The 56,196-nt window shown below is 62.9% G+C and carries 59 protein-coding genes and 1 tRNA gene (1 of these 60 only partly in view); 35 read left to right on the forward strand and 25 right to left on the reverse strand.

Features of this window, described 5'->3' with window-relative positions; all coding sequences use genetic code 11:
* Positions 1-574, forward strand: a 574-nt coding sequence (locus NKI19_RS13200) for an integrase core domain-containing protein (protein WP_352951142.1), incomplete at its 5' end; no start/stop codon positions are given.
* Positions 575-870: 296 nt separating this feature from the next.
* Here the strand turns inward: NKI19_RS13200 and NKI19_RS13205 are convergent.
* The 5 genes from NKI19_RS13205 to mnmE form a co-directional block, all read right to left on the reverse strand.
* Complete coding sequence (locus NKI19_RS13205) at positions 871-1,752, reverse strand: ParB/RepB/Spo0J family partition protein (RefSeq protein ID WP_352565567.1); 882 nt, start codon at positions 1,750-1,752, stop codon at positions 871-873.
* Between the two features lie 40 nt (positions 1,753-1,792).
* Positions 1,793-2,593 (reverse strand): ParA family protein, encoded by an 801-nt coding sequence (locus NKI19_RS13210; protein WP_084642633.1) that lies wholly within the window; start codon positions 2,591-2,593, stop codon positions 1,793-1,795.
* 33 nt (positions 2,594-2,626) lie between these two features.
* Positions 2,627-3,268, reverse strand: coding sequence for a 16S rRNA (guanine(527)-N(7))-methyltransferase RsmG (gene rsmG / locus NKI19_RS13215; protein WP_352565565.1), 642 nt, complete (start codon positions 3,266-3,268; stop codon positions 2,627-2,629).
* Positions 3,265-5,139, reverse strand: a complete 1,875-nt coding sequence (gene mnmG / locus NKI19_RS13220; RefSeq protein ID WP_352565563.1) for a tRNA uridine-5-carboxymethylaminomethyl(34) synthesis enzyme MnmG — start codon at positions 5,137-5,139, stop codon at positions 3,265-3,267. Before mnmG ends, rsmG begins: the two co-directional genes overlap by 4 nt.
* A 325-nt stretch (positions 5,140-5,464) precedes the next feature.
* Positions 5,465-6,793 carry a tRNA uridine-5-carboxymethylaminomethyl(34) synthesis GTPase MnmE gene (gene mnmE / locus NKI19_RS13225; protein ID WP_352491253.1) on the reverse strand — a complete coding sequence of 443 codons (1,329 nt, stop codon included), beginning with the start codon at positions 6,791-6,793 and terminating at the stop codon, positions 5,465-5,467.
* 60 nt (positions 6,794-6,853) lie between these two features.
* Here mnmE and NKI19_RS13230 point away from each other — a divergent pair, with 60 nt between their 5' ends.
* Positions 6,854-8,869 (forward strand): thioredoxin domain-containing protein, encoded by a 2,016-nt coding sequence (locus NKI19_RS13230; protein WP_352565562.1) that lies wholly within the window; start codon positions 6,854-6,856, stop codon positions 8,867-8,869.
* Positions 8,870-9,042: 173 nt separating this feature from the next.
* On the opposite strand, the gene rho is transcribed toward NKI19_RS13230, so the two are convergent.
* The 3 genes from rho to hemE all read right to left on the reverse strand — a co-directional run bounded on the left by rho (position 9,043) and on the right by hemE (position 12,051).
* Positions 9,043-10,308 carry a transcription termination factor Rho gene (gene rho / locus NKI19_RS13235; RefSeq protein WP_023675925.1) on the reverse strand — a complete coding sequence of 422 codons (1,266 nt, stop codon included), beginning with the start codon at positions 10,306-10,308 and terminating at the stop codon, positions 9,043-9,045.
* Between the two features lie 166 nt (positions 10,309-10,474).
* Positions 10,475-11,020 (reverse strand): protoporphyrinogen oxidase HemJ, encoded by a 546-nt coding sequence (gene hemJ / locus NKI19_RS13240; protein ID WP_502899286.1) that lies wholly within the window; start codon positions 11,018-11,020, stop codon positions 10,475-10,477.
* A gap of 2 nt (positions 11,021-11,022) precedes the next feature.
* Complete coding sequence (gene hemE / locus NKI19_RS13245; RefSeq protein WP_352565561.1) at positions 11,023-12,051, reverse strand: uroporphyrinogen decarboxylase; 1,029 nt, start codon at positions 12,049-12,051, stop codon at positions 11,023-11,025.
* A 401-nt stretch (positions 12,052-12,452) separates the two neighbouring features.
* Here hemE and NKI19_RS13250 point away from each other — a divergent pair, with 401 nt between their 5' ends.
* From NKI19_RS13250 to dnaQ, 5 genes are all read left to right on the forward strand, one after another.
* A complete protein-coding gene (locus tag NKI19_RS13250) occupies positions 12,453-13,271 on the forward strand; it encodes a pyruvate, water dikinase regulatory protein (RefSeq protein WP_352458816.1) in 819 nt (272 codons plus the stop codon).
* 170 nt (positions 13,272-13,441) lie between these two features.
* Complete coding sequence (locus tag NKI19_RS13255; RefSeq protein ID WP_352565559.1) at positions 13,442-14,041, forward strand: Maf-like protein; 600 nt, start codon at positions 13,442-13,444, stop codon at positions 14,039-14,041.
* Complete coding sequence (locus NKI19_RS13260) at positions 14,034-14,879, forward strand: shikimate dehydrogenase (protein WP_352565558.1); 846 nt, start codon at positions 14,034-14,036, stop codon at positions 14,877-14,879. The genes NKI19_RS13255 and NKI19_RS13260 overlap by 8 nt, the downstream gene beginning before the upstream one ends.
* The gene (gene coaE, locus NKI19_RS13265) at positions 14,876-15,478 is read left to right on the forward strand and encodes a dephospho-CoA kinase (protein WP_352565556.1); all 603 of its coding nucleotides are present in this window, start codon (positions 14,876-14,878) and stop codon (positions 15,476-15,478) included. The genes NKI19_RS13260 and coaE overlap by 4 nt, the downstream gene beginning before the upstream one ends.
* 86 nt (positions 15,479-15,564) lie before the next feature.
* The gene (gene dnaQ, locus NKI19_RS13270) at positions 15,565-16,284 is read left to right on the forward strand and encodes a DNA polymerase III subunit epsilon (protein ID WP_352565554.1); all 720 of its coding nucleotides are present in this window, start codon (positions 15,565-15,567) and stop codon (positions 16,282-16,284) included.
* Positions 16,285-16,469: 185 nt separating this feature from the next.
* Here the strand turns inward: dnaQ and secB are convergent, their stop codons facing one another.
* Together secB and NKI19_RS13280 are read right to left on the reverse strand one after the other, a co-directional pair.
* Entirely contained in the window at positions 16,470-16,967 is a 498-nt protein-coding gene (gene secB / locus NKI19_RS13275) for a protein-export chaperone SecB (protein WP_352565552.1), read from the reverse strand.
* 113 nt (positions 16,968-17,080) lie between these two features.
* Positions 17,081-17,572, reverse strand: a complete 492-nt coding sequence (locus NKI19_RS13280; RefSeq protein WP_352565551.1) for an FxsA family protein — start codon at positions 17,570-17,572, stop codon at positions 17,081-17,083.
* A 199-nt stretch (positions 17,573-17,771) separates the two neighbouring features.
* On the opposite strand from NKI19_RS13280, the gene NKI19_RS13285 reads away from it, so the two are divergent.
* The 4 genes from NKI19_RS13285 to NKI19_RS13300 are packed head-to-tail and all read left to right on the forward strand — an operon-like array spanning position 17,772 to position 20,550.
* A complete protein-coding gene (locus tag NKI19_RS13285; protein ID WP_352565549.1) occupies positions 17,772-18,479 on the forward strand; it encodes a Tim44/TimA family putative adaptor protein in 708 nt (235 codons plus the stop codon).
* Between the two features lie 23 nt (positions 18,480-18,502).
* On the forward strand, positions 18,503-19,609 hold the full coding sequence (gene mltA, locus NKI19_RS13290; protein WP_352565547.1) for a murein transglycosylase A: 1,107 nt from the start codon (positions 18,503-18,505) through the stop codon (positions 19,607-19,609).
* Positions 19,606-20,142, forward strand: a complete 537-nt coding sequence (locus NKI19_RS13295) for a Smr/MutS family protein (RefSeq protein ID WP_352565545.1) — start codon at positions 19,606-19,608, stop codon at positions 20,140-20,142. Before mltA ends, NKI19_RS13295 begins: the two co-directional genes overlap by 4 nt.
* Positions 20,143-20,181: 39 nt before the next feature.
* Positions 20,182-20,550, forward strand: coding sequence for a helix-turn-helix domain-containing protein (locus tag NKI19_RS13300; protein ID WP_352473989.1), 369 nt, complete (start codon positions 20,182-20,184; stop codon positions 20,548-20,550).
* A 9-nt stretch (positions 20,551-20,559) separates the two neighbouring features.
* Here the strand turns inward: NKI19_RS13300 and NKI19_RS13305 are convergent, their stop codons facing one another.
* The 3 genes from NKI19_RS13305 to NKI19_RS13315 all read right to left on the reverse strand — a co-directional run bounded on the left by NKI19_RS13305 (position 20,560) and on the right by NKI19_RS13315 (position 23,281).
* Entirely contained in the window at positions 20,560-21,177 is a 618-nt protein-coding gene (locus tag NKI19_RS13305) for a transglutaminase-like cysteine peptidase (RefSeq protein WP_352565543.1), read from the reverse strand.
* A 212-nt stretch (positions 21,178-21,389) separates the two neighbouring features.
* On the reverse strand, positions 21,390-22,667 hold the full coding sequence (locus NKI19_RS13310; protein ID WP_352565542.1) for a polyhydroxyalkanoate depolymerase: 1,278 nt from the start codon (positions 22,665-22,667) through the stop codon (positions 21,390-21,392).
* Positions 22,668-22,921: 254 nt separating this feature from the next.
* Positions 22,922-23,281: a septal ring lytic transglycosylase RlpA family protein gene (locus NKI19_RS13315; RefSeq protein ID WP_352565540.1), complete on the reverse strand. Its 360-nt coding sequence runs from the start codon at positions 23,279-23,281 to the stop codon at positions 22,922-22,924.
* Between the two features lie 305 nt (positions 23,282-23,586).
* On the opposite strand from NKI19_RS13315, the gene NKI19_RS13320 reads away from it, so the two are divergent.
* Positions 23,587-23,772 (forward strand): hypothetical protein, encoded by a 186-nt coding sequence (locus tag NKI19_RS13320; protein WP_352565538.1) that lies wholly within the window; start codon positions 23,587-23,589, stop codon positions 23,770-23,772.
* A 59-nt stretch (positions 23,773-23,831) separates the two neighbouring features.
* Here NKI19_RS13320 and NKI19_RS13325 read toward each other — a convergent pair whose 3' ends face one another.
* The 4 genes from NKI19_RS13325 to tauA all read right to left on the reverse strand — a co-directional run bounded on the left by NKI19_RS13325 (position 23,832) and on the right by tauA (position 26,778).
* Positions 23,832-24,020, reverse strand: a complete 189-nt coding sequence (locus NKI19_RS13325; protein WP_352565536.1) for a hypothetical protein — start codon at positions 24,018-24,020, stop codon at positions 23,832-23,834.
* Positions 24,021-24,026: 6 nt separating this feature from the next.
* Positions 24,027-24,893: an ABC transporter permease subunit gene (locus tag NKI19_RS13330; RefSeq protein WP_352565535.1), complete on the reverse strand. Its 867-nt coding sequence runs from the start codon at positions 24,891-24,893 to the stop codon at positions 24,027-24,029.
* A complete protein-coding gene (locus NKI19_RS13335; protein WP_352565533.1) occupies positions 24,890-25,663 on the reverse strand; it encodes a taurine ABC transporter ATP-binding protein in 774 nt (257 codons plus the stop codon). The genes NKI19_RS13330 and NKI19_RS13335 overlap by 4 nt, the downstream gene beginning before the upstream one ends.
* 113 nt (positions 25,664-25,776) lie before the next feature.
* Positions 25,777-26,778: a taurine ABC transporter substrate-binding protein gene (gene tauA, locus NKI19_RS13340; RefSeq protein WP_352565531.1), complete on the reverse strand. Its 1,002-nt coding sequence runs from the start codon at positions 26,776-26,778 to the stop codon at positions 25,777-25,779.
* A 97-nt stretch (positions 26,779-26,875) separates the two neighbouring features.
* On the opposite strand from tauA, the gene NKI19_RS13345 reads away from it, so the two are divergent.
* The 4 genes from NKI19_RS13345 (at position 26,876) to NKI19_RS13360 (ending at position 29,814) form a co-directional block, all read left to right on the forward strand.
* A complete protein-coding gene (locus NKI19_RS13345; RefSeq protein WP_352565529.1) occupies positions 26,876-27,313 on the forward strand; it encodes a hypothetical protein in 438 nt (145 codons plus the stop codon).
* 147 nt (positions 27,314-27,460) lie between these two features.
* On the forward strand, positions 27,461-27,913 hold the full coding sequence (locus tag NKI19_RS13350; RefSeq protein WP_352565527.1) for an RrF2 family transcriptional regulator: 453 nt from the start codon (positions 27,461-27,463) through the stop codon (positions 27,911-27,913).
* A gap of 49 nt (positions 27,914-27,962) precedes the next feature.
* Entirely contained in the window at positions 27,963-29,309 is a 1,347-nt protein-coding gene (locus NKI19_RS13355; RefSeq protein ID WP_352491239.1) for an FAD/NAD(P)-binding protein, read from the forward strand.
* A gap of 151 nt (positions 29,310-29,460) precedes the next feature.
* A complete protein-coding gene (locus NKI19_RS13360) occupies positions 29,461-29,814 on the forward strand; it encodes a winged helix-turn-helix transcriptional regulator (RefSeq protein WP_023675899.1) in 354 nt (117 codons plus the stop codon).
* A 116-nt stretch (positions 29,815-29,930) separates the two neighbouring features.
* Here the strand turns inward: NKI19_RS13360 and NKI19_RS13365 are convergent, their stop codons facing one another.
* A complete protein-coding gene (locus NKI19_RS13365; protein ID WP_352565525.1) occupies positions 29,931-30,578 on the reverse strand; it encodes a cysteine hydrolase family protein in 648 nt (215 codons plus the stop codon).
* Positions 30,575-30,904: a hypothetical protein gene (locus tag NKI19_RS13370; protein WP_352491237.1), complete on the reverse strand. Its 330-nt coding sequence runs from the start codon at positions 30,902-30,904 to the stop codon at positions 30,575-30,577. Before NKI19_RS13370 ends, NKI19_RS13365 begins: the two co-directional genes overlap by 4 nt.
* Before the next feature lie 176 nt (positions 30,905-31,080).
* Between NKI19_RS13370 and NKI19_RS13375 the strand changes: the two genes are divergently transcribed.
* The 8 genes from NKI19_RS13375 (at position 31,081) to NKI19_RS13410 (ending at position 40,463) form a co-directional block, all read left to right on the forward strand.
* Positions 31,081-31,479, forward strand: coding sequence for a RidA family protein (locus NKI19_RS13375; protein ID WP_352491236.1), 399 nt, complete (start codon positions 31,081-31,083; stop codon positions 31,477-31,479).
* A gap of 186 nt (positions 31,480-31,665) precedes the next feature.
* Entirely contained in the window at positions 31,666-33,090 is a 1,425-nt protein-coding gene (locus NKI19_RS13380) for a pyridoxal-phosphate dependent enzyme (protein ID WP_352491235.1), read from the forward strand.
* The gene (locus NKI19_RS13385) at positions 33,087-34,268 is read left to right on the forward strand and encodes a cystathionine gamma-synthase (RefSeq protein WP_352565523.1); all 1,182 of its coding nucleotides are present in this window, start codon (positions 33,087-33,089) and stop codon (positions 34,266-34,268) included. The genes NKI19_RS13380 and NKI19_RS13385 overlap by 4 nt, the downstream gene beginning before the upstream one ends.
* 262 nt (positions 34,269-34,530) lie before the next feature.
* A complete protein-coding gene (locus NKI19_RS13390) occupies positions 34,531-35,508 on the forward strand; it encodes a GlxA family transcriptional regulator (RefSeq protein WP_352491233.1) in 978 nt (325 codons plus the stop codon).
* Between the two features lie 146 nt (positions 35,509-35,654).
* Positions 35,655-36,959 carry a M24 family metallopeptidase gene (locus NKI19_RS13395; protein ID WP_352565521.1) on the forward strand — a complete coding sequence of 435 codons (1,305 nt, stop codon included), beginning with the start codon at positions 35,655-35,657 and terminating at the stop codon, positions 36,957-36,959.
* Positions 36,960-36,979: 20 nt separating this feature from the next.
* Entirely contained in the window at positions 36,980-37,657 is a 678-nt protein-coding gene (locus tag NKI19_RS13400) for an isochorismatase family protein (RefSeq protein WP_352491231.1), read from the forward strand.
* 16 nt (positions 37,658-37,673) lie between these two features.
* On the forward strand, positions 37,674-38,675 hold the full coding sequence (locus NKI19_RS13405) for an alpha/beta hydrolase (protein WP_352565519.1): 1,002 nt from the start codon (positions 37,674-37,676) through the stop codon (positions 38,673-38,675).
* Between the two features lie 147 nt (positions 38,676-38,822).
* Positions 38,823-40,463 carry an ABC transporter substrate-binding protein gene (locus tag NKI19_RS13410; protein ID WP_352491229.1) on the forward strand — a complete coding sequence of 547 codons (1,641 nt, stop codon included), beginning with the start codon at positions 38,823-38,825 and terminating at the stop codon, positions 40,461-40,463.
* Positions 40,464-40,607: 144 nt separating this feature from the next.
* Here the strand turns inward: NKI19_RS13410 and NKI19_RS13415 are convergent, their stop codons facing one another.
* Positions 40,608-42,137, reverse strand: coding sequence for a pyridoxal phosphate-dependent decarboxylase family protein (locus NKI19_RS13415; RefSeq protein WP_352491228.1), 1,530 nt, complete (start codon positions 42,135-42,137; stop codon positions 40,608-40,610).
* Positions 42,138-42,162: 25 nt separating this feature from the next.
* A complete protein-coding gene (locus NKI19_RS13420) occupies positions 42,163-43,248 on the reverse strand; it encodes a PLP-dependent cysteine synthase family protein (protein ID WP_352491227.1) in 1,086 nt (361 codons plus the stop codon).
* A gap of 247 nt (positions 43,249-43,495) precedes the next feature.
* On the opposite strand from NKI19_RS13420, the gene NKI19_RS13425 reads away from it, so the two are divergent.
* The 11 genes from NKI19_RS13425 to NKI19_RS13475 all read left to right on the forward strand — a co-directional run bounded on the left by NKI19_RS13425 (position 43,496) and on the right by NKI19_RS13475 (position 53,213).
* A complete protein-coding gene (locus NKI19_RS13425) occupies positions 43,496-45,493 on the forward strand; it encodes a transcriptional regulator (RefSeq protein WP_352565572.1) in 1,998 nt (665 codons plus the stop codon).
* 939 nt (positions 45,494-46,432) lie between these two features.
* Positions 46,433-46,678, forward strand: a complete 246-nt coding sequence (locus NKI19_RS13430) for a YMGG-like glycine zipper-containing protein (RefSeq protein ID WP_292658193.1) — start codon at positions 46,433-46,435, stop codon at positions 46,676-46,678.
* Between the two features lie 23 nt (positions 46,679-46,701).
* On the forward strand, positions 46,702-47,049 hold the full coding sequence (locus tag NKI19_RS13435; protein WP_352491226.1) for an EF-hand domain-containing protein: 348 nt from the start codon (positions 46,702-46,704) through the stop codon (positions 47,047-47,049).
* A gap of 51 nt (positions 47,050-47,100) precedes the next feature.
* Positions 47,101-47,511, forward strand: a complete 411-nt coding sequence (locus NKI19_RS13440) for a hypothetical protein (RefSeq protein WP_352491225.1) — start codon at positions 47,101-47,103, stop codon at positions 47,509-47,511.
* A gap of 37 nt (positions 47,512-47,548) precedes the next feature.
* Entirely contained in the window at positions 47,549-47,983 is a 435-nt protein-coding gene (locus NKI19_RS13445; RefSeq protein WP_352491224.1) for a hypothetical protein, read from the forward strand.
* Between the two features lie 61 nt (positions 47,984-48,044).
* Positions 48,045-48,563: a hypothetical protein gene (locus tag NKI19_RS13450; protein ID WP_352517663.1), complete on the forward strand. Its 519-nt coding sequence runs from the start codon at positions 48,045-48,047 to the stop codon at positions 48,561-48,563.
* Between the two features lie 209 nt (positions 48,564-48,772).
* Complete coding sequence (locus NKI19_RS13455; RefSeq protein ID WP_352491222.1) at positions 48,773-49,759, forward strand: PDZ domain-containing protein; 987 nt, start codon at positions 48,773-48,775, stop codon at positions 49,757-49,759.
* Positions 49,760-49,849: 90 nt separating this feature from the next.
* Positions 49,850-50,266: a lysozyme inhibitor LprI family protein gene (locus tag NKI19_RS13460; protein WP_352491221.1), complete on the forward strand. Its 417-nt coding sequence runs from the start codon at positions 49,850-49,852 to the stop codon at positions 50,264-50,266.
* Positions 50,267-50,281: 15 nt separating this feature from the next.
* A complete protein-coding gene (locus tag NKI19_RS13465; protein WP_352491220.1) occupies positions 50,282-52,159 on the forward strand; it encodes a M60 family metallopeptidase in 1,878 nt (625 codons plus the stop codon).
* 86 nt (positions 52,160-52,245) lie between these two features.
* Positions 52,246-52,752, forward strand: a complete 507-nt coding sequence (locus tag NKI19_RS13470; RefSeq protein ID WP_352491219.1) for a hypothetical protein — start codon at positions 52,246-52,248, stop codon at positions 52,750-52,752.
* 77 nt (positions 52,753-52,829) lie between these two features.
* Entirely contained in the window at positions 52,830-53,213 is a 384-nt protein-coding gene (locus NKI19_RS13475) for a DUF4087 domain-containing protein (RefSeq protein ID WP_352491218.1), read from the forward strand.
* Positions 53,214-53,344: 131 nt separating this feature from the next.
* Here NKI19_RS13475 and NKI19_RS13480 read toward each other — a convergent pair.
* From NKI19_RS13480 to NKI19_RS13495, 4 genes are all read right to left on the reverse strand, one after another.
* Positions 53,345-53,429: transfer RNA gene (locus tag NKI19_RS13480), tRNA-Leu, on the reverse strand.
* Between the two features lie 73 nt (positions 53,430-53,502).
* Positions 53,503-54,123 carry a 2,3-bisphosphoglycerate-dependent phosphoglycerate mutase gene (locus tag NKI19_RS13485; protein ID WP_352491217.1) on the reverse strand — a complete coding sequence of 207 codons (621 nt, stop codon included), beginning with the start codon at positions 54,121-54,123 and terminating at the stop codon, positions 53,503-53,505.
* A gap of 41 nt (positions 54,124-54,164) precedes the next feature.
* Positions 54,165-54,989 (reverse strand): 4-hydroxy-tetrahydrodipicolinate reductase, encoded by an 825-nt coding sequence (gene dapB / locus NKI19_RS13490; RefSeq protein WP_352491270.1) that lies wholly within the window; start codon positions 54,987-54,989, stop codon positions 54,165-54,167.
* Positions 54,990-55,009: 20 nt separating this feature from the next.
* Positions 55,010-56,196, reverse strand: the 3' portion of a protein-coding gene (locus NKI19_RS13495) for an ABC transporter ATP-binding protein (protein WP_352491216.1). It continues 673 nt past the right edge of the window; 1,187 of the gene's 1,860 nt are visible here — the last part of the coding sequence; its start codon lies off the right edge, out of view — the gene reads right to left on this strand; the stop codon is at positions 55,010-55,012.

Consider the following 56,196-nt stretch of genomic DNA (forward strand, 5'->3'; position numbering starts at 1 on the left):
CCGCCTGATTGCGGCCTTCCGGCGCTATGGCCTGCCGTGGCGCATCGCCACCGACAACGGCCCGCCCTGGGGCGATGGCGGCCGCAACAACTTCACCATGCTCGGCGTCTGGCTGATCGAGAACGGCATGTCGGTCAGCCATTCCAGACCCTGCCACCCACAGACGCTGGGCAAGGAGGAGCGGTTCCACCGCACGCTCAAGGCCGAGGCGCTGCAGGGCCCGCCCTTCGACAGCTTGCAGGCGGCGCAGCGCGCTTTCGACGCATGGCGCCACATCTACAACACCGAGCGGCCGCATCAGGCCATTGCCGACGCTGTGCCGCTCGAGCGCTATCGTGCCTCGACGCGCGACTTCGCCGATGCCGTCCAGCCGTTCGAATACGCGCCCGGCGACCAGGTCCGCAAAATCCAGCAGAAAGGCACAACCTCGCTGTTCGGGCACGCCGTCAATATCTGCAAGGCTTTTGCCGGCAAAGCCGTCGCCTTCCGCCCAACCGAAACCGATGGCGTCTTCGATGCCTACTTCCGCCACCAGAAAATCCAGACCATCGACCTCAACGCAAGCCAAAGATAGGATGGCAAACTGTTCGCGATGTCCCCGCACACCTGTTCGCGATGTCCCCGGTCCAAACACCCCCTTGCGGGGGAGATGTCGCCGAAGGCGACAGAGGGGGTCGCAGCGCGTGGAACACCAGCCCCTTCCGCGACGACTGACGACGTGGGCGCTTGATGTGAGACGACCCCTTCTGGCCTGCCGGCCATCTCCCCCTCAAGGGGGGAGATTAACTACTTCGACGATTTCGCCAATCACCGGCGCGGCGGCAGCCACGCTTTGTTTGCCGGCTAACGGCCTAGACTTTTGGCAACCCACTACTCCCGCTTCAGCCTTCGGCAAAGCTCGTCGAGCTGCTCCAGCGTCCGGTAGGCGACGCTGATCACGCCGCCGCGCTGGTTGTGCTCGATCGTGACGAACATGCCAATCGTATTGGTCATCAATTTTTCCAGCGCCAGCGTGTCGGCATCCTTTTGCGGCGGGGGAGCGGGCTGGCGCTTTGCCGCCGGCGCGCCGACCGGCATCTGCGCCAAGGCTTCGGCCTGGCGCACCGACAGCCCCTCGTCGATGATCCGCTTGGCGAGCCCGGCCGGGTCGTCGGCCGTCACCAGGGTGCGGGCGTGGCCGGCCGAGAGCGCGCCGTCGACCAGCATGTCGCGAATGACGTCGGGCAGCTTGAGCAGTCTCAGCGTATTGGCGACATGGCTGCGGCTCTTGCCGATCACCTGGCCAAGATCGGCCTGGGTATAGCCGTGGTCGTCGATCAGCTGCTGGTAGCCCAGCGCTTCCTCGACCGGGTTGAGATCGGTGCGCTGGACGTTTTCGATGATCGCCAGCTCTAGCGCCGTGCGGTCGTTGACGTCGCGCACGATGATCGGGATTTCGGTCAGCCCGGCGCGTTGCGCCGCGCGCCAGCGACGCTCGCCGGCGATGATCTCGTAGCGGCCCGACTGCGTTTTCGACGGCCGCGCCACCACCGGCTGCACCACGCCATGCTCGCGGATCGACTGGGCGAGGTCGGTCAGATCGGCATCGCCAAAATGCCGGCGCGGGTTCTTCGGGTTGGGACTGAGGAACTCGATCGGCACCTTGCCGTCGGCCGCCAGCCCGGGCTTTTCCGGTGCCGCCGGGCGATCGATTTCGCCGATCAGCGCCGCCAGTCCCCGTCCCAGTCTTTTTCTCGAAGGGTCTTCGTTCATCGTCCGTCCAGATCGTTTCGGTGTCGAATCGGCTTATCGTTCAGGCGGCCCGCAATTTGCGCTCGCGACGGATCACTTCCGAAGCAAGCTGCAGATAGGCCTGGCTGCCCGAGCATTTGAGGTCGTAGAGAATCGCCGGCTTGCCATAGGACGGCGCCTCGGAAACGCGGACATTGCGCGGGATGACGGTTTCATAGACCTTGTCGCCCATATGGGCCCGGACATCCTGCACCACCTGGTTGGCGAGATTGTTGCGCCCGTCGAACATAGTCAGCACGATGCCCTGGATCGTCAGGTCGGGGTTGATCGACCGGCGCACCTGCTCGACCGTCTCCAAAAGCTGACTCAGGCCCTCCAGCGCGAAAAACTCGCACTGCAGCGGCACCAACACCGAATCGGCCGCGGCCATCGAATTCAGTGTCAGCAGATTGAGCGAGGGCGGGCAATCGATCAGCACATAGCCGAAATTGGCCGAGCGCTCGGCCGAGGCCCGCAGCGCGTTGCGCAGCCGCAGAACCCGATCCGGCGCCGAGGCGATTTCCATCTCGATACCGAGCAAGTCGAGCGTCGACGGTACGATCGACAGGCCTGGCACCGCCGTCGGGATCGCCGCCGCTTCGAGATCGAGCTCGCCGGTCAGCACATCATAGGACGAGACGGTGCGGTCGCGCCGGTCGATGCCGAGCCCGGTGCTGGCATTGCCCTGCGGGTCGAGGTCGACGATCAGCACCTGTTCGCCTATGGCCGCCAGCGCGGTGGCCAGATTGATTGCCGTTGTCGTCTTGCCGACGCCGCCCTTCTGGTTGGCGACGGTGATGATTCGGGGGCCGTTCTTCATCATGGGTCTATGCCAGAAATTCATTGGGGTCGCCGGTCACAAGCCAGGGTGCTGTCGCAAGTCGGATACTTCGAGAATGACGCCCTGCGCATCGGTTGCACTGGCATGTTCTACCAGATCGAAAGACCATCGTTGAGCGCTTTCTGCCACTTCGGCGCGGTAATCCCGGCCTTTGTGAAACAGGCCGCGCGCCCCCTTGGTCAGCCACGGTGCCGCCAGGTCGAGCAAGTCGGACAGCGAGGCGAGTGCCCTGGCTGTGACGATTTGCGGTGCAGGAACAAGGAGATAGCTGTCGTCGATGCGGCGCGCGATGACCTTGGCGGGCAGGCTGAACTGTCCGACGACTGCTTGCAGGAACGATGCTTTTTTGCGGTTGCTTTCAACCAGGTCGATACCGGCGCCTTCCCGCTCGGCAAGCAAAAACGCCAGCACGAGGCCGGGAAACCCGCCGCCCGAGCCGAGATCGACCCAGCGCTTCGCGTCTGGTTTGATTCGCGCCAGCTGCGCGCTGTCGAGGATGTGGCGGCGCCAGACATCGTCCTGCGTCGATTGCGCGACGAGATTGATCCGGCGGTTCCATTTCTGGAAGACGGCCTCGAACTCGACCAGACGATCGAATGTTTCACGTGAAACCGGGCCCGCTGCCGCTTGCAGGCTCGCCCAGGACGCAGCGCTCACGCGACCTGCTTTCGCGCGGCCGCCTCGGCATTGCGCACATGCGCGACAATAATCGCCAGCGCCGCCGGCGTCATGCCTTCCATGCGTTGCGCATCGGCAATGGAGCGCGGCTGGCGTGCCAGCATCTTCTGCTTCAACTCGTTCGACAGGCCGGGAACTGAAGCAAAGTCGAGCGACTCCGGAATAAGCCGGCTCTCCTCATGCCTGATCTGCGAAACATCGGCCTGCTGGCGGTCGAGATAGACAGAATATTTGGCTTCCGTTTCAAGACGTTCGGCCGTTTTGCTGTCGATCGCCGCGAAAGCCGGCTCGATGCGCGCCAGCCAGGCGATGTCGACGCCGGGATAGGCCAGCAACTCATAGGCCGAGCGACGGACGCCGTCCCGGTTGATCTCGAGCCCATGGCGCGCCGCCTCATTGGGTGTCATGGTGGTGCCGAGGGCGAGCTGTCGCGCCTTCTCAAGGCCTTGCACGACATTGTTGAACCGCTGCATCCGCCCCGGCGAGGCGATCCCCAGCCTTATCGCCAGCGGCGTCAGCCGCTCATCGGCGTTGTCGGCTCGCAGCGACAGCCGGAACTCGGCCCGCGAGGTGAACATGCGGTACGGTTCGGCGATGCCGCGGCTGGTCAGATCGTCGACCATCACGCCGATATAGGCTTGGGTGCGGCTCAGCACGATTTCGTCGCTCGCCGACGCCTTGCGCGCTGCATTCAAGCCGGCAAGCAGCCCTTGCGCGCCGGCTTCCTCGTAGCCCGTTGTGCCGTTGATCTGGCCGGCGAGGAAAAGCCCGGCGATCCGCCTGGTCTCCAGCGTTGGCTTGAGCTCGCGCGGGTCGACATGGTCATACTCGATGGCATAGCCCGGCTGCAGCATGGTTGCCCGCTCCAGCCCCGGAATGGTCATCAGCATGTCGAGCTGCACGTCTTCCGGCAGCGAGGTCGAGATGCCGTTCGGGTATACCGTGTCGTCGTCCAGCCCTTCCGGCTCCAGAAAGATCTGGTGGCCTTCGCGGTCGCCGAACTTGACGATCTTGTCTTCGATCGACGGGCAGTAGCGCGGCCCGACGCCTTCGATTGACCCCGAATACATGGCCGAGCGGCCGAGATTGGCGCGAATCAGCTCATGCGTGGCATTAGTCGTGCGGGTGATGCCGCAATGGATCTGCGGGTTTTCGATGCGCTCGGTGAGCAGCGAGAACGGCACGGGATCTTCGTCCGCCGCCTGGCTCTCCAGTGACGCCCAATCGATTGTCCTGCCATCCAGCCGCGGCGGCGTGCCGGTCTTCAGCCGCCCAAGTTTGAAGCCGGCGCGGCTCATCGTCGCCGACAGGCCGATGCTCGCCTGTTCGTTCATGCGGCCGGCGACGATCTTCTTCTCGCCAATATGGATCAGCCCGCGCAAGAAAGTGCCGGTCGTCAGCACCACGGCGCCGCAGGCGAACCTGCTTCCGTCCGCCAGCAGCACCGCCGCGATGCATCCGTCGTTGATTTCGAAATCCAGCACCTCGCCCTCGACGACATCGAGGCCGGCCTGCTGGCGAATCGCCGCTTGCATGGCGAGCCGATAGAGTTTCCGGTCGGCCTGCGTTCGCGGACCACGCACCGCCGGCCCTTTGCGGCGGTTGAGCAGGCGGAACTGGATGCCGGCCGCATCGGCGACGCGCCCCATCAGCCCGTCCATGGCATCGATCTCACGAACCAGATGGCCCTTGCCGAGGCCGCCGATCGCCGGATTGCAGGACATCACGCCGATCGTGTCGAAGCGCAGCGTCACCAGCGCGGTCCTGGCGCCAGCCCGCGCAGCGGCGCTGGCCGCCTCGCACCCAGCATGACCGCCGCCCACCACGACCACATCATAGTGATTGGTCATTTCAGAATCCCGAATTCAAGTGGACCGACACATGTCCCCGGAGGCACGCGCTGTCAAGGACAGAGGGCGCTGTCCTCTCCTTCTCCCCTTGTGGGAGAAGGTGGATTGGCGCGCAGCGCCAAGACGGTTGAGGGGTGTTGGACGGAGTGCCGTGAGGGCCAAGCTGGAGCGCCCCTCATCCGACCGAGCCTCGGCCACCTTCTCCCACAGAAGGGGAGACGCACGAGCGGGATCGTTTCACGTGAAACAGTACCCACCCCTACTCCTGCGCCGTGTTTCACGTGAATCACCGCCGGTGTGCTGCTTCCCAAATGTTTCACGTGAGTCATTTCCCAATACAGAACTGCGAAAAAATCACATCGAGCATGTCCTCGGCATCGACCGCCCCGACGATTCGTCCGAGCCGATCCGCCGCCAGGCGCAGTTCCTCGGCCCGCAGTTCCTGGCCGCGCTCGCCCCCCGTGACAGCCGCGACCAGAAAGCGTTTCGTCTCGTTGAGCAGCTCGACGTGCCGCAGCCGAGACGGCAGGATATCGCCGGCCTGGCCGATCTGCGCCGCGGCGCGATGGCCGATCTCCGCCAGCAATTCGGCCAGACCGGTGCCGTCCAGCGTCGAGATAGCGAAATCATAGTGCGAGGCGGGCGAGGGTGACTTGCCCCCCAACAGGTCAATTTTTGTTCCGACCCTCAGCGCCGGCATGTCGCCCGGCAGCGCACCGATCGCGACTGGCTCCGCCATATCCTCCAGCAGCAACAGCAGATCCGCACTGTGCGCCTTGGTCCTGGCCTTCTCGATGCCGATCGCCTCGATCTTGCCGGGCGCCTCGCGCAGGCCGGCGGTGTCGGTCACCCTGACCCGCACCCCTTCCAGGTCCAGGACCACCTCGAGCAGGTCGCGGGTCGTGCCGGGCTCGTCGGTGACGATGGCCGCTTCGCGCCGCGCCAGCGCGTTGAACAGGCTGGACTTGCCGGCATTCGGCGCGCCGAGGATCACGACTTCGAACCCGTCGCGAATGATTTCGGCAGCGCGGAAGCCGGCGACATGGCGCTCTATTTCCTCGATCATCGCCCGGACATCCGACCAGACCGTATCGGCGACCGAGCCCGGCACGTCATCCTCGTCGGCAAAGTCGATCTCGGCCTCGATCATCGCGCGGGCGTGGATCAGCCGTCGACGCCAGCCCAGATAGAGGTCGCTCTGCACGCCTTCGGCGTTGTGCACGGCAAAGCGCCGCTGCGCCTCGGTTTCGGCGTTGATGAGATCGGCCAGCGCCTCGGTCTCGACCAGGTCGAGCTTGCCGTTGAGAAAGGCGCGGCGGGTGAATTCGCCAGGCTCGGCATGCCTGACGCTGTCGAAGGATGCGATGGTTTCCAGCATCTTCGCCACGACGGCGCGCCCGCCATGCACATGGAACTCTGCAACGTCCTCGCCGGTAAAACTGTCGGGACCGGCAAAGAAGACGACCAGGCCGCTGTCCAGCACCGATCCGTCGGGCGCCCGGAGCTTGCGATAGGTGGCCACGCGGTTCGGCACCGTCGATCCGGCAATCGTTTCGATAGCGAATCGACTCTGCGGCCCCGAAATCCGGATCACGGCAATGCCGGCCGGCAGGCGCCCGCTCGACAGCGCCACGATGGAGTCTTTTGAAATCATTTGCCCGCTCTGCCGAAGCGCCCTAGCTATGCCTGTTCAATCCGCCATCGAGTAGCGCCGTTGACATTGCCTGCACAAAACCTGCTTGCCGAAGAGGCCAGCCCCTATCTGCAGCAGCACAGCGGCAATCCGGTGCACTGGCGGCCATGGTCGCCCGCCGCTTTGGCCGAAGCAAAGGCGCTGCAGCGTCCGATCCTGCTCTCTGTCGGCTACGCCGCGTGCCACTGGTGCCACGTCATGGCGCATGAGAGCTTCGAGAACGACGTCGTTGCCGCCGTCATGAACCGTCTCTTCGTCAATATCAAGGTCGACCGCGAGGAGCGCCCCGACATCGACCAGATCTACATGGCGGCGCTGTCCTCAATGGGCGAGCAAGGCGGCTGGCCGCTGACCATGTTCCTGACGCCGGACGGCAAACCGTTCTGGGGCGGCACTTACTTTCCGCGCGAGGCCCGCTACGGCCGGCCAGGCTTCGTCCAGGTGCTGGAGGCGGTCGACAAGGCTTGGCGGGAGAAGAAAGAAAGCGTTAACCAAAGTGCCGACGGCTTGACTACGCATGTCGAGACGCGGCTGGCGGGCAGCCATGGCAAGGCCGTGCTCGACCGCGGCATGCTGGCGAACCTCGCCAACGGCATTGACGGCTTGATCGACCGCGATTTGGGCGGTCTGCGCGGTGCGCCGAAATTCCCCAACGCGCCCTTCATGCAGAGCCTCTGGCTCTCCTGGCTACGCGACGGCACCGCATCCCACCGCGACGCCGTTCTCCTCAGCCTCGAAAAGATGCTGGCCGGCGGCATCTATGACCATATTGGCGGCGGACTCAGCCGCTACTCGACCGACGCCGAATGGCTGGTCCCGCATTTCGAAAAAATGCTCTACGACAATGCCCAGCTCATCCGCTTGTGCAATTGGGCCTATGCGTCAACCGGCAGGGAATTGTTCCGGCTGCGAATCGAAGAGACGATTGCCTGGCTGTTGCGCGAAATGCGGGTCGAGGGCGATGCCTTTGCCGCCAGCCTCGATGCCGATAGCGAGGGCGAGGAGGGGTTGTTCTACACCTGGAGCACGGATGAAATCGAAGCCGCCCTCGGCGACGATTCAGCATTGTTTTTCAAATACTTCACACTTGCCGGCCCGCATGGCTGGGAAGGCAAGCCGATCATTTGCCAGACTGATGCTCAACAGGCGCAGAGCGTCGTCGATCGTGCCCTTCTGGTTCCGCTCAAGCAAAGGCTGCTGGCAGCGAGGGAACAGCGCGTTCGGCCCGGGCGTGACGGCAAGGCCCTGACCGACTGGAACGGCTTGATGATCGCAGTCCTTGCCGAGGCCGGACGGTCGCTTGGCCGATCCGCCTGGATCGAAGCGGCAGCAGCGGCCTTTGCCGCCATTGCGGCTGCTGGACGTGACGGCCGCCTGCCGCATTCGATGCTCGGCGCAAAGAAGCTGTTTCCGGCTCTGTCGAGCGACTATGCCGCCATCGCCAATGCCGCCATCTCGCTGTTCGAGGCGACCGGCAGTCCGGATTACATCGCCCATGCCAGGAAATTCATTGGGCAACTCGATCTCTGGCATCAGGACACCGACAAAACCGGTTACTATCTGACCGCATCCGACAGCACCGACGTGCCGGTCCGCATCCGCGGCGATGTCGACGAAGCCATTCCTTCCGCTACCGGCCAGATCATCGAAGCCCTGGTCCGATTGTCGTCGCTTTCGGGCGATCTCGATCTCTGGGTAAAAGCCTGGACAGTCGCAGAGCATGCGGGCGGGCGGGCGGAGCACCAGGGCTATGGCCAGGCGGGTATAGTCAATGCCTGTGCCTTGGCGCTTGAACCGCTGAAACTGGTGATCGTGGATAGACCCAAGAATCCAAGGCTTGTTCCGGTTGCGAATCGAAATCCGGACCCCCGTCGGGTGGACATCGTCGTGCCTGTTGGCGCGGCGACAAATCTGCCGGCCTTGCCGGGCGGCGTCCTGCCGCCAACGGCCGAGCCCGGCGCCTGGCTGTGCACCGGGCAGGTCTGCCTGCCGGTGATAATGGAAGCTGAAGAGCTGGAAGGGTTATTGCGGCGGTGATGGACCTGGCGCCCTTTCTCTTCTCCCCTTGTGGGAGAAGGTGGATTGGCGCGTAGCGCCGAGACGGATGAGGGGTGTTGGACGGAGTGCCGTCGTTGCCAAGCTGGAGCACCCCTCATCCGACCGAGCTTCGCTCGGCCACCTTCTCCACAAGGGGGAGAAGGCCCGCAACCTTACGTATTCATCGAATCGAAGAAATCCGCGTTCGTCTTGGTCTGCTTGAGCTTGTCGATGAGGAACTCGATGGCGTCGGTCGTTCCCATAGGCGCCAGGATGCGGCGCAGCACGAAGATCTTCTGCAGGTCCTGGCGCGGAACCAGAAGGTCCTCCTTGCGGGTGCCGGATTTGAGGATGTCCATGGCCGGATAGATGCGCTTGTCCGCCACCTTGCGGTCGAGCACGATTTCCGAATTGCCGGTGCCCTTGAACTCTTCGAAGATGACCTCGTCCATGCGGCTGCCGGTGTCGATCAGCGCCGTGGCGATGATGGTCAGCGAGCCGCCTTCCTCGATATTGCGGGCAGCACCGAAGAAGCGCTTCGGCCGCTGCAGCGCGTTGGCATCGACACCACCGGTCAGCACCTTGCCGGATGACGGCACGACGGTGTTGTAGGCGCGGCCGAGGCGGGTGATCGAATCCAGCAGGATGACGACGTCACGGCCGTGCTCTACGAGGCGCTTGGCTTTTTCGATGACCATTTCGGCAACCTGGACGTGGCGCACCGCCGGCTCGTCGAAGGTCGAGGAGACGACCTCGCCCTTCACCGAGCGCTGCATGTCGGTGACTTCCTCCGGCCGCTCGTCGATCAGAAGCACGATCAAATAGCATTCCGGATGGTTGGTGGTGATCGAATGCGCGATGTTCTGCAGCAGCACCGTCTTGCCGGTGCGCGGCTGCGCCACGATAAGCGCGCGCTGGCCCTTGCCGAGCGGCGCCACCAGGTCGATGACGCGCGCCGAAATGTCCTTGGAGGTCGGAACCTCCATTTCCATTTTCAGCCGTGAGGTCGGATAAAGCGGCGTCAGATTGTCGAAATGGATCTTGTGGCGGATTTTTTCCGGGTCGTCGAAATTGATCGTGTTGACCTTGAGCAGCGCAAAATAGCGCTCGCCCTCTTTCGGGCTGCGGATCGGCCCTTCGACCGTATCGCCGGTCTTCAGCGAGAACCGTCGGATCTGCGACGGTGAAATATAGATGTCGTCGGGGCCTGGCAAATAGTTGGCATTGGCGGAGCGCAGGAAACCAAAACCGTCCTGCAGCACTTCGACGACGCCGTCGCCGATGATCTCGATATCCTGGGTCGCCAGTCTCTTCAGGATCGCGAACATCAGCTCCTGCTTGCGCATGACGCTGGCGTTCTCGACCTCGAGCGATTCCGCATAAGCGATCAGCTCTGGTGGTTTCTTGTTCTTGAACTCTGTGAGTTTCATTTCTTGCATCATTAGACGGACTCTGAGTAAGCTTTGGGAAAAATATCGGCGGGATGCGACAAATGCCGGGCGCGGCCGAAGCGATAAATGGGCGGCGCATGACGGGAAGGAAGACCCGTCTTTTATCGTCGGTCGGTTGAAAGAGCAAGCCGCCTTTTGCGGGCAACCGAAGACGTCAGAACGGTTTCACGATAACCAGGACGACGATGACGATCATCAGCAATGTAGGGATCTCATTGACGATCCGCCAGTGCCTTGCCGATTTTTCATTGCGGTCTTCGGCAAATTTCCGGACGGCGCCGGCGAGATAGCCGTGCACGGCCGACAGGCCAACCACCGCGGCGATCTTGGCATGCAGCCAGCCGCCTTGAAAACCAAAGCCTTTCCAGGCAAGCCACAGGCCGAATGCCCAGGTGATCACCATTGCCGGATTGATGATGCCGCGCAGCAGGCGGCGCTCCATCACCTTGAAAGTCTCCGACTGGACGGAGCCTTTTTCCGCATCGGCATGATAGACCAGCAGGCGCGGCAGATAGAGCATGCCCGCCATCCAGGAGATGACGGCAATCACATGGATCGCCTTCGCCCAGGGATAGAAATCATCGGGGCCGAAGAGAAACAGCAGCCCGGCCAGCATCAGGAAGACGGCGATCGCAATTGCCGCGCGGCGCATCGCCCCTCGACCACTGTTGGTGCTGTTCGCATTGTCTGCGCCCATCATCGTCACGATGCGCCCCGCACCAGTTTGACCATCTGCTCGACATGCGCCAGCGGCGTCTCCGGCGTGATGCCGTGGCCGAGGTTGAAGATCAGCGGCCCGTCGCCCAGCGCCTCCAGGATCGCCGCTACGCCGTCGGCAAGCGCCTTGCCGCCGGCTACAAGCCGCAGCGGATCGAGATTGCCCTGCACGGCGCCGTCACGCTGCAATTCCTTCGCCGTCGACAAGGGCACGGTCCAGTCGAGGCCTAGCCCGGTCACGCCGGTCTTCTGGCGATAGCTTCGATAGTGATCTCCGGCACCCTTGGGAAAGCCGATGATCGGAACATTGGGATGGACAGCCTTCACTTGCCGGACGATCTCGGCCACCGGCTCGACGCAGAACAACTCGAAAGACGCTTCGTCGAGCACGCCGGACCATGAATCGAAGATCTGCACCACGTCGGCGCCGGCTTCGATCTGCCGGATCAGATAGGCAGCCGAATGATCGGCGAGCACCTTCAGCAGCCGAAGAAAGGCCGCCGGCTCGCGATAGGCGAACAGCCTGGCCGGTGACTGGTCGGGCGTGCCATGGCCGGCAATCATATAGGTCGCCACCGTCCAGGGCGCACCGCAGAAGCCGATCAGCGTCGTTTCATCAGGCAGTCTGGCGCGCAACCGCCGCACCGTCTCGTAGACCGGCTCGAGATTCACGTGAAACGCTTCGCCGTCGAGAGCCGCAATTTCCACAGCCGTGATCGGCGTCAGCAGCGGGCCGCGTCCTTCCTCGAAGCGCACGTCGCGGCCAAGCGCATGCGGCACGACAAGGATGTCGGAAAACAGGATCGATGCATCGAAGCCGAAGCGTTCGATCGGCTGCAGCGTCACTTCGACAGCGAGATCCGGGTCGTAGCAAAGATCGAGGAATGATCCGGCCCGTCTCCTCGTCTCCCGGTATTCCGGCAGATAGCGTCCGGCCTGGCGCATCATCCAGACCGGTGGCGGAAACGCCGCCTTGCCTCTCAACACGTCCAGCACGATCCGGTCTTGAGGCATTGAGCGCTCGCCTTTCCAGGCTTCTCTATAATTAAATATTCTATTTTTAGGAATCTTATGATTCTAAGAGTCTGTTGGTTGTGGTGGTTGTCTCCTGTCCCGCTTTGCCTTGGAAAAGACCAGCCAGCATATTGTCGCGCGCTTCTCCAACGGGATTGCAGGACTTTGGGGAAAGTCGGGAATTTACGACTGGAGTCAATGCGTTGCCGCCAGGCCGGGGAAATTGCCGCTGTGGACGAAGCGAAGGCAAAAAGCTCCGTCCCCGGACTTGTCCCCAACCGCCTGGAGAAGCCGACAGCACATCGAATTGTGGACAAACCGGCATCTGATACAGTCGCTTCGCGGTGGCCGAGTTTTCCGCCCGGCTTATCCACATCGGCCCACAGCCTGGAATGTATCCTGTGAACAAACCGCAGAGCTTCTTTCACCTTCACCTGATTTCCGACGCCACCGGCGAAACGCTGCTGGCAGCCGGCCGCGCGGCTTCCGCGCAATACAAGGATGCGCGCGCCATCGAACATATCTACCCGCTCATCCGCACCGAAAAGCAGGTGACGAAGGTGTTCGAGGACATCGAGGAGGAGCCGGGCATCATCCTCTACACGGTGGTCGACCAGAAGCTTGCCCGTGGCATCGACGAACGCTGCGCGGCGATGGGCCTACCTTGCGTCTCGGTGCTGGAGCCGGTGCTGACGGTGTTCCAGTCCTATCTCGGCACGCCGGCCGGCCGCCGCGTCGGCGCCCAGCATGTGCTGGACGCTGAATATTTTCGCCGCATCGACGCGCTCAATTTCACCATGGAGCATGATGACGGCCAGCTGCCGGCCAATATGGACGATGCCGATATCGTGCTTGTCGGCATCTCCCGCACTTCGAAGACGCCGACCAGCATCTATCTCGCCAATCGCGGCATCAAGACCGCCAACATTCCGATCGTGCTCGGCGTGCCGGTGCCCGAAAGCCTGGTCAATGCCAGGAGGCCGCTGATCGTCGGCCTGGTCGCCACCGCCGAACGCATCTCACAAGTCCGGCAGAACCGCATTCTCGGCACCAGCGCCTATGAGCCGACCGATTATGTCGACCGCGCCGCGATCGCCGAAGAGCTCACCTATGCCCGCCAGATATGCACGCGGCATGGCTGGCCGATGATCGACGTCAGCCGCCGTTCGATCGAGGAGACGGCGGCGGCGATCGTTGCCCTGCGCGGCAAGACGCGCTAGGGCGTGTTGATATTCAGGTGATGCCGGCCTGCAAACGGCGGCTTCCTGCGCTTCCGGTGCTCACGTACGAAAAGTACGCTCCGCTCCGGTTCTCGGAAGCCACCATTTTCGGCTCGGCCTGACCTGAATCTTGACACACCCTAGTGAGCGCTAGGAAACGGGCGAAAAAAATGGCCGAAAAAATCATCCTTGCCTCGGGCAGCCCGTTCCGCAAGGCGCTGCTCGTCAATGCCGGCGTCACTGTCGAAGCGGTTCCGGCTTCTGTCGATGAGCGCGCGCTCGAGGCGCCGCTGCAGAATAGCGGCGTGTCGCCGGAGGACGTCGCCCTGGTGCTCGCCGAAGCTAAGGCCACCGACGTCAGTGAGCGCAAGCCCGGCGCCCTGGTGCTCGGCTGCGACCAGACGCTGTCGCTCGGCGACGAGCTGTTCCACAAGCCGGCCGACATGGAAGGGGCGCGCCGTCATCTGCTGGCGCTGTCCGGCAAGACGCATCACCTCAACAGCGCCGTCGTGCTCGCCCGTGACGGCCAGGTCCCGTGGCGGCATGTCGGCATCGCCAGCCTGACCATGCGCAAGCTCGATCCGGCCTTCATCGGCCGCCATCTGGCGCGCGTCGGCGCCAAGGCGTTGTCCAGCGTCGGCGCCTACCAGATCGAAGGTGAAGGCATCCAGCTGTTCGAAAAAATCGAAGGCGACTATTTTACCATTGTCGGCCTGCCGCTTTTGCCGGTGCTGGCCAAGCTGCGCGAGCTCGGGGCGATCGATGGCTGAGGCCTCGAAAAAAGCCTTCGTCACCGGCCACCCGATCGCGCATTCCAGATCCCCGAAGATCCACGCCTACTGGCTGGCGAAATACGGCATCGACGGCGTCTACGAGGCCATCGACGTTGCACCAGAAGCGTTTGCCGAATTCCTGCAGACGCTGCAGGCACAAGGTTATCGCGGCGGCAACGTCACCATCCCGCACAAGGAAGCCGCCTTCGCACTGGTGGCGCGCCGCGACGACGCGGCCGAACAGATCGGTGCGGTCAATACACTGTGGTTCGAGGATGGCGAATTGTGCGGCGGCAATACCGATGCGCATGGCTTTGCCGCCAATCTGGACGAGTATGCACCGGGCTGGGCGGCGGCCAACGGCCCCGCCGTGGTGCTCGGCGCCGGCGGCGCCGCTCGCGCGGTTATTCATGCGCTGAAGCAACGCGGCGTCAGCGACATCCGCATCGTCAACCGAACGCTTGCGAGGGCGCAGGAGCTGCGCGACCGCTTCGGTGCAGGCGTCTCCGCCCACGGCTTGGCGGAGACCGGCGAATTGCTTGGGGATGCCGGCCTGCTGGTCAACACGACAGCCCTCGGCATGCATGGCAATGAAGGCCTGTCCGCCGATCCGGACAGACTGCCGGACCGCGCCATCGTCACCGACATCGTCTACGTGCCGCTGGAGACGCCGCTGCTTGCCGCGGCCAAGGCGCGCGGCCTGAGAACCGTCGACGGGCTCGGCATGCTGCTGCACCAGGCGGTGCCCGGCTTCGAGCGCTGGTTCGGCATCAGGCCAGAAGTCACAGCCGAACTGCGGCAAATGATCATTGCCGATATCGGCGCGATAAAATGATCGTGCTCGGCCTCACCGGATCGATCGGCATGGGCAAGTCGACCACGGCCAAGATGTTTGCCGAAGCCGGCGTGCCGGTCCATGATTCCGACGAGGCGGTGCATCGGCTTTATGCCGGCAAGGCCGCGCCCTTGGTCGAGGCGGCCTTTCCCGGGACTACCCGATCCGGTGCGGTCGATCGCACAAAGCTGGCGGAGCGGGTGCTCGGCGACGGCGCCGCCCTGAAACGGCTGGAAGCTATCATCCATCCGCTGGTCCGTGCCGATGCCGATGCGTTCCTGGCTGAAAATCGTGCCGCCGGCGCGCCGCTTGCCGTGCTCGATATACCGCTGCTGTTCGAGACCGGCGGCCGGAACCGCGTCGACAAGGTCGTGGTCGTCACCGCGCCGCCCGAGATCCAGCAGGCCCGCGTGCTGGCGCGGCCGGGCATGAACGAGGAGAAACTGGCGTCGATTCTGGCCAGGCAGGTTCCTGACGCCGAAAAGCGCCGTCGCGCCGACTTCGTCATCGACACCGGTCAAGGCTTTGACGCCGCTCGCGCGGCCGTCAAGGCCATCATTGCCGAACTAGTCGTGGATAAGGCAGCCAGGCCTGGTTAATAGGCTTGCAGCTCGCAATTACTTGTTGCCATTTTGTTCCGGGTGTGATTCGGCTAGAATGATGCCGGAACCAGTGGACTGATTCGATGCGTGAGATCATCTTCGATACGGAAACCACCGGCCTCGACACGCGCGAGGACCGCGTCATCGAGCTTGGCGGCGTCGAGTTGGTCAACCGCTTCCCGACCGGCCGAACCTTCCACAAATATATCAACCCGCAAGGTCGCCAGATCCATCACGAGGCGCAGGCCGTGCACGGCATCAGCGCCGCCGATCTTCAGGGCAAGCCGACTTTCATGGAGATCGCCGAGGAGTTTCTGGCCTTCATCGACGGCGCCAAGCTTGTCGCGCACAATGCCGGCTTCGACATCGGCTTCCTCAATCTCGAATTCGGCCGGCTTGGCCATCCGGCCATCGATCCGGGACGGATCGTCGACACGCTGGCGCTGGCGCGCCGCAAGCATCCGATGGGCCCCAATTCGCTCGACGCGCTCTGCCGCCGCTATGGCATCGACAATGGCCGTCGCACCAAGCACGGCGCGCTACTCGATTCGGAATTGCTGGCCGAGGTCTATATCGAGCTTATCGGCGGCAAGCAGGCCAGCCTCATCCTCGACAGCATCATGGCGCCGGCGGGCGGACGACAGAATGTCGACGACATCGATATTTCGATCGGTGTGCGGCCGATCGCCTTGCCGTCGCGCCTGACCGACGCCGAGCGCGCAGCACACGCAGGCATGGTTGGCACATTGGGCGAAAAGGCGCTCTGGCTACGCGTCGCCCCGGAAGCGAGTTCCGCGGCATAGTTATTGCCGATCGGCAGCTAACGTCGATAGTCCCGTTCGGTGGAAAGTCGCCAAGCTTCGCGATTTGCCACTGAAGAGGAGTCACCGGCGTTCCGTCCCGATGAGAGCACAGCCTGTCCCGCCGGCGTCTCAAACAAAAAACCCGGCGCGAGGCCGGGCTTTTCAACGACGGAGTGACGCCAGCTTCAGCTCACCTTGACGGCGGCAGCCTGGTCCTCGGCCAGCTTCTGCTGGAACATCTGCGCGAAATCGATCGGGTCGAGCATCAGCGGCGGGAAGCCGCCATTGCGTGTTGCCTCGGCAATGATCTGCCGGGCGAACGGGAACAGCAGCCGCGGGCATTCGATGAACAGGATCGGCAGCATGTGCTCCTGCGGGAAGCCGCTGATGGAGAAGACGCCGCCATAGACCAGCTCGACGTTGAACAGCACTTCCTGGTCGAACGACGCTTTTGCGTTCAGCGTCAAATTGACGTCGAACTGCTTGTCCGAAAGCGGGTTGGCGTTGACGTTGACATTGATGGCGATGCCCGGAGCCTTGTCGCGGCCGCGCAACGAGTTCGGGGCGCCGGGGCTTTCAAAGGACAGGTCCTTCACATATTGCGCGAGCACGTTGAGCGAAGGCTGCGCCGCATTTCCATTACCGTTGGCTGCGCCGGTCGGCGCGTCGTCGTTGCTGGCCATAAGCTGTGGTCCTTTTGCCTGGGCAGCGTTGCTGACCGGATTGAAATTCGGGCGTTCGCTATCATGGCCGGCACGACAAGACAAGTTTGCAAAAGACGCCGGTTGCCTTGCGGCTACTCGTCCTTGAGGCGGCGCCAGGGAGAATCCGGTCCGCGCGTATGATCGTCGGCGCGCGAATAGTCGCCGTCGTCGAGATCGATGGTCTTGCCGCGTTGCCTTGCCCGCAAACCACCGCTGAAATCGGTTGCCAGCACGATGCGGCCTTTCAGCATCCGCCAGGCAAGATCGCGCACTGGCGGCAGGAACAGCAGAATGCCGAAAATATCCGAGATGAAGCCGGGGATGATCAAAAGGATCGCTGCCAGCACGATCATGGCGCCATGCGCAAGCTGGCCGCTCGGGTCACGCCCGGCATCCATTTCGGCACGGACCCTGGCCATGACGCCAAAGCCCTGGTGCCGCAGCAGCAGGGCGCCGGCGACACTCGAGGCCAGCACCAAGCCAACTGTCGCCAGCGCGCCGACCTGGCGGCCGACAATGACGAAACCGGCTATCTCCAGCAGCGGAAGCGCGAGAATGAACAGGGGAAGCAGCGGGATACGCAAATCTTGACCGATCGTTTTCGATGTTTTGCCGGCCGGCGAGCAATCGCCGCTGGCACCAGAGCTGTTAGATAGGTATGGCTGCCTTTGATTTGAATGATTGCGCCATGCGTTCTATATGCTTTGGATACTGAACGCTATGTGATCGCGGCCCTTGCTTGGCCGCTGGTCCGGCCAAAGCAGGGATTGATTGGCGCAAGATATGGGCTTCTTCGACTTCGGCACGATTTTCTTTCTGATTGCGGCGGTGGTGATCTTTTTCCAGCTGCGCAACGTGCTTGGCCGACGCACGGGCAATGAGCGCCCGCCCTTCGATCCATATACGGCAGCGCGCAAAAACGACAAGGATGCCGCCCAGAAACCCGAGAACGTGGTTTCGCTGCCGCGCAAGCGGCTGGCGGGAGAGCCGTCGGCCGACGCCTATGTGGCGATCGATGCCTTTGCCAAGCCCGACACCGATCTCAACCGGGGCCTGCGGGCGATCAAGGACAATGATCCGACCTTCGATCCGAAGACCTTCGTCGACGGCGCCAAGATGGCCTATGAGATGATCGTCATGGCCTACGCCGATGGCGACCGCAAAACCTTGAAGAACCTTTTGTCGCGCGAGGTCTATGACGGCTTCGTCGCGGCCATCGGCGACCGTGAGGCGAAAGCCGAAAAGATCCAGTCCTCCTTCGTCGGCATCGACAAGGCCGACATTGTTTCGGCCGAGATGAAGGGCAGCGAGGCGCACATCACGCTGCGCATCGTCAGCGAGCTGATTTCGGCGACCCGCGACAAGGCCGGCGCCGTCATCGACGGCGATCCCGAGACCGTCGCCGAGGTCAAGGACGTCTGGACCTTCGCCCGCGACACGCGCTCGCGCGATCCGAACTGGAAGCTCGTCGCCACCGAAGAAGAAGACTGAACTGGACGGCGGCGGGGGCTGTCGTGTCGCTTTCTGGAGCTTTCAGCGAAAAATCCTTTGGCGAATTGCCGGGCTGGGGCGAGGACGACCATCTCCCTGCCTTTGACGCCTTTCGTCGCTCGGCCTTTCATATCCTGACCAAACCCTACCGCTCCGGCGCGCTCGGCGTCGATTACAACGGCTTTGCCGACGCCTATGCGGAAGCGCGCACCGTTTCGCCGGCGAATCGGTTGCGGGCCCGAAGCTTTTTCGAGCGCCATTTCGTTCCGGCCCGTATCGATGCCGAAGATGGTGGTCCTGGCCTGGTAACCGGCTTTTATGAACCGGAGGTCGAAGCCTCGCCGGTGCGCACGCAACGGTTTTTGGTGCCGTTGCTGTCGCGCCCGGCCGACCTTGTCGACATCGATGACGGCAATCGTCCTTCCGGCCTGGATCCCTATCTCGCCTTCGCTCGTGCGACGCCGAACGGCCCGGTCGAATATTTCGACCGCGGCGAGATCGAACGCGGCGCGCTTGCGGGAAAAGGGCTGGAAATCGCCTGGCTCGCCGACAAGGTCGACGCCTTCTTCATTCACGTGCAGGGCGCGGCACGGCTCAACATGACCGACGGCAGGCTTCGCCGCATCACCTATGCCGCCAAATCCGGCCAGCGCTTTACCGGGCCGGGCAAGATCCTGAGCGAGGAAGGCGAGATCCCGCTGGAGAAGGTGACGATGCAGTCGATCCGTGCCTGGTTCAAGGCGCATCCGGAACGCGTCGACGAGATGCTTTGGCGCAACCGCTCCTATATCTTCTTCCGCGAGATGGGCGTCGACGACCGGGAGCTCGGCCCTATCGCTGCCGCCAAGGTGCCGCTGACACCCGGCCGCTCGATCGCCGTCGACCGGCTGCTGCACACGTTCGGCATGCCCTTCCATATCGACGCGCCGTCGCTGACCGCCTTCGACGGGAAACCGTTCCGGCGGCTGATGATCGCGCAGGACACCGGCTCGGCGATCACCGGGCCGGCCCGCGGCGATCTGTTTGCCGGGTCGGGCGATGCGGCCGGCGAGATCGCCGGCGTTGTCCGCAACGCCGCAGATTTTTATGCGCTGATCCCCCGGTCGCTGGTTGCAGGAGCAGGCCGATGACCCGCCGCATCGACAGGCTGAGCGAGGACGACCGGGTGCTGTGGAACCTGGTGGCGCGCACGGCAAAGCCGCTGAAGGGCAAAATCGCCGTCGAAATTCCAGACGTCGGGCCGGAGATCGACGAGACCAGGCAGACGCCGCCGCCGGCACAGCTCGCGGGCAATCCTGCGACGGCCGCCAAGCCGAAGGCGCAGCATGTCTCCCACGCACTCGACGAACCGATGCTGGACAAGCTGTCGAAGGGTCGGCTGCCGATCGAGGGCCGCGTCGACCTGCATGGCCTGACCCAGGATGAAGCCTATTCGCTGCTGTTTTCCTTTCTGCGCCGGGCGCATGCCGGCGGCATCCGCTACGTCCTGGTGATCACCGGCAAGGGCTCTTCCTCGGGCGGTGATGGCGTCTTGCGGCGCGCCGTGCCGTCGTGGCTGTCGACACCCGCGTTCCGGCCCCTCGTCTCCAGCCACGACCATGCAGCCCGCAAACATGGCGGCTCGGGTGCGCTCTATGTCCGCTTGCGGCGGGCGCGCCCATGAGGGACGCACCTATGAGGATGCACCCATGAAGGTGCGCTTGTGACCCCGTTCGGCGAAAAGCTTCGCGTGCTGCGAAACGAGCGCGGCGTCAGCCAGAAGGACATGGCCAAGGCGATCGGCGTCAGCGCAGCCTATCTCTCGGCGCTGGAACACGGCCGCCGCGGTGCGCCGAGCTGGACGCTGATCCAGAAGATCATCGGCTATTTCAACATCATTTGGGACGACGCCGAGGAACTGGCGCGGCTGGCCGAAACATCGCATCCGCGTGTCAAGCTCGACACGTCGGGCCTTAGCCCGGCGGCGACCGAGCTTGCCAATCTCCTGGCCGACAACATCGAAAAGCTCGACGAAGCCGAGCTTCGCCGCATCATTGCGTCGCTCCGCGCCGCACTGGCACGGCCGAAATGAGCTGCTTTGTTACTGGACCGAGCCGACCAGCACCTGCTGGCCGCCGCGGATGGAGACCCAGCGGCCGGTATTGTCGACCGCCTGCCGCTTGAGGAAACGATAGCCGGTCTGGTCCCAGGAACGGACCTGGTCGGTCAGATTGTCGAGGATGTAATCGCCCTTGTCGGTACGCACCGTCAGTACGGCGTGGCCTTCGCCATCCGGCTTGCGGACGACGGTCATCAGCAGGTCGGAAAACGAGACGCCCAGCCGGTTCAGCTCACGGCGCTTTTCCAGGACATAGTCCTCGCAATCGCCGACGCCCTTGTCGGGATAGGCCCAGACCTCATCCTTGCCGTAGATGTCGAAGTCGCTCTCCGGCTTGACGGCGGCGTTGACCTTTGCCGTGACGCTGAGCAGCTTGCGCCACAGCGAGCCGGTCAGGCTGGCGGGCGACAGATCCTTCGGGCGGATCGAGCATTCGGACGCGTAGCTCTTGCAGAAATCATAATGGCCGATCGGCTGCGAGGTCGGGCCGCCCGTTATCATCGGGCTGGCTGCCGAGGCCGAACCGGCCCAACCTGCCGCCACAGTAAGTCCAGCCAGCGCGCACAGGCGCAGCGTTCTCGCCATTGGTGAGGAAATCATTGTCCCCGCTTGTCCCTTGTTGTTAACGAAACGTTAAGGGGTATTTACAGTCCGTGTCAATTATGAGGATGGATTGATTTTTGCGGCATGGTTACCCGCGTGGCGCCAACGCGACTATTGTGCAACAGGTCGACCGGCCGCACGGCCCCGCCAAGCGACGTTTTTGGCATTGAGCGACCTGATGCGGATTGACGGGCATCATCACTGGTCGCCTATTTCTTGCCGGTCCTGACCAGCTTGGGCTTCACCGCAACACGGTTCTGACGGCCGTAGCTGGTAATGAAATCGACGATGCGCGGTACGATTTCGGAGCGGAAGCGCGAGCCGTTGAACACACCATAATGGCCGACCGCCGGCTGCATGTAATGGGCGTGCCTGTCGGTCGGGATGTTGATGCAAAGATCGTGCGCGGCCTTGGTCTGGCCGAGGCCGGAGATGTCGTCGTTCTCGCCCTCGACCGTGAACAGGGCGACATTGCGGATCGCCGAGGGGTCGACCGCCACGCCGCGATGCGTCATCGTGCCCTTGGGCAAGGCCTGGCGGACAAACACGGTGTCGACGGTCTGCAGGTAGAATTCCGCCGTCAGATCCATCACCGCCAGATATTCGTCGTAGAACTCGCGGTGCTTCTCGGCATTGTCGCCGTCATGCTTCACCAGGTGCATGAAGAAGTCCTTGTGGGCGATGATGTGGCGGTCGAGGTTCATGCTCATGAACCCCGAAAGCTGCAGGAAGCCGGGATAGACCTCGCGGCCGAAGCCCGGCACCGGCCAGGGCGCGCGCATGATGACGTTGTCGCGGAACCAGTCGATGCCCTTTTCCTGGGCCAGGAGATTGACCGCCGTCGGGCTGCGGCGCGTGTCGATCGGGCCGCCCATCAGTGTCATCGTCGAGGGCACGAACGGATCACCCTTGGCTTCCATCAGTGCCACCGCCGCCAGCACCGGAACCGAAGGCTGGCACACCGCCATCACGTGGGTGTCGGGGCCCAGCGCATGCAGCATGTCGACGATGTAGTCGATATAGTCGTCAAGATCGAAGCTGCCGTCGGCCAGCGGCACCATGCGGGCGTCGACCCAGTCGGTGATATGCACGTCGGCATAGGGCAGCATCGCCTCCACCGTGCCGCGCAGCAGCGTCGCGTAGTGGCCCGACATCGGCGCGACAATCAACAGCTTCGGATCCGGCCGGCGCCCGGCCGGAACTGCGCGCTCGAAACGAACCAGGTTGCAGAATGGCCGCGACCAGACGGTGCGTTCGCTGACCTCGACGTTTTTCCAGTCGACGACGGTCTTGGTCAGGCCGAATTGCGGCTTGCCGTAGCGGCGCGTCGTGCGCTCGAACAGTTCGGCCGTTGCCGCAACCGAGCGGCCCCAGGAGGTGTGTGAGACCGGATTGAGCGGATTGGAGTAGAACAGGCGCACCGCATCGGCATAGAGGCGCGCCGGCTGCAAGGCGGCGTGGTTCAGTTCGTAGAGCTGGTAGAACATCGAGAACCCCGCTGCCGACTGCGATCGAAGGGCCGACGAGCAGCGCCGAGCCTTGAAATGCCTTGCGGGGAAGTTAGCAACAATCTGCTGCGATGCAATACGTCAACTTGCGTGATTTATGCTCGTTCTTTCGTCCAAGGCGTTGAGAATCCGCCTGGAACGGCAACAGCCGGCTCAATGTGCACCTGCGAAGGAGTAGCGGAGGGCACGGTCATCGGTACAACCGTCGGAGGCGGCGTCCGCCGTCGCGACCGTTAGACGCGTGCCATGCAGACAGCGGTGTGGCCCGAGCTGATGAAGCCGAGCTGACTGGCTGCGCCCTTTGACAGATCGAGCATCCGGCCCCTGATAAACGGGCCGCGGTCGTTGATGCGCACGACGACGCTGCGGCCATTGTTGCGGTTGGTCACCTTCAGCTTGGTGCCGAACGGCAGGCTGCGATGCGCTGCGGTCAGCGCCGACGGGTTCATGCGCTCGCCGGAAGCGGTTCGGGAGTGCAATGAGTACCAGGAGGCACGGCCGCATTGGGCGGCGGCGCTGGCACTGGACGCGCCGACCATCAGGCCAGCCGCGATCGTGACCGCGACAAGCGCGGTCTGGTTGCTTTTGTTCATGTGTTGGGGACTGGCTCCGTTGACAGACCCGCAGCGGTTAGGGACGAATGAGGCAGCAAATGCGGCAATGATCTGTCGGTTCCATGGCAATGTTACACGTTTGGAGTCGGCGCGAAACAATTTGTCAGAGACTTTCCGCAGAGCGGCACAGCTTCCTTGATGATCTTTGCACCGATCTCCGCGTGTCTTGCGCAAGATCGGAGGTTAGCATCTAAGTAGAAGTTGGTGTAGTCGAGCGGCTTCTTTTCGCTGTTCCATTCCGGCCGGAGCCGGGCTGATGATCGACTTGGAAAGGAGTTTCAGCAATGAGATTGATCAAAAATCTGCTGGCCTTGATTGTGCTCGCCATCGGCATGCTGTGGACGTTGCAAGGCATCGGCTTCATCCGCGGCAGCCTCATGACCGGCCAGTCGCAATGGCTCTATGTCGGCATCGTGACGGTGCTGGTCGGCTTGGGCGGCCTGGCCTGGGCAAACCGCTCGCGCATTTGAACGGGCGTCCATGCTCAGGCTCCCGCCAGAGCAGCGCACAGCGGACCCGTGGCGGTCGGTCACCGCGACCAGTATTGCCAGCCCCAGTAGAAACTTTCGTCGCGCGGCGGCAGGCGGTTGCGCTCCGCGTCCAGCTGCACGGGCGTCGGCGTTTTGCGTTCGCCGTCAGGCGGCTGTTTGTCCCCGTCTTTGATCAGGCGGAGCCAATGGCCGAAATGCACAAACAATACAGTGATGGAATGGCGCATTGTCCGTCACTCTCGCCCCGCCCACGGGACGAGCACCCGCTCGATCCTGCGGATGATGAATTCGAGCACGAAGGCAATGGCCGCGATCACCAGTATGCCCATCACCACCACGTCGGTGACGAGGAACTGGGCAGCGGACTGGATCATGAATCCGAGCCCGCGCGTCGCCGCCACCAGCTCGGCGGCAACCAGCGTCGACCAGCCGGCGCCAAGCGCGATACGCAGACCGGTCAGGATCGAGGGCAGCGCGCTGGGCAGGATAACGTGCCCGATCACTTGGCGCTGCGTGGCGCCAAGCGAGCGCGCTGCATTGATGCGTTCCTGCGAGACGCCGCGAACACCCGATGCCGTCGACAGCGCAACCGGTGCCAGCATGGCAATGGCAATCACCAGGATCTTGGACGGCTCGCCAATGCCGAACCAGATAATGATCAGCGGCAGATAGGCGAGCGGCGGGATCGGCCGCAGGAATTCGAGCAGCGGATCGAAGATGCCGCGCCCTGTAGTGCTGATGCCGATAGCCAGCCCGATGGGAACGCCGACGAAAACGGCCGCGATCAGCGCTGCAAACACCCGCCACAGGCTGGCGGCGATATGCTGGAGCAGCGTCGCGTCGACAAAGCCGTCACCGGCGACGACGACAAATTTGTTCCAGACTGCCACAGGCGACGGCAGGAAAACCGGCGACATCAATTGCAGGCGGGCCGATACTGTCCACACTGCCAGCACCATCAGAATGGTGATCGCGCTAACCACACGGGCCGAAACGCGGCTGCGTCTCGGCCGCGGCCGCGACCATGGCACTGACAGCGCGTCGGCTCCGTCGTCGACCTTGGAGCGCCGCGGCCGCTCGGTATAGGAGGTAACGGTCATGCTGCCTCCCCTTCGAAGATCGCGTCGGTCAGCTCGCCGCGCGCCGCGGCGAAGGCGGGATCGGCCTTGATGCTGCGAATGGCCTCGCCGGCTGCATAGCGCCGGCTGAAACCGGCCTCGAAACTCCGCACCACCCGCCCCGGCCCCGGAGCGAGCACAATGATGCGGGTGGCGAGAACCAGCGCTTCGTCGATGCCGTGCGTGACCATCAGCACGCCAACCTGGCTTGCCGTCCACAGATCGAGCAGCGTTGTCTGCATGCGTTCGCGTGTCAGCGCATCGAGTGCGCCCAGCGGTTCGTCGAGCAGCAGGAATTGCGGCGCGGCTGCCAGCGCCCTGGCCAGGCCGACGCGCTGGCGCATGCCGCTGGAAAGCTCCCATATGCGCTTGTCGCCGGCGCCGTCGAGCTTCACCAGCGCCAGAAGGTCGTCGGCGGTCCGCGCCCGTTCGGCGGCCCTGACACCGCGCAGCCTGAGAGCAAAGGCGACATTTTCCCGCGCGGTCAGCCACGGAAACAGCGCGTCGTTCTGGAACACGACGGCGCGGTCCGAACCTGGGGCCGTGATCGGCCTGCCACCAATCGTGGCGCGTCCGCGCACAGGCTCGACCAGGCCCGCGGCGACGTTGAGCAACGAGGTCTTGCCGCAGCCGGAGCGGCCGACCAGGACAACGAAGTCGTCCTTGGCGATGTCAATCGACACGCGTTCGACGGCCGGCGCCGGCTGGCCGTCATAGTGAATCGAGACTTGGTCGAGCACGAGATGCGTCATGTGGGGTCGCCGATATTGTGAACCTGCCTGCCCCGAAGCCGTTCCTCGTCAGCGGCTCCGGGGCAGGCAACGCGCGCGTCAGGGAAGGGAGGACGCGCGGTATTGAGCCGCCGCTAATTCGAGGCCAGCGCCTCGCCGACATATTTCGACGACACGTATTTCGAATAATCCGGCAACACGGCGTCGATCTTGCCCTGCTCCTTGAGGAAGGCCGATGTCGCCTCGACCGCCTTGACAGTGCCGCCACCGAGGAACTTGTCCGAGGCTTGCTCCTCGAGCGTCGGGAAGACATAGCCCCTCAGCAGTTGCGGCACGTCTTCGAGCTTGGCCCCGGTGATCCTGGCGATCTTGGCCGCTTGCGGCGAGGACACCGGCTTGGCCAGGAAGTCGGCATAGGCAGCGCCCGTTACTTTGACGAAGTCGCGCACCGCTTCCGGGTTCCTTTCGGCGAAGTCGGTGCGCACGATCCAGGCGTCGAAGGTTGGCGCGCCCCAGACGGCGACCTGCGAGGAATCCAGCACGACCTTGCCAGTCGTCTTGATCTGGCCGAGTGCCGGATCCCAGACATAGGCGGCGTCGATGTCGCCGCGCGCCCATGCCGCCGCGATCTCCGGTGGCCGCAGATTGAGAATGTCGACCGACTTCGGGTCGACACCCTCATGCTTCAGCGCGGCAAGCAGGCTGTAATGCGTCGTCGAAACGAAGGGCACCGCCACCTTCTTGCCGGCAAGGTCGGCAGTTTTCTCGATGCCGGCGCCGTTGCGGGCGACAAGGGCCTCGGATTCGCCGATCAGCCCGACAATGAAGATTGTCTGGATTGGAAGCTCGCGGCTCGCCGCCGCCGCCAGCGGGCTCGAGCCGACATAACCGATGTCGACCGAACCGGAAGCGATGGCGGCGATCACGTCGGCGCCGGAATCGAATTTCCGCCAGTCGATTGCCGCCTTGGTCGCGCTCTCATAGGCGCCGTCGGCCTGCGGCACCTTCGAGGGTTCGACGACCGTCTGGTAGCCGATAGTGATCTTGAAGTCCTGCGCATCGGCTGGGCCGAGAAAGGCGGCACCAGCCAAGGCCGCCGAGGACAAGAGAACGATACGTCGCGAAATGGTGGACATGAAAGGCTCCATGGAAACGAGAAAAAACCGGATTGCGTTTCATAGTCACCTAACTCTATCGTTCTTGTAGAGTTAAATCCTTCCAATCGGTTCGGTCTTGTTAGAAAAAGTCACCTGGCTATGGCAGTTGCCCATTCGCACGCTTCTGGGTGATGGCCCGGTGAGAACCGTCGTCCTTGCCCGAACCGCTTCCACGTCGTCCATGCGCGCAGCAAGGATTTTCCCGCGTTCGCCCCTGCATCGGCAAATTCATGCTGTGGATAGCCAAGAAATTGGAAACAAGTTCCCTGTGTTCGCGGTTAAGTCTAGTAGCCTTATCGACATTGAAGGATTGGAGAGGACGATGAGCGACGCCACCCTCCTTGTTGCCGCGCGCGGCATGCTTTGGCCTTCAAATTCAGGGGCAGAAGCTGCTGTCCGGATTCTCGCCGATCGGGACATTCCTGCCGCCGGCCAGTTTGGCGGTGTGCCATTGCCGGCGGCTTCTGTGCTTCCAAGAGCACAAGCCCCTGCCAAAATGGCCATTGCGGCTTGAAAACGAAGCAAAATCAACGTTTCTCGGCTTGTATATCATGTCACTAGAATTTATCTGTAGTGGCAGCTTGGACGCGGCGGGGAGGCACGCCAGGCGTTTCGCAACCGGTGGCCTTGCGCCATCGCATGACAGAGAAACGTTCGGGTTATGCTCACGAAAAAAGGTAAATACGGCCTCAAGGCGCTCATCCATCTGGCGCGCCTGCCGGTTGGACAGCTCGCCTTCGTCAACGACATCGCCACAGGAAACAATATTCCGAAGAAGTTCCTCGATGCCATTCTTGGCGAATTGCGCAATGCCGGGTTCGTCCAGAGCCGCAAGGGCAAGGAGGGCGGCTACCGGCTGGCACGCCCGGCGGACGAGATCAAGGTCGGCCACGTCGTGCGCGTGCTCGACGGGCCGCTTGCCCCCATTCCCTGCGCCAGCCGCACCCAGTATCAGCGCTGCGAAGATTGCAACGAGGCGACATGCCAAGTCCGACACCTGATGCTGGAGGTCCGGCAGGCCATCGCCGAGGTGCTGGACCAGCGCAGCCTCGCCGAAATGCGCGACATCGCCGGCGACGAGGACCTTTCGGCGGCGTTGAAAGTGCAGGCCTGAACCACTCTCCCCTGAGCCGGCGACGATCGCCAGGACAGCTGGTGTGCGCATGACCGGGCGCGCTACGCCAAGTTCGATCATCATTGTCGGTGGCGGCGCCAGCGGCGTCGTGCTTGCCGCGCATCTGCTGAAGTCGCCCAATCCCGATCTCCGCGTCAGCCTGGTCGAAAAACGCCCGCATTTTGGGCAAGGCATGGCCTATTCAACGCTGCTGTCGGCGCATGTGCTGAATGTCAGCGCGTTGGGCATGAGCGCCTATGCCGACGATCCCGGCAATTTCTCGCGCTGGCTGCTTGAACGCGGCCTGGCAACGCCGGAACAGGCGCCGGTCTATGCGCCGCGCAGCGTCTACGCCCGCTATCTCAAGGAGCTGCTCGACGAGCTCGAGGCGCGTGAGCGGGAGACGGGCCGGCTGCGCCTGATCCGCGAGGAGAGCCTGTCGATCTCGCCGACCGCTTCCGGCGTCGAGGTGGCGCTGGCCAACGGCACTAGCGTGGTTGCGCATCTTGCCGTGCTCGCCACCGGCCACGACGAAGAGCCGGGGGCGGGGCAGGGGCATGCGATCAGGATGGGATCCGAGGCGGACACTGCGCTCGACCCCGAAGCCCGAGTCCTGGTGCTGGGCACCGGCTTGAGCATGGTCGATGCCTTCCTGTCGCTCGAGCAGCGCGGCCACCGCGGCGAGATCGTCGCGGTGTCTCGGCGCGGCCTGCTGCCTTCGCCGCATCGCAAGGGCAATCCGATCAAGCTTGACGTTGCCGATATTCCGCTCGGCACCCAGCTTTCCTATTTCGTCGGCTGGTTCCGAGACCTGATCCGGGAAAACCAGCGGGCCGGCATCGACTGGCGCGACGTCGTCGACGGTCTGAGACCCTTCAACCAGAAGATCTGGCAGAACTGGCCGTCCTCGGCCAAGCGCCGCTTTGTCGAGCACACCAAGGCCTGGTGGGACATCCACCGCCATCGCATGGCGCCGCAAGTCTACGCCCGCGTTGCCGAGGCGGTGCAAGCCGGCCGCATCCGCCTTGTCGCCGGGCGCGTCGTCGAGATCGCCGGCGGCGACGGCTTCAGGGTACAGGTCCAGTCGCGCCACACGCAGCAGCTCGAAAGGTTCGACGTTGCTCGCATCTATGATTGCACCGGCATCGCCCGGGACATCTCGACCACTTCGAACAGCGTGGTGCGGTCGCTGGTCGATCGCGGGCTGGCACGGCCGGATCCGCTGCGGCTCGGGCTCGACGTGACCGCGAACTGCGAGGTCATCGCCGGCGACGGCACGGTATCGGCCAAGATCCTCGCCGTCGGGCCGCTGACTCGCGGCACCTTCTTCGAGATCGACGCTATCCCCGATATTCGCGTACAGTGCGCACGGCTCAGCAAGCGATTGCTCGGATAAGGCCCCTTTGTCTCGACGCAATTTCGGATCCAGGATCGCCGCCGTCGGGGGGGAAAGACCTCGACCGCGCCAGGAAGCGAGCCGCGACCCTGGCCAGATGACCGGGCAAATTCTGCTTCCGTCGCCACCGTGCCTTGCCTACGATGGGCGCATGACGCAACGCGGAAGACTCTACGGCTGTCCGGTCGAGTTCGCTCTCGACGCGCTCGGCGGCAAATGGAAGACGGTGATCCTGGCGCGCATCAAGGAACAGCCGATGCGCTATTCCGACCTGCGCCGGCTGATCCCCTCACTCTCGGACAAGATGCTGACGCAGCGCCTGGCCGAGCTTGTCGAGATCGGCTTCGTTACGCTCGAAACGTCGCCGGACGGCAAGGGACGCTACGCCTTGACCGGGCGCGGTGAAGATCTCGCCGCCGCGCTCCAGGCGCTCTACGACTGGGGCAGCGTGCACGGCCGCGCCGAGGGTGTGCGTTTTCGTACCGACAGCGCAGCCACCACCTAGATCAATTCCGGGAAAGGCTCGGAGCGGTTTTCCGTCTGCAATTGCGTGAAGACAAAGCGACGGACCGGTTCGGCGTTTGCGTGAAACGGTGAATCGCTCTAGCAAGCCGATTGCCCTTAACCCGCACCGGCAAGCGCGCCGCAGAAGCTCGCGGCATCGGTGACAACGGCTTCGCCGAGGAAGCGTAGCGTCGCCATCGAGCGGTCGCGCGCTTCGCGGTTGCCGAAGCCACAGGCATCCTCGATGACCACGGCGACGAAGCCATTGTCGGTCGCCTGGCGAACGGTCGGCTCGATGCCGATCTCCATGGCGATGCCGGCGAGCGCAATCGCGCGCACGCCGCAATCGCGCAAGGCAAAGCCGAGCGCGGTGGAATCGAAGGCCGACATCGTGAGCTTGTCGAACACCGCCTCGTCATCGCGGGGTTCCAGTTCGGGCACGATCCGCGTCGCTTCGGCGTCGCGCGGGAACCACGGCTCAACCGTGTCGGGGCTGTCGCGCCGCTGCCAGGCCATGGCGGTGCGCAGCTGCGTCGCGCCCATCCACTTGCGTGGCAGCGATAGATGGCGCGTGAACGCCACCCGCATTCCGGCTACGCGCGCCGCTTCCAGTGCCGTGCCGGTGCGCTCGACGATGGTCGCGCCGCCGGCCACCTGGCGGCAGATGCCGACCTGCATGTCGTAGACCACCAGCGCCGTGCGGCGCGGATCGCACCACTCAGTCAGGCTGGCCGGGATTTCGATCCCGTCGCTCGACCGGATCATGCCGCCGTCCGGTCCCATGGCTTGGCGATATCGACGGTCGGGTCGAACAGGAATTCCAGCGGCAATGGCGCGTCGAAGGCGATGAAGTGCCATTCCAGCAGCCCGGCCTTGGACAGCGGGAAGTCCTCGGTGTAGCGCCGCGCTTCCTCGACGCTGTCGAGCTCGAAGACGATGATGACGCCGCCAATATCGCCGCGCGCATAATTCTCGCGCACGATCCCCGCCTTCCAGAGCCGCCAGACATTCGAAACTTCGTCGCGCAGATAAGGCCGCAGGTCGTCGAGCGTGACGCCGGGCCTGAAATTGTCATAGGCAAGAATCTTCATCGGCCATTCCTTGCATTGCTGTTCGTCCAGCGCCGGGTAGCATGGCGGAATCGGGGACCGCAACGAACGAGATGGTGCGTTGAAGCGGCCGCACGATTGCCGTTCTGTGCCGCGCGATCCCTATGGGCGGCCGGGCGGCCGCGGGATAATTTTTGCCGAAGAGGAGGAAAAGCGCGGTGACCATCGAAAGGCTGAACCCGGAGGGCATGCACAGCAATCCGGCCTATTCGCAAGGCGTGTCGCTGCCGGCATCCGCGCGCATCGTGCTGGTCGGCGGCCAGAATGGTGTCGACGCGCAAGGCCGGATCGTCGCCAGGGACGATCTCGCTGCGCAGACCGCTCAGGCGCTTTCGAACCTGGCAAAGGTGCTCGAAGCCGGTGGGGCAAAGCCGGAAGACCTCGTCAGCCTCTCGGTCTATATCGCCGGCGACCTGGATATAGGGCCGGCCTTCGGCGCCTGGATGGCCTTCTGGGCAAACCGTGGCGCGCCGCCGATCATCAAGGTGCTGCGCGTCGCCGGCCTCGGTAATCCGGATTTTCTGATCGAGATCGAAGCCCAGGCGGCGATCGCCTGAACCCCAAGCAGGTTCTGCAAATCTTTTGCCCTGCCTGGAGGCCGGCGAAGCTTTCGCGAAATTCCATTCCCCTGCTGGCGGCCGGATTGGCACGATCTATCTTCTTTCCAACTGCAAACGGCTGGAAAAGACGGTAGGTTGCCGTCTTCCAGGGCGGTTGCTCATTCTGGCAACGGAGCATCTGACATGAGCAAGCACAAGATCGTGGCACCGGACGATGCATCGTCCCGCCTGCGCCCGCCCTATGCCTCGGTTCTCGACCTGATCGGGCAGACGCCGGTCGTCGAGCTGACCAAATTCGACATCGGCAAGTGCCGGCTGTTCATCAAGCTCGAAAGCCAGAATCCCGGCGGCTCGATCAAGGACCGCATCGCGCTGTCGATGATTGCCGCCGCCGAAAAACAGGGCAAACTGAAGCCCGGCGGCACCATCGTCGAGGCGACCGCCGGCAATACCGGTCTTGGTCTCGCCCAGGTCGGCATCCCCAAGGGCTACCGCATCATCCTGGTCGTGCCCGACAAGATGTCGCGCGAAAAGATCCAGCATCTGCGGGCGCTCGGCGCTGAAGTGCGCATGACGCGTTCCGACGTCGGCAAGGGCCATGCCGAATATTATCAGGACATGGCCGAAAAGATCGCCGCCGAGCTGCCCGGCGCCTTCTACGCCAACCAGTTTGCCAACCCGGCCAATCCGCTCGCCCACGAGACCACGACCGGGCCGGAAATCTTCCAGCAGCTCGGAGGCGATGTCGATGCGGTGGTCGTCGGCGTCGGCTCCGGCGGGACGCTAACCGGGCTTGGCCGCTACTTTGCGAAAGTCTCGCCGAAGACCGAGATGATTTTGGCCGATCCGGTCGGCTCGGTGCTGGCACCGTTGATCAAGACCGGCAAGATGGTAGAGGCCGGAAGCTGGACCGTTGAAGGCATCGGCGAGGATTTCGTGCCGCCCAATGCCGATCTGTCGCTGGTGAGGAAGGCCTATTCCATCCCCGACAAGCAGAGCATGCTTGCGGTGCGGGACCTGCTTTCGAAGGAAGGCATTCTCGCCGGCTCGTCGTCCGGTACGCTGCTTTCGGCAGCGCTTCGCTATTGCCGCGAGCAGACCGTGCCGAAGCGCGTCGTCACATTCGTCTGCGACAGCGGCAACAAATATCTGTCGAAAGTCTTCGACGATTTCTGGCTGGTCGAGCAGGGCCTGGCCGAGCAGGAGCAGCATGGCGATCTGCGCGACCTGGTCATGCGCACGCTCCGCACCGGCGATGTCGTGTCCGTCGGCCCCGACGAAAGCCTGCTCAATGCCTATGGCCGCATGCGCCGCTCGGATGTCTCGCAACTGCCGGTGCTGGACGAGGGCAAGCTCGTCGGCATCATCGACGAAAGCGATATCCTCGCCAAGGTCGAAGGGCCTTATGACAGCCGCTGGGATCGCTTCAAGGCCCCGGTTAGTACGGCGATGACCACTAATCTGCACACGCTGCAGGCCAGCCAGACGCTGGATGCGCTGCTGCCGGTGTTCGACCGCAACGAGGTCGCCATCGTCTTCGACGGCGACGAATTCATTGGCCTGATAACCCGCATCGACCTGATCAACCATCTGAGGCGCGCCCGATGACCGTCAAAGCCACCGTATCGGGCAAAAACCGCCTCGCCTTCTCGACGCGCACCATCCATGGCGGCCAAAGCCACGACCCGACGACGGGTGCGGTGATGGTACCGATCTATGCCACCTCGACCTATGGCCAGCAGAGCCCGGGCGTGCACAAGGGTTTTGAATATGCCCGCAGCCAGAACCCGACCCGCTTTGCCTTCGAGCGCGCTGTGGCCGACCTCGAAAGCGGCACAGCCGCCTTCGCCTTCGCTTCGGGGCTGGCGGCGATCGCAACCATTTTCGAGCTGCTCGATTCAGGCGCGCATATCGTCGCCACCGACGACATCTATGGCGGCACGTTCCGGCTGCTGGAACGGGTGCGCAAGCGCTCGGCCAATTTGCAGGTCGACTTCGTCGACTTCACCGATCTTGCCGCGGTCGAGGCGGCGATCCGCCCGGACACCAAGCTGCTCTGGGTCGAGACGCCGACCAATCCGCTGCTGCGCGTTGTTGATCTCGAAGGCGTCGCGGCGCTGGCCAGGCGCAAGGGCGTGCTGTCGGTGGCCGACAACACCTTCTGCAGCCCCTATCTGCAGCGGCCGCTGGAGCTCGGCATCGATATCGTGGTCCATTCGACGACGAAATACCTCAACGGCCATTCCGACATGGTCGGCGGCGTCGCCGTGGTCGGCGACAACAAGGATCTCACTGAGCGGCTGAAATTCCTGCAGAACGCCATCGGCGCCATTTCCGGGCCGTTCGACAGTTTCCTCGCGCTGCGCGGACTGAAGACGCTGGCGCTGAGGATGGAGCGTCATTCGTCGAACGGCCAGAAGATCGCGCACTGGCTGGAGAGCCGCCCCGACATCCGCCGTGTCATCTATCCCGGCCTGCCCAGCCACCCGCAGCACGCCATCGCCAGGCGGCAGATGCATGCCTTCGGCGGTATGATCACGGTCGAGCTCGACCGCGACCTCGCCGGCACCAAACGCTTCCTCGAACACACGCAGCTGTTCACGCTGGCCGAAAGCCTCGGCGGCGTCGAAAGCCTGATCGAGCACCCGGCGCTGATGACGCACGGCTCGATCCCGGCGAAAAAACGCGCCGAGATCGGCATTTCCGATTCGCTGGTGCGGTTGTCGGCGGGAATCGAAGACGGTGACGATCTGATCGCGGATTTGGATCAGGCGCTGGCGAGCTGAGCCCGATAGCGAGACGTCGGCGGGACAGCGCCCCCTCTGCCCTACCGGGCATCTCCCCCTCAAGTGGGGAGATTGGCCGTCATCTTGCGCTTTCGCCAACCTCCAACGCTGAAACACGGGCGGGACGGCGACGCTGCCGATCTCCCCCCTTGTGGGGGAGATGTCCGGCAGGTCAGAGGGGGGCGTGAAGGATCACCAAAGATCGGCGTTTACACGCTGCTCCGTTGACCTTGGCACCATCCGGCGAAATGGTAGTCTCCCTATGAACAACCGACAACGCAACCAACCGACGGCAAGCGACGGCCCCGCTACCTTCGCGGTGCTGGTCTTCCCCGGCTTTCCGATGATGGCATTCAGCTCGGTCATTGAACCGCTCCGCGCGGCCAACGTGCTGGCGAAGCGGGACTGCTACCGCTGGATCATCGTCGGCGCCGCCGAAGGTCCGGTGGAGGCTTCGAACGGCGTCGTCATCCAGCCCGGCTTTTCCGCCCATGACGCACCGAAAGTCGATCGCATCGTCGTCTGCTCGGGCGGCGATGCCGATCATCTCGTCGCGCACGATGCCGAGAGCTGGATCCGCAAGAGCCTGCGCGGCGGCGCCCATATCGGCGCGGTGGCGGATGCGGCGTTCTTTCTCGCCCGCGCGGGCCTGCTCGACGGCCATGCCTGCACCTTGCACTGGACCAGCCAGGCGGCCTTCACCGAAGCGTTTCCGGATATCGAGCTGAGGCGCGATCTCTATGTCATCGATCGCAAGCGCTTCACTTCGGCCGGCGGCGTCGGCAGTCTCGACATGATGCTGGAAATCATCACCAACGACTATGGCGCCGAACTCGCGGCCGGCGTCGCCGAATGGTTCGTGCACAGCCCGCTGCGCTCCAGCGTCGACCGCAAGCTGATGCCGCTGCGCTTGCGCACCGGCGTGCAGAACGAACTGGTACTGTCGGCCATCGCCATCATGGAGGATGCGGTCGAAGAGCGGCTCGGCATGGCGGAACTGGCGGGGCGGCTTGGTGTCTCCTCCGATAAGCTCGAACGCAATTTCCGCTCCGAACTCAGTATCTCGCCCAACGGCTACTACCGCCGCCTGCGGCTGAAGCGCGCCGCCGACCTGTTGGCGCATTCGACGCTGATGGTGCGCGACGTCGCGCTGGCCTGTGGCTTTGCCTCGATGTCGAGCTTTGCCCGGGCGTTCCGGGAAGAACATGGCCACGCGCCGAAGGTGTTGCGGCGGCATTAGGTCTTGCGAGACGTCGGAGGGACAGAGGGGGGCGCGAAGGATCGCTACGGAATGCGCGCCTAGCGGTGTGTCGCACGACATCTGCGGTTTTCCGCACACACTTTATCTAGCGCACGACTATGCTCAGGGCCTTCCAGGAGGCACCCATGAGCATCGTCGTTTTTGACCCCGACAGCACCGAGGATGTCGACTTTGGGGATCGCATGCGCCATCCGGCGGCGGCGGATCCGGCCGGCGGCATGTGGTTGTCGGATACCGAGCCGTCCTTCATCGACGCAGATGCGCTGCGCAAGGGGCGGCTGGCCAGGCTGCGCGCCTGGATGTGCGAGGCCGGCTATGGCGGCGTCGTTCTGTTCGACCCCTACAACCAGCGTTACGCCACCGGCTCGCGCAACATGTTCGGCTATTTCCTGCGCAACTCGACGCGCTACTTCTTCATCCCCACAGAAGGGCCGATCGTGCTGTTCGAATATCCGCAGAGCTACCATGTCTCGATGGTGCTCGACACGATCGACGAGGCGCGTCCGTCGAAGCTGGTCTGGTCATCGGTGTCGGGCCGCGACGACGAAACCGCCGGCCCGTTCGCCGATGAGATCGCCGAATTGCTCAAGGCGCATGGCGGTGGCTCGATGAAGCTCGGCCTCGACCGCTGCAGCCATCTGCAGGCACTGGCGCTGGAAAAGCGCGGCTGCGAGGTCCGCGATTGCCAGGGCGAGATTTTGGCGGTGCGCTCGGTCAAGACGCCCGAGGAAGTAAAATGCCTGCAGGTGTCGATGGCCGGCGCCGAGGCTGCGGTCTACGCGGTGCGCGAGGCGATCAAGCCCGGCGTTTCCGAAAACGAACTGTTCGCCATCATGTATGGCGAGGTGATCCGACAGGGCGGCGAGTTCATCGAAACCCGGCTGCTGACCTCGGGCCAGCGCACCAATCCATGGTTCAACGAGGCGAGCGGCCGTAAGATCAGGCCTGGCGAACTTTTGGCACTCGATACCGATACGATCGGCTGCTACGGCTATTATTCGGACTTTTCCCGCACCTTCCGCTGCGGCCCGGGCAAGCCGACGGATTATCAGAAGTCGCTCTACCGCATGGCGCACGACCAGGTTCAGCACAATATCGGGGTCGTCAGGCCCGGTATGGCGTTTCGCGAGATTGCCGATAAGGCCTGGAAAATCCCGGACCGCTTCGTCGACCAGCGTTATACCTCGGTCATGCACGGCGTCGGCATGCATGGCGAGACGCCGTTCATCGCGCATGCCATGGATTACGAGACCTATGGCCGCGACGGTGTCATCGTGCCCGGCATGGTGGTCAGCGTCGAGAGCTATATCGGCGAGAAGGGCGGCCGCGAGGGCGTCAAGCTGGAGGACGAGATCCTGATCACCGAGACCGGCACCGAACTTCTGTCGCGCTTCCCGTACGAGGATGATTTCCTTGACGGGCACGTTTGAGTGCTGACAGGCATATCCGCATGAAAAGCCCGATCTCGATCAAGCGCGGTACGGCGGCGGCGGTGTTCATCGATCTCCAGGAGGAGCATCGGCGGGACAAGCGCTATCTGGTCGAAGGCTATGGCGACATCCTCGCCAACGTCCAGCGGCTGCAGGCGGCGGCACGCGCCAATGATGTTCCGCTCTACCATTGGGCCTATATCGTCGATCTCGCCACGGCACGGCCGTTCCACCCGGTCGAGGCCAACGGCAAGTCGGCGTTTTCAGACAAGGACGATCCGCTGACGGCGATCTGTCCAGAGGTCGGCCCGTTGCCAGGCGAGACGATGCTGATCAAGACCGACGCCAGCGCCTTCCGCGCGGGGCCTGCCGCCGAACGGCTGAAGGTCGACGGCATCGAGTGGCTGGTCGTTGCCGGCGTCTGGACCGAGGCGTGCATCGATGCCACCGTCAAGGATGCGGTGGCGCTCGGATTTCGCGTGCTGCTGGTCAAGGATGCCTGCGGCAGCGGCAGCACGGCGATGCACCAGACGGCCATTCTCAATCTCGCCAACCGGCTCTATGGCGGCGCCGTCACCAGCACCGACGGCGCCTGCCGGCTGCTGGCCGGCGAGACGGTCGAAGCCTGGCAGGTCGAGGGCTCGGTGCCGCTGCGCTTCAGCTATGAAAATGCTGCCCGGCTCTACGCCGAGCTCTGAGCGGGATCGCGAAGCGATGATCACCGAGGCCGAGCGACCCGAAACGACAGAGCGCGGAAAGTACCAAACGCTGCTCGATCCGGAACTGTGGGCCTATATCGACAGGGTCAACGAGTGGTATCCGCCCGAAATCGTCTACATGCCGATCGAGCGGCAACGGGCGGTCTATGACGCCATGTGCCGGGCATTTCGCGAGCCCTATCCACCCGGTGTCAAGGCCAGCGACAGCAGCGTCGGCGACCATGCGATCCCAGTCCGGCATTACCAAATGGCGGGCACGGCGCCACAAGCGATCGTTGTCTATTATCACGGCGGCGGCTTCGTGCTTGGCGGGCTCGACAGCCATGACGACATCTGCGCCGAGATCTGCGCCGGCACCGGCTTTGCCGTACTGTCCGCCGACTACCGGCTGGCGCCCGAGCATCTGCATCCGGCGGCCTTCGAGGATGCGCTGGCCGTATTCGAATGGGCTGCGGCGACCACCGGCCTGCCGCTCGTACTCTGCGGAGAGAGCGCCGGCGGCAATCTGGCCGCTGCGGTGGCACAGGCGACACGCCGCCATCCTCACCATGCGATCGGCCAGGTGCTGATCTATCCCGAGCTCGGCGGTGACGAGCTAGATGGCCCAGAGCTGGACGGCAAAGCGCGCGCGGGCTCCTATGTCGAGCACGCCGAGGCGCCGCTGCTGACATTGCGCGATGTCGAATTTTATCGGCATATCCGGGCAGGGAAGGGGCAGTCGCCGGACGACCCGACATTTTCGCCGCTTAGCGATACCGACTTCTCCGGCCTGCCGCCGACGGTCATCGTCACCGCCGAATGCGACCCACTGTCGGCGGATGGCCAAGCCTATTGCGACCGCATCCTTGCCGCCGGCGGCAAGGCATGGTGGCGCGAAGAGCCGCGGCTGGTGCACAGCTTCCTGCGCGCCCGCAAGACCGTGCCGCGCGCCGGCGAGGCCTTTGATCGCATCGTGGCGGCAATAGCCGCGCTGGGCGGGGGTGACTGTCCGGAGTGACGCGGACCGTCCTCCAAGCTCCACTGTCGCGGAACAGCGCACAACAACTGCGGAAACCCGAACACTGCTGCGGTCAGGCCGGCCCTATCATCACGCCACGTAAGGGCTCGCATCCGCGATGCGCCGACCCGACAGGGAGGATTTACGATGAAGTTCATGCCGACCGACCGGAAATTGCATCCGCAGGCCGAGCCCGTCGCCGATGGCTTCAGGAAAGGCCAGATGAACCGGCGCGAATATCTCGCCACCATGGCTGCGCTCGGCGTCAGCACTGCCGGCGCGCTGGCGCTGGGCGGGCTTGCGCCGTCGCCGGCCAGGGCCGAGGAGCCGAAGCGCGGCGGCGTTCTGCGCGTCGCCATGAACGTCAAGGGCTGGAAGGATCCGCGCACTTTCGACGGCGTCGAGATGTCCAACGTCGCCCGTCAGTGCAACGAATATCTGGTGCGCTGGAACCGCGACTTCACCTTCGAGCCATGGCTGCTCGAAAGCTGGGAGACCAGCGACGACGCCCGCCTGCTGACCCTGCATGTCCGCAAGGGCGTCACCTGGTCGAACGGCGACACCTTCAACGCCGACGATGTGATCCACAATCTGACGCGCTGGTGCGATGCGTCCGTCGCCGGCAATTCGGTCGCCGCGCGCATGGGCGCACTGGTCAACGCCGATACCAAGAAGGTCGTCGACGGCGGCATCGAGCGCGTCGACGATTTCACCGTGCGGCTCAATTTGCCTAAGCCCGACATCTCGCTGATTGCCGGCATGGCCGATTATCCGGCGCTGATCATGCACCGCAGCTATGAAGGCGACGGCGATCCGCTGAAGGCATTGGCGATCACCACCGGGCCTTGCGAACTCGTCGCATGGGATGCCGAGGTCGGCGCCGAAGTCCGCCGCAAGGACAAGCCATGGTGGAAGGGCGAGTTCTATCTCGACGGCATCAAATGGGTCGACTACGGCTCCGATCCCAACGCCATGCTGTCGGCATTCGAATCGGGCGAGGTCGACACCGACCACGAAACCGCCTCCGACACGGTTTCGCAGACCGATTCCATGGGCCTGAGCAATTCCGAGATCGCCACCGGCTCGACCATCGTCGCGCGGTTCAACATCGGCAATCCGCCCTATGACGACATCAAGGTGCGGCGCGCTGCACAACTGGCCGTCGACAACGCCGCCGTGCTGAAGATCGGCATGGACAACCGCGGCAAGCCTGCCGAGAACCATCATGTCGGGCCGATGCATCCCGAATATGCCGATATCGGCCCGGCCGTCCGCAACATCGATCAAGCCAAGGCCCTGCTCGCCGATGCCGGCAAGGCCGAACACGAATACGAACTCATCTCGGTCGATGTCGACTGGCAGAAGAGCACCGGCGACGCCATCGCCGCGCAGATGCGCGAGGCAGGGCTGAAGATCAAGCGCACAGTGCTGCCGGCCGCGACCTTCTGGAACGACTGGAGCAAATATCCTTTCTCCTGCACGGAATGGCTCGGCCGGCCGCTCGGCGTCCAGGTGCTGGCGCTCGCTTATAAGTCTGGCGCCGCCTGGAACGAGAGCGCCTATGCCAATCCGGAATTCGATACTCTGCTCGACAAGGCGCTGGCAATGCCCGATCCCGGCGCCCGCAAAGAGCTCATGGCCAAGATCGAACAGAATTTGCGCGATTCCGGCGTCATCATCCAGCCCTACTGGCGCTCGGTCTATCGCACCTATCGCAAGGGCGTGCATGGCTGCGAGCAACACCAGTCGCTCGAGCAGCATTTCGAGAAGGTCTGGCTCGAGACGTAGCCTTGCCGACGACCAATTGTCGGGGCCAGCGCCGCTCCTTCTTCCTTCTCCCCTTGCTTGTGGGAGAAGGTGGATTGGCGCGCAGCGCCAAGACGGTTGAGGGGTGTTGGAAGGATCGTCGTCGGTACCAAGCTGGAACACCCCTCATCCGGCCGCTTCGCGTCCACCTTCTCCCACAAGGGGAGAAGGAAGAGCCACGCCCGTCCCTGAAATCTCCTGCCCGAGCCGCACTGTTTCCCGGATCAGCAGGTCCAGATCGTCACGCCGGGTGCGGTGGTTGTTGATCGCCACCCTGAGGCAATGCTGGCCATGCACCGTCGTGTCGGAGATGGCGGCGATGCCTTCTTCCTGCAGCCTCAGCATGATCTCGGTATTGAGCGCTTTCAGGCGCTCAGCGTCCAACCCATCGGCGCGGTAGCGAAAGCAGACGATGTTGATGTTCACCGGCGCCACCAGTTCGAGCGCCGGTTCGGCCTCGATCAGCGCACCGAGATAATGCCCTTGCGCGATGTTCTGGTCGATCAGCCGGCCGAACTTTTCGATGCCGTGCTCTCGCAGCGCCATCCACACCTTCAGCGCCCGGAAGCCGCGCGTCGTCTGCAGGCCGTAATCGTGCAACCATTGGCCGGAGGCCAGGCCGCGAGGCGTCGATTCCAGATATTCCGGCGTCACCGCGAACGTGCCGCGATGCGCGGAGGCATCCCGGATCAGCGCGCAGCCGACCTCGAAGGGCGCGTGCAGCCATTTATGCGGATCGAGCGCGATCGAGTGGGCGTGCTCGATGCCGGCAACGCGATGCGAATTGTCCGGCGCAATCGCAAGCAGAGCGCCGATGCAGCCGTCGACGTGAAACCACAGATCTTCCTTTGCCGCCAGGTCAGCCAGCGCTTGCAGATCGTCGATTGCGCCGGTGTTCACCGTGCCGGCCGTACCGATTACGCAGGCCGGCTTGAAGCCGGCGTCACGGTCCTCGGCAATCGCCGCCCGCAACGCAGCGATGTCGATCCGCAGCCCGGCATCGCTCGGGACGCGACGCAGCGCCCGGTTGCCGAGGCCGAGCGCCTCCATCGCCTTGCGGTGACAGGAGTGAAGCTGGTCGGAGCCGTAGAAACGCAGCGGCTTGTCGATGCCGGCAACGCCGTGCTCGCGTATGTCGATGCCGGCCTTGGCGTTGCGCGCCACGGTCAGCCCTATGATGTTGGCCATCGAGCCGCCGCTGACCAGCGTGCCGCTGGCCGATTGCGGAAAGCCCATCATTTCCTTGCACCAGTCGACGACCTGGTTGTCCATCAACGCGGCGGCATGGTTGCCGCCGCCGAGGTTGGAGCCCTGGATCGCGGCCAGGAAATCGCCGAGCGCGCCGGTGAAACTGCTCGAGCCCATATACCAGGACCAGAAGCGTGGATGGATGTTGCCCATCGGATAGGGCATCAAGTTCCTAGTTACTTCGCCATACACCTCGGCTAGCGGAGCCGGCGAACGCGGCAGGGGCGCCGCGAAGAAAGCCCTCACATCAACCGGCATCTCCTGCCACACCGGACGCTCTCTGACATCGCGCAGGTAAGCGACGGCATCGTCGACGATCCGATGCGACAGGACCTGCACGTCGGCCCAGTTCGAGGGGTCAAGCGTTCCCTCGGTAGCCGTGACGGCCAATCCAGGCTTCGTATCCATGCGGGCCGCTCCCGATGTGCCGCCGTCACGCCGGAAACTGGCAGCCGGGCGTCGACTGCGAAAGCGCAGTCTCCTCGGCGTCCATCTCCGCTTCGATGCCGTCGAACAGCGGCGTCGTCACGTAGCGCTCGCCGGTGTCGGGCAGCATGCACAGGATCACCGAGCCGGGCGCCGCCTTTTCCGCGATCTGCCGCGCGACAGCAAATGTCGCTCCGCCGGAGATGCCGGTGAAAATGCCTTCCTTCTGCGCCAGCGCCTTGGCCCATTTCGTGCCCTCGGGCCCGGCGATTGGCACCACCTCGTCATAGAGGCCGGCGTCGATCGCCTCCTGCAGCACGTCCGGAATGAAGTCGGGCGTCCAGCCCTGGATCGGGTGCGGCTCGAACGCCGGATGGCTGGCGGCAGGCGCGCCGCCGGTGCCGCGCTGCTGCGGCTTGCCGCTGCCGATAAGCTGCGCATTGGCCGGTTCGGCGAGCACAATCCGGGTCTCCGGCCGCTCGCGGCGAAGCACGCGTCCGACGCCGGCGACGGTGCCGCCCGTGCCGTAGCCGGTGACGAAGCAGTCGAGCCGCGAGCCGGCGAAATCGTTGATGATCTCGCGCGCCGTCGTCGCTTCGTGAATGGCGGCATTGGCCTTGGTCTCGAACTGGCGGGCCAGGAACCAGCCATTGGCTTCGGCGAGCTCCACCGCCTTCTTGTACATGCCAAAACCCTTCTGGGCACGCGGCGTCAGCACCACCTTGGCGCCCAGCATGCGCATCAGCTTGCGGCGTTCGATGGAAAAACTGTCGGCCATCGTCACCACCAGCGGATAGCCCTTCTGGGCGCAGACCATGGCAAGGCCGATGCCGGTGTTGCCGCTGGTCGCCTCGACGACGGTCTGGCCCGGCTTCAAGGCGCCGCTGCGCTCGCCCTCCTCGATGATGTTGAGCGCCAGCCTGTCCTTTACCGAGGCGGCGGGATTGAAGAACTCGGCCTTCACATAGATCGTGGCATGGTTCGGTCCGAGATTGTTGATGCGGATCACCGGCGTATCGCCGACCGTGTCGAGAATGCTGTCGAACAGACGGCCGCGCCCGGCGGTGGTTCTGATTTTCTGTTGATGCAACATGTCGAGCTCCTCGCTTTGTCGTTGTCTCTTGTCGTCACGGGCCGGTTACAGACCGGTGGCTTGGGCGGCGAGGTTTCGAGACCTTGCCGCGCTACATTTGCCTCCCGGCAATGCCAGCATCCGGCGCGGGAATTCGCTGCCGGATGCACCGTGTCGCGTTTGGTGATAAAACAAAGGCCGACTGGCCAGCGTGGGAGCAGGCGTGGAAACGTACGTGGAATCCGCCCGATCGAGCCTCGGCGGCGAGATGGCCGGTCTTTCCGTGCGTCTGCTCGGACCGCTGACGATTATCCGCAACGGCACCTTCGTCGAGCTTCCGAAGTCGCGCAAACTGTGTGCGCTGTTCGCCTATCTGGCGCTGGCGCCGCATCCGGTCGGCCGCAGCCGCCTGTGCGAGCTTTTGTGGGATGTGCCGAACGACCCGCGCGGCGAGCTTCGCTGGTACCTGAGCAAGCTTAGAGGCATCCTCGATGAACCGCATCATCGCAGGGTCGAGACACCAGGCGACACGATCGCGCTTGATCTGAGAGGTGCTTCCGTCGACGCTGTCGACATAGCCTCGGCCGCCGCCAAGGGCGTTGAGACGCTCGGTCTAGAGCGGCTCCAGGCTCTTTCCGGAATGTTCGCCGGCGACTTTCTCGATGGGCTGGAGATCGACCGCAGCCCGCATTTCAACAGCTGGCTGATCGCTCAGCGCCGTCGCTTCACCTCGTGGCACGCCGCCATCCTGGAACATCTCGTCAACAAGCTTCCGGCGGATGCCGACGAGATGTCTTCGCATCTGGACAAATGGCTGGAACTCGCTCCGTTCGACGGGCGCGCACATGTGGCTCTTCTGACCAGGCTGGCGCAGCGCGGCCAGTTTGACGCCGGCGAGGAACATCTCGCTTCCGCGGCGCGGCTGTTTGCTTCGGAGGATCTGGATTTCGGAGCCGTTCGTGAGGCATGGGGCACGATCCGCGGCGAACGACCTGCAGCAACGCTCTGGGCCCGACCTTCAGTCGTACCCGCGGCACCGCACGCGTCAATTATGCTTTCCCGTTCCGATACCGCTGCATCACAGAAGGCTTCGCTCGCGGTGATGCCGTTTGCCGAAGAGGCGGCTGGCGGCGGCCCACGCGGAGGCATAGCCGATGGCCTCACCCACGACATCATCACCCGCCTGGCCAAGCTCAGGGATTTCTTCGTCATCGCGCGCGGCTCGGTGTTTGCCTTGGCGGAGAAAAACATCGCGCCCGAAGATGCCGGCCGGCGGCTCAACGTCGACTATGTCGCCACCGGCACCGTGCGCTGCCAGGCCGGCCGCGTCACCGTCGCGGTCGAGCTGGTCGAAGTGCGCACCGCCAGGATCGTCTGGGCCGAGACGTTCGAGCGCAAGCCGGACGACATCTTTGCCGTGCTCGACGACATCGGCAACAGCATCGTCTCGTCGATCTCGGCCGAGATCGAGACGGTCGAGCGCAATCGCGCCATGCTGAAGGCGCCCAATTCGCTGAACGCCTGGGAAGCCTACCACCGGGGCCTGTGGCACATGTATCGCTTCACCCGCATGGAAAACGAGCAGGCCCGGCATTTCTTCGACATAGCCTTGAAGCTTGATCCGACCTTCGCCCGCGCCTATGCCGGGCTCTCCTTCGCCCATTGGCAAAATGCCTTCCAGCGTTGGGGCGACCGCGACCAGGAAAGCGCCCTGGCCTTCGAGGCAGCCGGCCAGAGCCTGCTCGTCGACGATCATAATCCGGCCGCGCACTGGGCCATGGGCCGGGCGCTGTGGCTGCGCGGCGAGCAGGACGGCTCTCTCATCGAGCTCGAACGCGCCGTCGACCTCAGCCCGAATTTCGCGCTCGGTCACTATGCGCTGTCTTTCGTCCATTCGCAGTCGGGCGACCCGCAGGCCGCGATCGGCTCGTCCGATCATTCCAGGCATCTGAGTCCCTTCGATCCGCTGCTGTTCGGCATGCTGGGCGCCAGGGCGATGTCGCATGTCCGGCTTGGCCAGTTCGACGAGGCCGCCGAATGGGCGCTGAAAGCAGCCGCGCGTCCCAACGCCCATGCCATCATCCTCGCGATTGCCGCGCATTGCCTTGCGCTGGCGGGGCGGCTGGACGAGGCACGAAGTTTCGCCGCTGGGCTGCGCAAGATGCTGCCGAACTACTGCGCCGACGATTTCATCGGCACCTTCCGCTTCGAGCCGGGCGCCGAGGCGCTGTTCCGGCAAGGCGCCAAGCGGATCGGGCTGAGGTGAGGCACGCGCGCGGTTAGCCAGGCTCTCCAAACCGCTCATCACGGCTGGCCGCCCCAAACATCGTCATGTCCGCAGCCAAGGCGCATCGTCAGATTGGTTGCGAATTCGTCGACCAGAGCGGATCAGACAGGCTCAACCGATTTAACGTTGCCGTCGGTGCCCACGAGGCAGCACCAGCCCCATCTTCTGACGGGCAACGGCTGAAGGTGCAGCAGCGCGTTCGCCAAAGAGCGCGCCTTCACGTGCCGCCCCTGCACGCTACCCGATGACAATCCAGCTGGGAAGATGCTCAAAACGCGGCCGCGGCACCCCCACTGCGCCTCTATGTGGCACGCCGCAGCGTTGAAAAAACTCGAATAAGTGAGCAGCGTTTCTTTCGACCTGCGCAAGCGGGTGGGCTCGGTTAAAAAAAAGATACCGACAATAGATCAGGATACAGGCAATCGTATAAGAAGCGATTTCGCCATTGGCTTTTTTCGATCTGCGTAAACGCATAACAACGTGGGATATTACTTATAACAACATACAGCCAATGGAATAAAGTCGATTTTCTGTGCTGGTACATTGCTGTGAAGCGAATTTCAGTATCTGCTAAGATAGCCGGCATTGGTTCTGAATTATTAAGCATTTGCAAAATTCAAACCCGCAATACTGCAATTTTTCCTTGCCATACGCCGACTTCGGATGCAACTTTCTGGCAACAGCAGCCGCGTTAGTTGGTTGCTGGCATGCTTGGGCGGACGGGCGCGAAGCATGGAGAGGGAAATCGATATTCGCTAATGCGGCCCCCCGTGGGGAGCGTTTCCCCTCGACGTAAGAGATCACGACAGCCAGCCACTAAGTCTTCGAATGCATGGGCCACGGTCTGGCTCTTTCGAGGCCGGCGAAGCTCTGTCCTCCGCGGATGGCGCCAATCAGCAATCAGATCAGGAAAGAGCGATGAGGAAATCAACCTTGGCAATCGTGCTCGCAGGCACTTTCGCGCTTACGGCGTGCCAGTCGTCATCCAACCCGGAAGTTCAGGCGCGCAACAGCGAGTTCGGCTGCATCGCCGGTACTGTCGGTGGCGCGATCGTGGGCGGCCTGATCGGCAGCACCATTGGTGGTGGAACCGGACGTGTGATCGGTTCCGCGATTGGCATCGGCGGTGGTGGCTACCTCGGCAATCGTCTTGCCTGCGGCTGAGACGAGAAGAAAGGGACAAGACAATGAAATCCATAATCGCGACCACAGCTTCCTTGCTCCTGCTTTGCGCCGGCGCGGCCACGGCACAGCAGTCCATGTACGAGGGTCACCAAGACCAACTTGATACCGATGACAACGGCGCGGTGAACCGACAGGAGTATCAGGCCTTCATGACCAGGGCCTTCGAAAAGCTGGACGCCGACAATAACGGCGCTCTCAGCCAAGCCGAAACCACCGACGTCCTGAACGCCGATCAGTTCGCAGCGACCGATGCGAACGGGAACGGCCGTGTCAGTCGGGACGAATTCATGAACCGGGTGATGAAGGACTTCGCGGCGGCCGATAAGAGCGGGGACCGCCGCCTGCAATAGTCTTCGGATACGAACGATCGCCCAGCCGCCAGGCAGTCGGAGGAATGAACCATGAAATTCGTAATCTATGCGACCCTGGCCACTGCTTTGATGGCGATCGCCGGATGTACCACCGACGACGGCTACGATGGCTGCCGCGGGTCGGGCTGCCTGGTTGATCGGCCTCATAAACGGGACCGAAAGATTGATGACCGGCCGCAGTTCGACAGGAACGGCAATCCCAACTTCGATACCAGGGGCCGTTACATCGGCTGCCATGGGCTCGGATGTAAAGTCGACGATCCCGATGACGGGGATCAAAGCATCGACGACAGGCCGCAGTACGATAAGGAAGGCAATCCCAACTTCGATACCCAAGGCAACTACCAAGGCTGCCGCGGCATCGGCTGCGAGGTCGATGCGCCAGACGATGACAGGTCATCGGACGACGATAGTTCATCGGGCGACGACGATTCCGATTGATGGCCCCTGCAACGAACAAGGAAGAGGATAGCCACTCATGTCTGAATTGAACGGTCTCATCCGTCGGCGTGCCAAAATCGTTATGGTCGGCCTTGCGGGGCTGGGAATGACGCTGACGTCCGCTTTCGCCGCGAATAGCGCCTGTGACGGTGTAAAGGTCGAAGTGACGAAGGCGCGCAAGCAGGAGTATGCCCCCCTCGTTGCCTCGGCGTTGGACAACAAGGTCAAGCCCGCTCGGGTGAAATTCATCACGATCATGGAGAACGGCAACTGGAGCGCCGCCTACGTCTCCACGCCGGTGAGCGATGACGGCGTGATGTTCTTCCAGACAGTCAACGGAATGAAGCAGTTTCGCGATGTATGGGGCGGCTATGCCGACCCATCGGAAAAGCCTGAACTCGTATCCTGGGCAAAGAAACTCGGAGCGCCGCAAGACCTGGCAAAGTGTTTTGCCGACGAAGTTACGGAATGACGGTGATGATCGCTGGCGATCGCCGCGGTGGCGCCGGCATAGCAAATGGCATCGAAAAGGCATGGATCAGCAGAAACTGATCAAGGACTGCATGACCGTCAAGGGTTCACACATCGAGGAGATTCGAACAATGGCCAGAAGACACGCTTTTCTCTTTGCGTTGGGGATGATCTCAGCAATCAGCACCGGATCAGCGTCCGCGCAATCGGCTGCGGAGGTGAACGGCAACCTGGACACGCTGTTCGGAAGTCATGCTCCGTACCAGACCTTCTTCGACAAGTTGAAAAAAGCGGTCGGTTCCGATGACAAGGCGACCGTTGCCGCATTGGTCGCCTATCCGTTCCAGGCCCGCATCAAGGGAAAGGCCCTGAAGATCAAGGATCAGAAGCAGTTCTTGACCGATTACGACCAGATTATCACCCCGAAGGTGAAGGGTGCTGTGACCAAGCAAACCTACGCGACGCTTTTTGCGAACTGGCAGGGCGTTTCCATCGGCGATGGAGAAATCTGGTTCAGCGGCATTTGCAGCAACCAAGCCTGCGAACAGCAGACGATCAGGATCACCGCCATTAACGACTGATGTCGATAGAGGAAGGAAGGCCGGTGTTCATTTCCCGCAACAGGGTTCAGCCCTTCACGACGATCAGAAAAGCGGGGCCTCGATCTCGACGTAACTGAGACCGCAGCCTTGGGCGTCTCCTAGGCCAGTTCGGGCGTCCACGAGATCGGCTTCAACCCAAGCTCGACGTCTTGTTCTAGCCACTGGCGCCTGCGGAAGGATGTAGAAAAATGCTCGCTCTTCGAAAATCCAGACTGATCGTGCAGTTCGCCCGTGCGTTGGCAACTTCAGTGAAAATGGTGGCTGTCGTCAGCGTTGCCGTCCCGCACACGATCAATGTTGCGTATGCCAGCAAATATGATCTGCCGAAACCCTATGTTTCCCGGGCTCTTAACGCGGTTTTGATACCCATCAACCACGCCTCTCGGCACCGCTATCAGATCCCGCCCAAGCTTCGCGGGGTGTATGTCTTGGCCGTTGCACCCCATGGCGTTGCCGCGCGGCAAGGCATCCGGCCGGGTGACGTGCTTGCCACAGTGCGGCATCAACCGATTTCGACGCCGACCGATGTCGACCGACTCGTTTGGGCCGCTCTTGCCGTGAGCGCTACCAGTTTTCTGTTTGGCGTGAACCGCGGAACAGAAGTCGCAGATGTCGTCGAGGTCAATACCAACATCACCGTAAACAACTTCAATACCAACATCTCGGTCAACAATATCTCGCAATGGACGAGTGTCGATAACCATGAGGAGTGGACGCAGATCGTCGATCAGTACGACGACGAGATGGAGACAAGCCTCGAAGACACAAGCTATCGCGAAGACGACTCGCTGCCCGGCGACGCCAGTCCAGATGCCAACGAGACTCCTTCCGATGCTGATGACGATTCCGACGACAACAACGCGGACACCGATGGCGATAGCTCGGACGACAGCACCGACGACGACAGTTCCAATGATCAAGACGATTCGAGCGATCAGAATGACGATGATGGTGATGACGACAACAACACCGACGACGATAGCTCGGATGACAATACCGACGACAATAATTCCGATGATCAGGACGATTCGACCGATCAGAACGACGATGAAGACTCAACGGCCGGTGATGATGATCAAGACAGCACCGACACCGACGACGATAGCACGAATGACGATGCGTCGGATGACAGTAGCGACGACAGTAATGGATCGGATGATGATGATTCCAACTAGTGGCTGGCCCCGCCAGCCACGGATATCTCAAGTGAACGGCGGGATAAACCACCGCCCGTCAATCGGTGGAATCTGAACGGAGGACAATCGATGAAAACCGCAATACTGACTGCTGCCGTGGTTCTGGCCATGCCGAATTTCACCTTTGCCCAGGACAAGTGCTACGCCGCCGCCAAGGATCAGGCCTCGCTGAATGCGTGCGCCGATGCCGCGTTCAAGAAATCCGACAAGAAGCTCAATGAGCTTTACAAGCAGATCGAAGTCCGTCTCAAGGACGATGCGGATACCAGGAAGCTTCTTGTCCAAGCTCAACGGGACTGGGACAAATTTCGCGACGCCGAGTGCAGTTTCCAGACTTCAGGAGCGGCCGGAGGAAGCGTAATGCCGATGCTCACCGCGCAGTGCATGGACAGCCTGGCGCAATCCCGGGTCAAAGACTTCGAGGGTTACCTGAAATGCGGCAAGCAGGGCGATCCGATGAGTTGTCCCGTTCCGGCCGCGAATTGACACGTCGGTGCCGGGATGAAGACCTTCATCGTATCTGCAGTGCACTTGATGGCTGGGCTGTTGCTGGCGGCAGTTGTTACGGTCGCAAGTGCCGCTGAGATCCCCGAAGGGGACTATTACATCGTCGCGAAGCATTCCTACAAAGCGCTCACCGCCTTTGAAGGCAGGCATGGCGAGATCGTGCTTGGTCAGTCCGCTCGCAAACCCAAGGATGGTCCCGCGCAGCTGTGGACCATCACCAGAGCGACCGGGGAAACGAACGGCGCAACCTATCAAATCCGGTCTCGACGATACGGAACGTATCTCGCCGGCGGCGACGAAGACGAAAACGGGAATACGAGTGTCGTCCTCGAGGATGAGCAGTCCGCTGGAGGGTGGCGCTTCAAGCCGCATCTGAACGGCTATGGCATCGAGCTGGATGACAGCGGCACGACGCTCAACGTCAGGGCCAATGAACGTGCGGACGACGCTCGGATCATCGTCTATGACGCCAGCCTGGACGATAATGCCCAGTGGTTGCTTTATCCGGCCGGCAATGGCGACCGACCGGCAACGGCGTCGGCAGCGGTGTCGGAATTCGACAATCTGAACAAACGCTATCGCCTTGCTCCGATGCCCGCAGCCACACCCGAAGCCAATAGGCTCAGACGCACGAAGCTGATGGACGATCAGCCAAGCGGTGTGTTCGTGAAAAAGGGAGAGGCAGTATCGGTTACGGCCGAAGGCCTGCCGCCTTCGCCCGACGGCTTGATGATCATGATCGGCCCGATGAACAGCTTCTATGACGAAAGACCCCAGGATGACCCGCAATTGGTCATTGCCAAGGAAGGGCGCACCGACTTCACGGCGAAGCGCGACGGGCTGATCTATTTCCGCTACGCCGAGAGTGGCTTCAGTGCGGCTCTGCCTCCGATCGACGTGGCAATTGCGCGTGGCGGCAGTCCGATCCCTCTCTACGTCAAGGGAAGAACAAGCTTCGAAGACTGGCAAGAAATGCTCGCTAACATACCCGGTGCGCCATTCGTCGAGATGATAAGCGAGCGTGCTGCCATTACCGCGACCCGCAAAGTCTATATGAGGGCGCCTCAGGACGACCCTGCGGAAATTCTCGACACAATCGAGCAAATTCTAGGCTGGTACGATGCGCTATCCGGCCTCGACGGTTCCTCCAAACTGCATCGGGCATCCCGTTTGCGCATGCACTATCAGCAGGACACGGTGACACCGGCGAAGGTCTTCGACGATGGCATATACATGTACGCAGGTAACTATTTCATAGGTGTCCCCGGCAGCAACATGGGTGATTTGCTGGACGTGAATAAGCTGCGGCAAGCGTGGTCGATCTGGCATGAAACCGGCCATATGTACCAGCAGCAAGATTGGACCTGGGGCGAGATCGTAGAAACCACGGTCAATATCTATTCGCTCAATGCCCAAGCACATTTTGGCCATCCGTCCCGCTTGAAAGAGCGCGACGACTCTACCGGCAAGACGCCGCTGGATCTGGCGGCGCGATATCTGGCGCGGAAGACGCGCGATTTCGACAATGAAAAACAGATGCGTGTCAACGCGGATGACGACGATGAGCTTTGGGCGCGGCTGGTCATGTTCGATCAATTGCGCCGGGGTCTCGGCGAGGATTTCTATCCGAAGCTTCACCGATATTATCGCGAGCATCCACTGGATGATGCCAATGAGCAGGATACGGTCAAGGTACAAACCTTCATCCTGCGTGCCAGCACGGTCGCAAATCAGGACCTGACCCGGTTCTTTTCTGATTGGGGGCTGCACATCGAGCAGGAAACCGCCGACAGATTGAAGCGTTTGAATCTGCCTCCAGCAGATCCTCAACTGTCGCGCGTTGCTCTGAATGTTGCATCACGAGGAAATTGAATAATGAAGCCGGCGGCGAGCGCGATGTCGGCACCTGACATGAAGCATGCGCGGGACATCATCATTGAATGAGGGACCCGAAGGAGGTGATCGTGAAACGCTATAAATCGTCGCTCGCAATGGCGATTACGGGATCTGCGCTGTTGGCATGTGCTGTGCCGGCGACAGCCCAGGGCGACCTCGGATTCGACGTCAACGTCACGCTGTCCAAAAAAGCAGCCGCCAAGCTGGCGGCTGAAAAGGAAGGGATCGTTGTCCTCGTCTCCTATTACGGTGACCCGAAGCGGAGCGCCGAGAAGCACGCCAACGAAGTCGGCCAGATCGATCTCACGCCGCAGGACGAAGAGGTCGAGATAGCGGGCACAGCGGGGCATGCCCACATCAGCGCCACAAAGGTCGACACGAAGCGTCTCGACTGGCTTGCCGGCCCTCCCGAGGTCAACGTCAACGTTGCGTCGGCGCGCAAGAGCAGTCCGGACAATCTGCTCAGCTGCGATTTCATCGACGGTCCACTAAGCGATGTCCAAAGGAAGCCTGTGACGCTTCATTGCGGATTGATCGAAGAAAATGTGGACACGAAGTTGAGGCCATAAGGCTCACAAGATCATGCCGACTCGTTACCGGCGCCAACGCAGATTGTCGGCGGCATGACCTGCTTTACTCAAGGGAGGTGACGATTCTCATGCGCCCATTGTTCGCAATCTGTTTCTGCCTGGCCACCATGTCCTTGTCTGCTGCCGCCCATGCCGAGCGCCGTTGTGGCTGGTACTCCAGCCCGACACCCGGCAACCTCGTCCTGACCGACAGTGACGGGGATTGGTGGATCCAGATGCAGGGACGACCGGATCCCAAAGGCATCGACAATGTGCCGGCCTTTGACGAGCGGCAATTCGTCGAGACCAATGTGCCTGGTTCGGGTCACGGCTACGGATGTGCGTGCATGAACGTCGTAACCAACGCCAAGCAGCAAAAGATCACCAGAGTGATCTCGGGCCAAATCCTTCCGCTGGTGCGCTGCCGCAACGACAGATCGCTGCCTAACCCGGACGGATAATTGTTAGATATCTTGTGGATGCCATGGGCGACGGCGGACGACCTAGGCATCAGCTCAAGAAAAAAGCCCGGCAAAACCGGGCTTTTTTCTTGGGGTTTCTGAACCCTATCAAAAAGTTCGAAACGGGAATTTGGTGCCCAGAAGAGGACTCGAACCTCCACTCCTTGCGGAACACGGACCTGAACCGTGCGCGTCTACCAATTCCGCCATCTGGGCTGGTGCGCGCTCATTAAGCGGGCGAAGGATGAGTGTCAACGCGCTTTTTTGAAAGCCGCGTTGCTTCTCCGGCTCAATGCTCCAGCACTTCCTTCGACGCCACCGTGGAATCGGCGTTGAGCGTGTAGATGATCGGCACACCGGTGCCGAGTTCGAGCTTGACGATCTCCTCGCCCGATTTGCCGTCCAGCGCCATGATCAGTGCGCGCAGCGAATTGCCGTGCGCCGCCACCAGCACGGTGCCGCCGCGCAGCACATGCGGCTGCAGATCGTGCAGGTAATAGGGCCAGACGCGCGCGCCGGTATCCTTCAGGCTTTCCCCGCCGGGCGGCGCCACGTCGTAGGAGCGGCGCCATATATGCACCTGCTCCTCGCCCCATTTCTTGCGCGCATCATCCTTGTTGAGGCCGGAGAGATCGCCATAGTCGCGCTCGTTCAGCGCCTGGTCGCGAATGGTCTCGAGGTCGCTCTGGCCGACGGCGTCAAGAATATGCTGGCAGGTCTTCTGCGCCCGGATCAGCGACGACGTGAAGGCGATATCGAATTTCATGCCGCGCGCCCTGAGCTTGGCGCCGGCTTGCTTGGCCTCGGCATGGCCCAGTTCGGTCAGGTCGACGTCGCGCCAGCCGGTAAAAAGGTTCTTCAGATTCCATTCGCTCTGGCCGTGGCGCACGAGCACGAGAGTTCTCGACATATTTGCTCCTTCAAATTTTGTGGATCAGCCAATTCTGTTGATCAGATTGTCAGGCCGAGCACGTCCCGCATCGAATAGAGGCCCGGCTTGCGGCCGCGCGCCCACAGGGCTGCCTTGACCGCGCCGCGGGCAAAGATCGCCCGGTCCTCGGCATGATGGGCAAGCGTGATGCGCTCGCCGGTACCGGCCAGCACCACACTGTGGTCGCCGACCACCGAGCCGCCACGCAAGCTGGCGAAACCGATCGAGCCTGCCTTGCGCACGCCGGTATGGCCGTCGCGCACGCGAACATCGTTGCCGGCAAGTGCTACGCCGCGCCCGGCAGCGGCGGCTTCGCCGAGCAGCAGCGCCGTGCCCGACGGCGCATCGACCTTGTGCCGGTGGTGCATTTCCAGGATCTCGATGTCGAAATCGTCGGCATCGAGCGCGCGCGCGGCTTGCTCCACCAGCACCGCCAGCAGATTGACGCCGAGGCTCATATTGCCTGACTTGACGATCGTCGCGTGGCGCGCCGCCGCCGCGATTTTCGCATCGTCTTCCGCTGAACAGCCGGTGGTGCCGATGATGTGGGCGATGCGCGCCTGCGCGGCGTAGCCGGCGAATTCGACGGTCGCTGCCGGCGTGGTGAAATCGAGCACGCCATCGGCCTTGGCGAAGGCCGGCAGCGGATCGTCGCCGATCGCCACCTCGAGCCTGCCGACGCCGGCGAGCTCGCCGGCATCCTTGCCGATATGGGGCGAACCGGCCCGCTCGATCGCGCCGGCGACGCGGGCGCCCGGTATCGTGTGGATGGCGCGGATCAGCGCCTGGCCCATGCGGCCGGCCGCGCCCACCACCACAAGGCCCATTTCCCCCGTTTCATTGATGTTGGCGGTCGGCGTGTCACTCATGAATGTCTCCCGGCCGCCTTTTTCGCGCGGACATGTTGCGCCGCAGTCTGGATTGGCTTGGCGTCATCGACAAGCCCCAGCCCTTTCCTGCCCTGCACCCGGTGGAACCGCGCATAGACGCTGTGCGGGTCGGCCATCAGCGAGGCATGCGTGCCCTGTTCGACCAGCCGGCCCTGCTCCAGCACGATGATATGGTCGGCATTGACCACCGTCGACAGCCGGTGTGCGATGACGATGGTGGTGCGCCCTTCCATGACATGGGTCAGCGCTTCCTGGACGCGGGCCTCGGCCTCGTTGTCGAGCGCCGAGGTGGCTTCATCGAGCAGCAGGATCGGCGCCTGCCGAACGATAGCGCGGGCAATCGATACGCGCTGGCGCTGGCCACCCGACAGCGTCACGCCGTTCTCGCCGACGGGCGTGTCGTAGCCTTGCGGCTGCTGGCGGATGAAATCGTCTGCCGCGGCCTGTTGCGCAGCGCGTTCAATCTCGGCGTCGGTGGCGCTCAGTCGCCCGTAGCGGATGTTGTCGCGGATGGTGCCTTCGAACAGATAAGGCTGCTGAGATACATAGGCAATCGAGCCGCGCAGCGAATGCTTGGTGACCTTTGAAATGTCCTGGCCGTCGATTTCGATGCTGCCCGACTCGACGTCGTAGAAGCGCTGCAGCAGCGCAACCATCGTCGTCTTGCCGGCGCCCGAGGCGCCGACGATGGCGGTCACCTTGCCGGCGGCGGCGACAAAGCTCAGATCCTGCAGGACCGGCGCTACTTCGACATAGCGGAAGGACACGTTGTTGAAGCGCACTTCGCCAGAGGTGAATTTCGCCTCGGCGGCTCCCGGCACGTCACCCTGCTGCGGTTCGAGGTCGAGAAGCTCGTAGATCATGCGCGCATTGACCAGCGCCTTCTCCATGCCGACCTGCATACGCGCCAGTCGCCTCGCCGGGTCATAGGCGAGCGTCAGCGCCGTAATGAAAGAAAAAACTGCACCGGGCGGCTGACCAAGAACGGTCGCCCGATAGCCGGAATAGGCGATGACACTGGCGAAAGCGAAACCGGCAAGCAATTCGGAAATCGGCGTCAGCCGCTCCGATACGCGGGCGATCTTGTTCGACCGCTGCTCCGCATCCTGAGCTAGCTTGCCGATGCGGCGCGACAGCTCGTCTTCCAGGGTGAAGGCCTTGA

It is taken from the genome of Mesorhizobium sp. M0751, from assembly GCF_040320265.1.
GTDB lineage: Bacteria > Pseudomonadota > Alphaproteobacteria > Rhizobiales > Rhizobiaceae > Mesorhizobium.

Coding starts and splice junctions, on each gene's coding strand:
- NKI19_RS13205 (WP_352565567.1), bottom strand. CDS start 1,752: ATGAACGAAGACCCTTCGAGAAAAAGACTGGGACGGGGACTGGCGGCG.
- NKI19_RS13210 (WP_084642633.1), bottom strand. CDS start 2,593: ATGATGAAGAACGGCCCCCGAATCATCACCGTCGCCAACCAGAAGGGC.
- mnmG (WP_352565563.1), bottom strand. CDS start 5,139: ATGACCAATCACTATGATGTGGTCGTGGTGGGCGGCGGTCATGCTGGG.
- mnmE (WP_352491253.1), bottom strand. CDS start 6,793: ATGATTTCAAAAGACTCCATCGTGGCGCTGTCGAGCGGGCGCCTGCCG.
- rho (WP_023675925.1), bottom strand. CDS start 10,308: ATGCAAGAAATGAAACTCACAGAGTTCAAGAACAAGAAACCACCAGAG.
- hemJ (WP_502899286.1), bottom strand. CDS start 11,020: ATGATGGGCGCAGACAATGCGAACAGCACCAACAGTGGTCGAGGGGCG.
- hemE (WP_352565561.1), bottom strand. CDS start 12,051: ATGCCTCAAGACCGGATCGTGCTGGACGTGTTGAGAGGCAAGGCGGCG.
- NKI19_RS13255 (WP_352565559.1), top strand. CDS start 13,442: ATGGCCGAAAAAATCATCCTTGCCTCGGGCAGCCCGTTCCGCAAGGCG.
- NKI19_RS13260 (WP_352565558.1), top strand. CDS start 14,034: ATGGCTGAGGCCTCGAAAAAAGCCTTCGTCACCGGCCACCCGATCGCG.
- coaE (WP_352565556.1), top strand. CDS start 14,876: ATGATCGTGCTCGGCCTCACCGGATCGATCGGCATGGGCAAGTCGACC.
- dnaQ (WP_352565554.1), top strand. CDS start 15,565: ATGCGTGAGATCATCTTCGATACGGAAACCACCGGCCTCGACACGCGC.
- secB (WP_352565552.1), bottom strand. CDS start 16,967: ATGGCCAGCAACGACGACGCGCCGACCGGCGCAGCCAACGGTAATGGA.
- NKI19_RS13285 (WP_352565549.1), top strand. CDS start 17,772: ATGGGCTTCTTCGACTTCGGCACGATTTTCTTTCTGATTGCGGCGGTG.
- NKI19_RS13295 (WP_352565545.1), top strand. CDS start 19,606: ATGACCCGCCGCATCGACAGGCTGAGCGAGGACGACCGGGTGCTGTGG.
- NKI19_RS13305 (WP_352565543.1), bottom strand. CDS start 21,177: ATGATTTCCTCACCAATGGCGAGAACGCTGCGCCTGTGCGCGCTGGCT.
- NKI19_RS13310 (WP_352565542.1), bottom strand. CDS start 22,667: ATGTTCTACCAGCTCTACGAACTGAACCACGCCGCCTTGCAGCCGGCG.
- NKI19_RS13315 (WP_352565540.1), bottom strand. CDS start 23,281: ATGAACAAAAGCAACCAGACCGCGCTTGTCGCGGTCACGATCGCGGCT.
- NKI19_RS13320 (WP_352565538.1), top strand. CDS start 23,587: ATGAGATTGATCAAAAATCTGCTGGCCTTGATTGTGCTCGCCATCGGC.
- NKI19_RS13325 (WP_352565536.1), bottom strand. CDS start 24,020: ATGCGCCATTCCATCACTGTATTGTTTGTGCATTTCGGCCATTGGCTC.
- NKI19_RS13330 (WP_352565535.1), bottom strand. CDS start 24,893: ATGACCGTTACCTCCTATACCGAGCGGCCGCGGCGCTCCAAGGTCGAC.
- NKI19_RS13335 (WP_352565533.1), bottom strand. CDS start 25,663: ATGACGCATCTCGTGCTCGACCAAGTCTCGATTCACTATGACGGCCAG.
- tauA (WP_352565531.1), bottom strand. CDS start 26,778: ATGTCCACCATTTCGCGACGTATCGTTCTCTTGTCCTCGGCGGCCTTG.
- NKI19_RS13350 (WP_352565527.1), top strand. CDS start 27,461: ATGCTCACGAAAAAAGGTAAATACGGCCTCAAGGCGCTCATCCATCTG.
- NKI19_RS13355 (WP_352491239.1), top strand. CDS start 27,963: ATGACCGGGCGCGCTACGCCAAGTTCGATCATCATTGTCGGTGGCGGC.
- NKI19_RS13360 (WP_023675899.1), top strand. CDS start 29,461: ATGACGCAACGCGGAAGACTCTACGGCTGTCCGGTCGAGTTCGCTCTC.
- NKI19_RS13365 (WP_352565525.1), bottom strand. CDS start 30,578: ATGATCCGGTCGAGCGACGGGATCGAAATCCCGGCCAGCCTGACTGAG.
- NKI19_RS13370 (WP_352491237.1), bottom strand. CDS start 30,904: ATGAAGATTCTTGCCTATGACAATTTCAGGCCCGGCGTCACGCTCGAC.
- NKI19_RS13380 (WP_352491235.1), top strand. CDS start 31,666: ATGAGCAAGCACAAGATCGTGGCACCGGACGATGCATCGTCCCGCCTG.
- NKI19_RS13385 (WP_352565523.1), top strand. CDS start 33,087: ATGACCGTCAAAGCCACCGTATCGGGCAAAAACCGCCTCGCCTTCTCG.
- NKI19_RS13390 (WP_352491233.1), top strand. CDS start 34,531: ATGAACAACCGACAACGCAACCAACCGACGGCAAGCGACGGCCCCGCT.
- NKI19_RS13395 (WP_352565521.1), top strand. CDS start 35,655: ATGAGCATCGTCGTTTTTGACCCCGACAGCACCGAGGATGTCGACTTT.
- NKI19_RS13400 (WP_352491231.1), top strand. CDS start 36,980: ATGAAAAGCCCGATCTCGATCAAGCGCGGTACGGCGGCGGCGGTGTTC.
- NKI19_RS13405 (WP_352565519.1), top strand. CDS start 37,674: ATGATCACCGAGGCCGAGCGACCCGAAACGACAGAGCGCGGAAAGTAC.
- NKI19_RS13410 (WP_352491229.1), top strand. CDS start 38,823: ATGAAGTTCATGCCGACCGACCGGAAATTGCATCCGCAGGCCGAGCCC.
- NKI19_RS13415 (WP_352491228.1), bottom strand. CDS start 42,137: ATGGATACGAAGCCTGGATTGGCCGTCACGGCTACCGAGGGAACGCTT.
- NKI19_RS13420 (WP_352491227.1), bottom strand. CDS start 43,248: ATGTTGCATCAACAGAAAATCAGAACCACCGCCGGGCGCGGCCGTCTG.
- NKI19_RS13425 (WP_352565572.1), top strand. CDS start 43,496: ATGGCCGGTCTTTCCGTGCGTCTGCTCGGACCGCTGACGATTATCCGC.
- NKI19_RS13430 (WP_292658193.1), top strand. CDS start 46,433: ATGAGGAAATCAACCTTGGCAATCGTGCTCGCAGGCACTTTCGCGCTT.
- NKI19_RS13435 (WP_352491226.1), top strand. CDS start 46,702: ATGAAATCCATAATCGCGACCACAGCTTCCTTGCTCCTGCTTTGCGCC.
- NKI19_RS13440 (WP_352491225.1), top strand. CDS start 47,101: ATGAAATTCGTAATCTATGCGACCCTGGCCACTGCTTTGATGGCGATC.
- NKI19_RS13445 (WP_352491224.1), top strand. CDS start 47,549: ATGTCTGAATTGAACGGTCTCATCCGTCGGCGTGCCAAAATCGTTATG.
- NKI19_RS13450 (WP_352517663.1), top strand. CDS start 48,045: ATGGATCAGCAGAAACTGATCAAGGACTGCATGACCGTCAAGGGTTCA.
- NKI19_RS13455 (WP_352491222.1), top strand. CDS start 48,773: ATGCTCGCTCTTCGAAAATCCAGACTGATCGTGCAGTTCGCCCGTGCG.
- NKI19_RS13460 (WP_352491221.1), top strand. CDS start 49,850: ATGAAAACCGCAATACTGACTGCTGCCGTGGTTCTGGCCATGCCGAAT.
- NKI19_RS13465 (WP_352491220.1), top strand. CDS start 50,282: ATGAAGACCTTCATCGTATCTGCAGTGCACTTGATGGCTGGGCTGTTG.
- NKI19_RS13485 (WP_352491217.1), bottom strand. CDS start 54,123: ATGTCGAGAACTCTCGTGCTCGTGCGCCACGGCCAGAGCGAATGGAAT.